Genomic DNA, 51478 nt, shown 5'->3' on the forward strand with positions numbered 1-51478 from the left:
TCCAGGCCTACCGCGAACTCCTGACCGCGCACCCCGAATGGCGCGACAGGGTCGTCCACCTGGCCTCGGCGTACCCCTCGCGCCAGGACCTGGAGTCGTACAGGTCGTACACGACGGCGGTGAGCGACCTGGCCGAGGAGATCAACACCGAATTCGGCACGGCGGACTGGCAGCCGGTCCTGGTCTCGGTGAAGGACGACTTCACCCGCTCCCTGGCGGCGTACCGCCTCGCGGACGTGGCCCTGGTGAACCCGGTGCGCGACGGCATGAACCTGGTCGCGAAGGAGATACCGGTCGTCTCCGAGACGGGCTGCGCGCTGGTCCTCTCCCGGGAGGCGGGGGCGTACGAGGAACTCCACGAGGACGCCCTGACCGTGAACCCCTTCGACGTCTCGGAAACGGCGGAGGCCCTCCACACGGCCCTCACGATGCCCCCGTCGGAACGCGCGGACCGCACGAAACGCCTGGCGGCGACGGCCACGGCGCACCCGCCGCAGCGGTGGTTCCTGGACCAGCTGGAGGCACTGCGGGAGCGGTGAGCCGGCAGCCCCGCTCCGCCCGACGGCGCGGGCGGGGCGGGGCTGCCGTTCAGGCTGCCGTTCAGGAGGAGAGGCGGTTCAGTGCCGCGGTGGCGATGCCTTCGACGTGGGCCGGGGCGTAGCCGGGCCGGCTGGTGAGCTCGACGACGGCGACCTTGGTGCCGCTGCGCAGGACCGCGACCCCGCCGGTGGCGGTGCCGTCGCCGTTGTAGGCCGGGTACCAGCGGGCGGTGCCGCCGGTGGTGGTCAGGGTGTGGGCCGCACCGTAGCGCCAGTGGCCGGCGGGCTCGTCCTGGCAGTCCTGGACGAGCGCGACGAGCTGCTTCTCCCAGGTGGCGGCCGCGGTCCCGGTGGGGGCGTTCGCGGCCGACTCGGTCAGCATGCCGTCGGTGTCGAAGGTCCAGTTCACGGACGCGTACGCGGTGGCGCCGCCCTTGGTCAGGTCGCGCATCGTCTCCTCGCCGGAGCACGCGGACAGCGCCTGGCGTCCGGTCAGCGCGACGGTCGCGCCGACCGGGTTCAGGCCCTTCTGGACGTAGTCCTCGCTCTGGACGAGGTGGGCGGAGCCGAGTCCGGGCGCGGCGACCGCGGCCGAGCGGGCGGCGGCGGCCGCGGTGCGGTGCGCGACCCCGTCGGCGGTGGCCGACTGGGTGCCGACGACGGTGGCCGTGATCAGTGCGGCGGCGAAGCAGGCCGCGGCGGCGAGGCGGTTGCGGCGAACGGACTTCTGCTGGACGGTCTGGTTCTCGGTCATCTGGTCCCCCTGCTGGTCGGGACGCCTGCTGCGTCCTCGTACAACCGGGGGAGATGCCGCCGGGGGAGGGAAAGTTGGAGCTCTGACCGGCTGTTTCACAGCTGTGACAGAGCGGTCCTGACGACGCGGTCCATCGCGGCCGTCCCCAGGCAGGCGTCGACCTCCAGCACCCCGTAGTGGGTGCCGCTGCGCAGCACGGCGATGCCGCCGCAGGGCTCCACGCCCTCGGGCGCCGTGCCGGTGGTGTTGAGGGATCCCTGGTAGACGCCCATCCAGCTCGCGGTGACGTCCGGGGCGAGCCGCAGCGTCGCGGTCCTTCCGTAGACCCAGTGCCCCGGCGCTTCCTCCTGGCAGGGCACCTGTTCCAGCAGCAGGCGGTCGGCGAAGTTCTGCGCCAGGGAAGGGCTCCGGGCCTCGGCGGCGAACTCGCGGGCGACCTGGTCGGCGCCGTCGAAGGCCAGCGTGGGGTCGCTCGGGTCGGTGCGGGGGCTGGTCATCAGTCCGCGGAAGTGGGCGCCGGGCCCGCCCAGGGTCTCCGTGAGGGTCTTCTCCCCGGTGCAGGCCGCGTTGGCGTAGTGCCCGTCGCCGTACCGGTCGGTGACGTGGATCTTCCCGATGCCGGCGTCCGGGCCGAACGCCGCGGGTCCCAGAAGGTTCGCCTTCGTCACCGGCCCGGTCGCACCGGTCGGCGAGCCGGAGCCGGAGGCCGAGGGCGCGGGCGTCGGGGCGGACGCGCCGGGCGTCGCGGGAGCGGACGCGCCCCGGGACGCCCCGCCGACCGCGGCGACCGACCGCTCCGGCGGGTGCGCGTCGGCGCCCGAGGGCGAGGGCAGGACGAATCGGCCGGTCACCAGACCGAGCGCGGCGGCTGCCACCAGGGCGGCGACGGCGGACCGGGTCCGGACGACGGCGTGGCCGCCGCCCCTCGCGGGACCGCCGCTCACGGACCGGTGACCAGGCGCTCGCGCATGAAGCGGCGGGCCTGGTGGATGCGGTCCTTGACCGTGCCCAACGGGGCGTCCAGCTGCTCGGCCACCTGGACGTAGGTCAGGTCGCCCAGGTCGCGCAGCACGAAGGACTCCACCAGGGTGGGGTGCCGCTGCTCCAGCGCGGCCAACGCCTCCATCAGGTCGAGCCGGCTCCCGGCGATGACGCTGGTGGTGCGCGGGTCGACGGACTCGGGCAGGTCGGCGTGGCTGTCCTCGGCGCGTCGGCGCATCGAGCGGTAGGTGGACCGGGCGGCGTTCGAGGCGATCACCGTCACCCAGCCCAGGAAGGAGCCGTGGCCGCCGTACTCGCCCAGGTGCGTGCTGATGGACAGGAGGGCGTCCTGCGCGGCCTCCTCCGCGTCGGCGTGGTGGGGCAGGAAGCGCGAGCAGCGGCGCAGCACCATCGGCCGCAGCTTGGCCAGCAGGTACTCCATCGCCCCCGGGTCGCCCGCCTGGGCAGCCGCCACGAGCTGCTCCAGCTCGCCTTCCTCGAACACCCTGATCCCCGTTCCGTCCCGCCTGGCATCCCGCCCGCCGAACGGGAGTTCGCCACTCCCCCTCGACTCCGGCAGAATGCTGCCACATGCGCAAGCTCGGCCGTTACCTCCTCCTGGACCGGCTCGGAGCCGGCTCCTTCGCGACGGTCTGGAAGGCCTACGACCCGGAGCTCGACACCGAGGTCGCGGTGAAGGTGCTGGCCGACAACTGGGCCGCCAACGCCGATGTGCGCGAGCGGTTCCTGGCGGAGGCGAGGCTGCTGCGCCGGATCGCCAGCCCGCGGGTGGTCCGCGTGCACGACGTCGGGGTGCAGGAGGACCGGCCCTACTTCGTCATGGACTACGTACGCGGCGGCACCCTGGAGGACCGGGTCGGCCGGTGCGACCCGCAGGAGGCACTGCGGCTGGCCGCGGAAGCGGGCTACGCCGTCCAGGTCCTGCACGAGGCGGGTGTCGTGCACCGCGACGTCAAACCGTCCAACATGCTGCTCGCCACCGGCCCCGCGCCCGCCGCGGTGCTGGTGGCGGACCTGGGCAGCGCGAAGCAACTGGCCGACGCCTCCGGGCTGACGGTGACCACGGGCACGCCCGCGTACATGGCACCGGAACAGGCCTTCCAGACCGGCGGGTTCGACGGAAGGGCCGACGTGTACGCGCTGGCCGTCATGGCCTACGAACTGCTGACCGGACAGAAGCCCTTCGGCCCGGGCGGGCGCGCCACAGCCCTCATGACCGACCAACCGACCGCCTCGACCCTGCCGGCCCTCCCGGCCGGAGTGGACCTCCCCCCGAACATCGCCCTGCTTCTCCGGGCCGCGATGTCCGTCGAGCCCGCGGACCGACCACCGACCGCCCAGGCCTTCGCCGACGCGCTACTGGCTCCGGTCCCGCAGCCCCAGCCCCTGAAAGGCCCCGGGTGGCTGACCCCGCGCGCGGTCTGCCTGGCCTCGGGCGCGGTGTTCACGGCGACGACCCTGCTGAGCTGGCTGCGGCGGTGAATCCGATCCAGGCCCACCGGCGGCAGGCGTCAGCCGGGTGCCCGGTGACGCAGGGGCCAGGTCACGCCCGATCCGCCCCCAACTGCGTTGCGGGTTTTGAGCGTTCGTTGTCCGTCGTCGCCCGGAACGCGGCGCGCCATGCGGCGGCGAGGTCGTTCCCGGCGGCGTCGAGAGCAGCAGCGGTGTTGCCCCCGGGAACCGCGACGCGGTCCACGATGTCGTCCAGGCGGGCGCCTTGACCGACCAGGCGGCTCAGGGCGTGCAGGCTCTGCGCGACGAGCTGTTCCGCCAGGTCGCGCGACAGCGGGGCGCCGCGTTCCTGCTGGGCTTCGATCATCGCCTTGGCGGCACCGGCCACCAGGGCCGGGCCGCAGGACGCGAGGTCGGTCGCCGCCCGCCCCTGGTCCTCCTCGATCACGAACGGGGTCGAGAAGGACCGGAGCAGGGCGAGCAGGTCCTCGGTGTCCTGTGCCGTCAGGCGCGGACCGGGCATCAGGAGCGTCGCTCCGGCACCTATGTCGTTGCCGACGCTCGGGATCAGCTTGGCCACCGGCCCGGGAACGGCCTCCGCCAGCGTCCGGAGCGGCAGGCCGTTGTTGATGGTGATCACGACGTGCCGGGCCGTGAGCCGGGGCCGCAGTTCTTCGAGGACCGCCGGCAGATCCGCGTTCCGCACGCACAGGACGATCAGGTCTGCCCGACCGGGCAGCTCCGGCAACGGCAGGACCACCGCGCCGGGCACGGCCTCCCGGAACCGCGCGACGCCGGCCGGTGACCGCCCCGCCGCGAACAGCCGACCGGGCCCGACCGCCTCGCCGAAGCCGGCCGCCAGGGCCAGGCCCATACGTCCGAGACCCACCACGCCGACCGCCCGATGCCCACTCATGGGGATCAGCATCGCAGCCCCGCTCAGTACTCCTTCAGCCGTCCCGGACCCTCGAAGCAGAAACGTCAGGGTCCTTGTTCTTCGTCGATCTGCCAGGCAGCGGCTCCGGTTGCCCCGGTCCTTCCCCTGATGACGAACGTCAGTTCCGCGGGCGCCGACTGGATCCGGTAGGTGGCGGGGGCGGGGTACGCGTCGCAGTTCTGCGTATGAGCGGGCGTGGAGCCGATGGTCACGTCGATGGCGCCGGTGCCCGCGCACGCCACGACGACCTCGTACCTCTTGCCCTTCGTGAGGGGGGAGAGGTCGCGGGTGCCGTCCTGCAGCGGCGCCACGCCGGAGGCGACGAATGCGTCCTCGTCGATCGAGACGCCTGACACGGCGCTCTTCGCGCGTTCCGCGAGGGGATCTGCCGTGGGTGTCGTGGATGCCCTGGACGCCGTGGACGATGACGCGGAGGCGGACGGCGTGGGCACCGGCTTCGGCGGGCCGGCCGTGCAGCCGGTGACGAGGAGCGCCAGCCCGGAGGCGAGGAGCGCTGGTGCGGCGGCGAGGCTCCGCTGCGGCTTGGTGTGCATGAATTCCCCCTGCTTCTACGCCTCTTGACGAGGCGGGTCGCTGGCGACTCTAGGGAATCGATGGGGACATACACGCGCAACAGAGGATGTTCTGAGCAGGATTTAAGGGTGCTGCCGCGACCCTCGGCAATCCGCGCCCCTCGCGTTCCGCCGCCCCCCGCGTTCCGTCTCGGGTCACGCACGCGACCTCAGGATGCCTCCCGCCGCTCCCTCCCCCACGCCGCCAGCGGCTCAAGCGCCTCGTTGAGGCGGATGCCGGACTTCGTGAGGGCGTACTCGACGCGGGGCGGGACCTCGTCGTAGGCGACGCGGTCGACGATGCCGTCGGCCTCCAGCTCGCGGAGGTGGGAGGCGAGGACCTTCTCCGTGATGCCGGGGATCAGGCGGCGGAGTTCGCCGAAGCGGCGGTGGGGGTGTTCGTGGAGGGCCCAGAGGATGAGGACCTTCCATTTGCCGCCGATGACTTCCATCGCGGTGTCGATCCCGCAGACGTGCCCGTCGGGCGCGCCCGGTCGGTTCAGTGTCGCCATGCCTCCACCCCTCCTGACCCTTCTGAGCTCCTCGCTCACCTCAGGGTAACCACCCACTTGGAAGTGGGTACTTGAGCAGGTCAGAGGCCTGGAGCAGCCTTGAGGGCATGACACGGAACAGCACGTCGAAGTCCCCCGTCACCCTTCTCGGCCTCGGCGCCATGGGCACCGCACTCGCCCGTACCTGGCTCGCCGCCGGGTATCCGCTCACCGTCTGGAACCGCACGCCCGACCGCGCCGAAGCCGTGGCGGGGGCCAAGGTCGCCGACAGCGCTCACGAGGCCGTCGCGGCGAGTGGGCTCGTCGTGGTCTGTCTGCTCGACGACGAGTCCGTCGGCGCCGCCCTCGCCGACGTCGACCTGGCCGGCAAGGACCTCGTCAACCTCACCACGACGACTCCCGCTCAGGCCCGGGCCCGGGCGGAGTGGGCCGAGGGGCGGGGGGCGCGTTATCTGGACGGCGGGATCATGGCCGTACCGCCGATGATCGGGGTCCCGGAGGCCGGTGGGTACGTCTTCTACAGCGGGTCGCGGGAGCTGTTCGAGGTTCATCGGGACGCCCTCGCGGTCCCGGCCGGTACCAGGTACGTCGGTGAGGACGCCGGTTTCGCCGCCCTGCACGACGTGGCTCTGTTGAGCGGGATGTACGGGATGTTCGCCGGGGCGGCGCACGCCTTCGCGTTGATCCGGCGGGAGGACATCGATCCGGTGGCGTTCGCGCCGCTGCTGGCCGACTGGCTCGCCGCGATGGCGCAGGGGGTTCATGGGACCGCCGCCCAGTTGAAGAGCGGCGACTACACGGAGGGTGTGGTCTCGAATCTCGCCATGCAGGTGGCCGGGACGCCGACGTTCCTGGCGACGGCCGAGGGGCAGGGGGTTAGCCCGGAACTGATCGAGCCCTACTTCGCGTTGATGCGCCGTCGGCTGGACGTGGGCAGTGGTGAGGAGGATCTGACGGGAGTAGTCGATCTACTCCTTCGCTAGGGTCGCGCGCATGACGCGTCTGAAGGTCGAGACATCCGTTCCCCGCAGCCATCTGGAGGCCGTTCTCGGCGCTCTCCACTCCGCCGGGGCGGGGCAGGTCGGCGAGTACGCCCGGTGTTCCAGTACGTGGCAGGTGACCGGCACCTGGCAGCCGCTGTCCGGCGCGCGGCCCTACGACGGCGAGGTGGGCGTCACGCGGCGGGCCGAGGAGTGCCGGATCGAGTCCGTCTGCGACGAGGGGCAGGCGCGGGCCGTGCTCGAGGCCGTGCGTGAGGCCCATCCGTACGAGGAGCCCGTCATCCACTTCCTCCCTCTGTACGAGCCGTAGAGGCAAGTGCCAGACTCTGCGCGATCGTTCCCCCAGGCGATCCGTTTTTCCCCATGAAGCGCATGAAGCGCATCGGATACATGAGGCAAGCGGAAGGATCGCGACACACGTGAAGAAGATTGTCGTGGGCATGACCCTCGGGTCCGCGCTCACCGCACTCCTCGCCGCGGGGCTCACCCCCGCCGCCGCGCAGGAAGCCCGGGACGCCGCACCGGCGGGCGCGAACGCGCACCGGCCCGACAACCGTCCCGGACCGCTCACGAGGCAGCGCACCCAGCTGCGCGAGCAGGCGATCGACCTGATCGCCAAGGGCAAGGCCACGGCGAACGCCAAGGGCGTCGTCGAGGTCGCGCCCGGGAAGTTCACGGAGACCAGGACCAGCAGCGCCACCCGCCAGGAGAAGATCTTCACGATCCTCTCCGAGTTCGGTGACCAGGGCTCCGGCAAGCTCGGCACCGTCCCCGGCCCGCTGCACAACCGGATACCGCAGCCGGACCGGACCACGGACAACTCCAACGCCTGGACCGCGGACTTCTCCAAGGCCCACTACGAGGACCTCTTCAACGGCTCCGGCGAGTCCATGAAGACCTTCTACGAGAAGCTGTCCAGCGGCAGTTACTCGGTCTCCAACACCGTCGAGGACTGGGTCAAGGTCCCCGGCAACGCCTCCACCTACGGCGACAACGCCGTCGAGGACAACGGCGGCTCCTGGGCCTTCATCCAGGACACCGGCGACGCCTGGTGGAACGCGCAGATCGCCGCCGGCAAGACCCCGGCCGAGATCGACGCGTACCTCGCCCAGTTCGACGTCTGGGACCGCAACGACTACGACCACGACGGCAACTTCGACGAGCCCGACGGCTACATCGACCACTTCCAGGCCGTGCACGCCGGCATGGGCGAGGACGCGGGCGGCGGCGCGCAGGGCGAGGACGCCATCTGGTCCCACCGCTGGTACGTGAACGGGGACGACTTCGGGCTGACCGGCCCGGACGTCTCCGGTGCGCAGAACAAGGCCGGCGGCGCCCGCATCGGCCAGTCCAGGTACTGGCTCGGCGACTACACCACCGAGGGCGAGAACGGCGGACTCGGCGTCTTCTGCCACGAGTTCGGCCACGACCTCGGTCTGCCGGACTACTACGACACCGACGGCGGCGAGAACTCCACCGCCTTCTGGACCCTGATGAGCTCCGGCTCCTGGCTCGGCCACGGCGCCGCCGCCAACGCCGGCATCGGCACCCACCCCGGTCTCATGGGCGCCGAGGAGAAGCTCTTCCTCGGCTGGCTCGACTACGCCGACGCCCCGCTCGGCGCCACCGGCTCGTACACGCTGAGCCCGGCCGCACTGCAGGTCAAGGGCAAGGCACAGGCCGTCCGCGTCGCGCTCCCGGACAAGACGAGCAGCACCACCTACACGACGCCCGCCTCGGGCACCCACGCCTGGTGGACCGGCTCCGCCGACGGCCTCAACCAGTCCCTCACCCGCTCCGTCCCGGCCGCCCCGCGCGTCACCGTCAAGGCGAGCGCCTGGTACGAGCTAGAGGCCGGCTTCGACTACCTCTTCGCCGAGTACTCCCTCGACAACGGCGCCACCTGGTCCCGCGCGGGCGATGCCGTCACCGGCTCCTCCGGCGGCAAGTGGACGACGCTGCGCTTCACGTACGACTCCGCCGGCAAGCCGTCCCTCTTCCGCTTCCGCCACCAGAGCGACGGCGGCGTGCACTTCGCCGGCGCGTTCCTCGACGACATCGCGCTGACCTCCGGCGGCACGACCCTCGCGGCGGACGACGCCGAGCAGGGCGTGGGCGGCTGGACCGCGCAGGGCCGCTGGAAGATCTCCACCGGCACCGAGACGGCCACCTCCCCGCGGTACTACCTCCTGGAGAACCGCGAGTACGTCGGCTCCGACGCGCTCCTCGCCGAGGGCCCGTACCAGTTCAGCAAGGGCATCACCGCGCCCGACTGGGTCGAGTACTTCACGTTCCAGAACGGCATGCTCGTCTGGTACGTCGACCGGTCCTTCGACGACAACAACGTCAGCAACCACCCCGGCGGCGGCTCGGCCATGGCCGTCGACGCCCGTCCCGCCCCCTTCCGGTACGCCGACGGGACCGCGCCCAGCAACCGGCGCCAGCCCTTCGACGCGACCTTCGGCCTGGAGGCCACCGACGCCACCTGCCTCCACAAGGAGGTCCTGACCGGCAAGGGCGGCAACCAGACCGTCCAGACGCTGGCGGCCTGCGCCCCCTCCGTCCCGGGCATCCCTGTCTTCGACGACACCGACCCGAACGCGTACTACGACACGACGGCCCCCCAGGCCAGCGTGAAGGTCGCCGGCCACGGCGTGCGCGTCACGGTCACCGGTGACCGCGGCGACGACCTGACGATCAGCGTCGCCAACCCGGCCGCGCACTGATCCGTACGAGAGAGGACGAGGGCGGTACGGGATCCCCGTACCGCCCCCGTTCCGTCTCCGGGGCCGTCTCAGGCCCCCCGTACCGCCCCCGTCCCGTCTCCGGGGCCGCCTCAGGCCCCCCGTACCGCCCCCGCCAGTTCCGTCAGGAACTCCACCACGCCCGGCGGGCCCGCCACCGACAGGTCGGCGCGGTCGGCCAGCTCCTGGACCTCGGTGGAGCCGCTGCACACCAGGACGCCCGGGGTGCCGTCGGAGCGGAGCTTCTCGACCGCCGCGAAGGCCGGCAGGTCGCCCAGGTCGTCGCCCGCGTAGAGCACGGACCCGGCGCCCACCTCCTGTACGTACTTCGCGAGGGCCACGCCCTTGTCCATGCCCGGGGGCCGCAGCTCCAGGACCATGCGGCCGGGCTCCAGGACGAGGCCGTGGGAGACGGCCAGGTCGCCGAGGGGGTCCTTGAGGGCCTCGAAGGCGCCCTCCGGGTCCCGGGCGCGGCGGGTGTGGACGGCGAGCGCGCGGCCCTTCTCCTCGATCCAGACGCCGGGCCAGGCCCCGGCCCGGTCGAGGAAGCCGGGGAGCTCGGCGCGGACGGAGGCCACGCCGGGGTGGAGGGCGGCGGCCCGGACGGTGCCGGTGACGGCGTCCCAGCGCTCGGCGCCGTAATGGCCGAGGACGACGAGGTGCTCCAGGCCGGGGACCCCGGCGAAGCCGCCGTAGCGGACGGCGACCCCTGCGGGGCGGCCGGTCACGACGGCGACCGAGGCCACCTGGGGGGCCAGGGCGGAGAGGGCGGCCACGGCGCCGGGGTGGGCGCGGGCCTGCTCGGGGTCGGGGACGATCTCGGCGAGGGTGCCGTCGAAGTCGAGGGCGACGACGGCCTTCGAGGGGCGCGCGAGGAGCGCGTCCAGGCCGTCGCGGCCGGCGGGTGTGGTCGGGTGCGGAAGGCTACTGACCATGGTTCCGACCCTACCGAGGTACGCCCGTCCCGTCAGCGTGGCCGGGGTCACCCCTCAAGGGGTCACCCCTCCCGTCGCCGCTGCTTCTCCTCGCGGACCCGGCGCAGCCGGTTGACCGTCACCGGGTCGTGGGCCAGGGCGCGCGGGTCGTCGAGGAGCGCGTTGAGGAGCTGGTAGTAGCGGGTCGGGGAGAGGCCGAGCCGTTCGCGGACGGCCCGTTCCTTGGCACCGGGGCCGGGCCAGGAGCGGCGCTCGACGGCGAGGAGCGCCTGCTCACGCTCCCCGAGTCCACTGCTGTCGGCCTCTTCGGTCATACGACCAACATACGACCAACCGATTACTCGGCACTCTCCGCCGCCGTCGCCGCCCGGCCTATGCGGCCGAGGACCTCGGAGGGGCGGCCGCCGGGGGCGACGGCCTTGCCGATGTTCTGCTTGATGTTCCCGCTGACCTGGGCCCAGGAGGTCTTGCCGACGGGCGGGAGCTGCGCCTCGGGGAGGACCTTGAGGAAGACCTGGAGGTTGGCGTGCTCGGGGTCGCTCTCCATGCGGACCTCGGCGGTGACGGTGACCGGCAGCAGGTCGTTGTCCCCGGCGAACTTCAGGACGTTCTCGTCGCTGAAGAGGAAGTTCAGGAAGTCGCCGATCTCCTTGCGGTGGCCGTTCTGCTTGAAGCCCATGATCCAGTCGGCGACGCCCATGGAGGTCTTGGACGGGCCGTCGACGCCGGGGAGGGTGACCTGCCCGACCTCGACGCCCTTCTTCGCGGCCTCCTTGAGGAGCGAGGGGTGGCCGTTGAGCATGCCGACCTCGCCGTTCGCGAAGGAGGCGAAGGCGGCCTTGCGGTTGAGCCTGCCGGGGGCGACGGGGCCGGTGAGGCCCTTGCCGACCAGCCGGGTGCGGAGCCATTCGAAGGTGCGGATGTTGGCTTCGGAGTCGACGGCGTAGCGGTCGGCCGTGTCGGTCCAGCCGCCACCGCCGCTGAGCAGCCACATGAGGGCCTCGGCCTGGGCCTCCTCGGGGCCGAGGGGCAGGGCGAAGGGGGTGGGGACGCCCTTGGCCTTGAGCTTCTCGGCGGCCTCGGCGAGCTCGTCCCAGGTGGTGGGGGGCTTGGCGCCGGCCTTCTCGAAGAGGGCCTTGTTGTAGAAGAGCGGCCGGGTGGAGGCGACGAACGGCATGCCGTACTGGGTGCGCTTGTACTCGCCGGCCTCGACGAGCGGGCCGAGGAAGTTGGCCTGGACGGGGATGGAGAGGAGTTCGTCGGCGGCGTAGAGCTGGCCGTCGGCCGCGTAGTCGGCGTAGGCGCCGATCTGGGCGATGTCGGGGGCCTGGCCGGCCTTGACCATCTCGGCGACCTTGCGGTCGACGTCGTCCCAGGACACGACCTCGACCTCGACCTTGACCCCGGGGTGTTTCGCCTCGAAGGCGGCGACGAGGTCGGCCCAGTACTTCTTGGTGGTGTCGCCACCGGTCAGGTCGTAGTCGGCGGCGACCAGCTTGAGGGTCACGTCGCCGGCATCGCCGCCCAGGGAGCCGCAACCGGTGACCGTCGTGGCCAGTCCGAGGGCGGCGGCGGCCGCGGTCAGTCCAAGGAATCGTCGCCGCTCCACGGCTTCATCCACCTTTTGCTCATCGTCGAGCTGTCGTTCTGCTGCACTGAGCTGCGTGTTTGCTCTTCTCAGGGCCGTAAGTCTGCCCCGCGCCCGGGCATGAGGTCTACACCACTTGGGTATCACTTCCGCAACTGCGGCGGGACCATGGGCCCATGGCCGGTCTCGAATTTGTATCCGTGCGCAACAATCCTGCTCAGTGGACTAGACCTTTTGGGTGGTCCCGCGCCAGACTGTCCCCCGTGAGACACGTCATCGCCCTCGATGTGGGCGGCACCGGTATGAAGGCCGCCCTCGTCGGGACGGACGGCACCCTCCTCCACGAGGCCCGCCGCGCCACCGGGCGCGAGCGCGGCCCCGAGGCCGTCGTGGAGACCATCCTCGGCTTCGCCGAAGAGCTCCGCGCCCTCGGCCAGGAGCGGTACGGAGAGCCCGCCGCGGCCGCCGGAGTCGCCGTGCCCGGCATCGTCGACGCGGAGAACGGCATCGCCGTCTACGCCGCCAACCTCGGCTGGCGCGACGTTCCCATGCGCGAACTCCTCAGCCGCCGCCTCGACGGCGTCCCCGTCGCCCTCGGCCACGACGTCCGCACCGGCGGCCTCGCCGAAGGCCGTATCGGCGCGGGCAACGGCGCCGACCGCTTCCTCTTCGTGCCCCTCGGCACCGGCATCGCCGGAGCCATCGGCATCGGCGACCGCATCGAGGCCGGCGCCCACGGCTACGCCGGCGAGATCGGCCACATCGTCGTCCGCCCCGGCGGCACCGACTGCGGCTGCGGCCAGCGCGGCTGCCTGGAGCGGTACGCCTCCGCCTCCGCCGTCTCCCTCGCCTGGGCCGAGGCCGGCGGCGACCCCGACGCCGACGCCGCCGACTGCGCGAAGGCCGTCGAGTCCGGCGACCCCACGGCCGTACGGGTCTGGCAGGACGCCGTCGACGCCCTCGCCGACGGCCTCGTCACCGCGCTCACCCTGCTGGACCCCCGCACCCTCATCATCGGTGGCGGTCTCGCCGAGGCCGGGGAAACCTTGTTCACACCACTCCGGGCCGCGGTGGAGGAACGCGTCACGTTCCAGAAGCTGCCCGCCATCGTCCCGGCAGCCCTCGGGGACACCGCCGGATGCCTGGGCGCGGGCCTCCTCGCCTGGGACCTTCTCGCCGCACAGCACCCCACCGACTCGGAGGTTTCCGCCTGATGGCCGATCACCAGGTTCTCGCCGGCGCACACGTCGTGCTGCCCACCGGAACGGTCGAGAACGGACGCGTGATCGTCGACGGCGGCCGCATCGCGGGTTCCGCCCCCGAGAACGCCCCCGTCCTCGACCTGACCGGGCACTGGATCGTCCCCGGCTTCGTCGACATGCACAACCACGGCGGCGGCGGCGCGTCCTTCACCTCCGGCACCGTCGACGACGTCCTCAAGGGCGTCCACACCCACCGGCTGCACGGCACCACCACCGTCGTCGCCTCCTTCGTCACCGGCGACATGGACTTCCTCACCCAGCGGGCCGGACTCCTCTCCGAGCTCGCCGAGCAGGGCGACATCGCCGGCCTCCACTTCGAGGGCCCGTTCATCTCCCCCTGCCGCAAGGGCGCCCACGACGAGACGCTGCTCCGCGACCCCGACCCGGCCGAGGTCCGCAAGCTCGTCGACGCCGCCCGCGGCCGGGCCAAGATGGTCACCCTCGCCACCGAACTGCCCGGCGGCCTCGACTCCGTCCGCCTCCTCGCCGAACACGGCGTGATCGCCGCCATCGGCCACACCGACGCCACGTACGAGCAGACGCAGGCCGCCATCGACGCGGGCGCCACCGTCGCCACGCACCTCTACAACGCGATGCCCGCCCTCGGCCACCGCGCGCCCGGCCCGATCGCCGCCCTCCTGGAGGACGAGCGGATCACCGTCGAGCTCATCAACGACGGCACCCACCTCCACCCCGCCGCCCTGGAGCTCGCCTTCCACCACGCCGGCCCCGAGCGCGTCGCCTTCATCACCGACGCCATGGACGCCGCCGGCTTCGGCGACGGCAGCTACATGCTCGGCCCGCTGGCCGTCGAGGTGAAGGACAGCGTCGCCCGCCTCGTCGAGGGCGGCTCCATCGCCGGCTCCACCCTCACCCTGGACCGCGCCTTCAAGCGCGCGGCGACCGTCGACGGCCTCCCCGTCGAATCGGTCGTCCAGGCCATCTCCGCCAACCCGGCCCGCCTCCTCGGCGTGTACGACCGCGTGGGCTCCCTGGAGCCCGGCAAGGACGCCGACATCGTCGTCCTGGACGCCGAGTTCGAGCTCAAGGGCGTCATGCGCAAGGGCGAGTGGATCGTCCACCCCGCAGGGGCCTGATCAGGAGTCATACGGAAGAGCGGTCGGCCCGGGGTCTGGGCCAACCGCCTTTCCTTTGGCATGATCTGTGCGGATCGGAACGCACGTTCCACAGGACTTCACAGGGAGTACGGGGGGTGGACGGGTCTTGATCCTCACGGTCACCCTCAACACGGCACTGGATCTGACCTACCGGGTCCCCGCCCTCACCCCACACGCCTCCCACCGGGTCACCCAGGTCATCGAGCGGCCCGGCGGCAAGGGACTCAACGTCGCCCGCGTCCTCGCCGCCCTCGGATACGAGACGGTCGCCACCGGCTTCGCGGGCGGCGCGACGGGCGCGATGCTGCGGGACCTGCTCGCGGAGACCCCGGTCCGCGACGAACTCGTCGAGACCGCGGGACCCACCCGCCGCACGGTCGCCGTCGTCGACACCGCCAGCGGGGACACCACCCAGCTCAACGAACCGGGCCCGGCCGTCACCCCCGCCGAATGGACCGCCTTCCGCACCCACTTCACGACGCTCCTCGACGGAGCCCGCGCGGTCGCCCTCTGCGGCAGCCTCCCGCCGGGCATCCACGTCGGCGCGTACGCGGAACTGATCCGCCTGGCGCGCGCGGCCTCCGTCCCCGTCCTCCTCGACACCAGCGGCGAACCCCTCCGCCGCGGCATCGCCGCCCGCCCCGACCTCGTCAAGCCCAACGCCGACGAACTCGCCCAACTCACCGGCGCCCGCGAACCCCACCGCGCCACCAGCGACGCCCGCCGCCGCGGCGCCCGCGCCGTCATCTCCTCCCTCGGCCCCGAAGGCATGCTCGCCTCCACCCCCGAAGGCCTCTGGCGCGCCACCCCACCCGCCGCCGTCAAGGGCAACCCCACCGGCGCCGGCGACTCCGCCGTCGCGGGCCTCCTCTCGGGCCTCGTCGACGGCACCCCCTGGCCCGACCGCCTCACCCGCGCGGTCGCCCTCTCGGCGGCGACGGTCCTCTCCCCGGTGGCCGGGGAGTTCGACGCGTCGGCGTACGAGGGGCTGCTGACACGGGTGACGGTGACGGAGGAACCGGTCTCCCCGTAGCCGTCGGTCCACCGCGTGCCGCTGTCAGCGGCGCGCGGCAGGACGGGACCGTCCCCGGGGGAGAGGCCGCCAGGGAGATCACCTCAGGACGCAGACGCAATCGAGCCGGGGCGAGCGACGCCCGTGTCACGACACGGCAGAGAAGGCGAACGAGCCCCCTACTGACCAGGCGTGACTTCCAGCCAGTCGAGCAGCACGTTGCACTGGTTGCCGGCCTCGCACGAGATCTTGATCTCGTTGTCGCCCTTCTGGAGGTCGACCGGCGCCCAGGTGGTCTGCCAGTTCTTCTCCAGGTTCGGGTCCGAGGAACCGATGAAGTTCTTCAGCCCGATCGGCTGGCTGTTCGCCTTGCCGTTCACCGTCAGGGTGGCGTTGGCGTCGACCGCCGGGATGGCGTAGCGGACGGTCAGGCGGTACTTGCCGCCCGACGGCATGTTCGCCTTCCAGGTCACCGAGGCGCCCGGCGTGTTGAAGCCCGACACGTACACCCCGCCGACGCCCTCGGCACCCGCGACGGTCTTCTCGGTCGTGGCCGAACCGCCCAGCGTCAGCGTCGCCGCGTCCTGCTTCGGGAGCTCTTCCGGGGTCTTCTCCGCGGTCGGCTCGGTGCTGGGCTGCTCGGAGACCGTGGCGGGCGGCGCGCTCGACGGCGTACCGCCGGCCTGGTCGCCCTTGTCCTTCTCGTTGCCCGAGTTGGAGATGACCGCCGCCGCGATGCCGATGACGACGACCGCGACGACCGCGACCGCGCCGACCAGCAGGCCCTTGGTGTTGGGGCCGCGGCCGGAGCCGCCGCGCTGGGGCGGAACCGGGGCCGTGCGGGGGCCGGGCTGGGCGCCGTAGGTCTCGGGGGCCGCGTACTGGGGCTGGGGCTGGCCGTACGGGGGCTGCTGCTGCGGCGGGACGTACGCCTGTGGCTGCTGCTGCTGCTGGTGGTGGCCGTACTGGCGCTCGCCGACCGTCCGGACCTGGTTGTACGAGGTGCGGGGCACGCCTGGCTGCGCGGGGGCGGGGCCGGGGTAGCCGTAGCCGCCGCCCTGCGGGGGCTGGGCGCCCGCTGCCTGGCCGTCCGCGTACAGGTAGCCGAACGGATCGTCGTCCTCGGGCTTGCTCGCGCCGTCGTTACCGGCAGCCATCCGGGTCATCCTCTCCATGCTCGCCAGCCGTCGCCGACCGGCCGAGCCTACCTCGAATGGCCCACTCCGGACTCAGCCCGCCCGCCGATGGACCTTGGCGCGGGAGCGTTTCTCCACGTACATCCGCTGGTCGGCGGAGTTCAGGACCTCTTCCACGGTCATCCCGCACTCGGCCCAGCCGATGCCGAAGCTCGCGCCGACGCGGACCGCCCGGCCGTCCACCCGGATCGGCGGGATGATCGCGTTGCGGAGGCGTACGGCCAGGTCGGCGGCGTCGGCGGCACCGAGGCCGTCGGCGAGGACGACGAACTCGTCACCGCCGAGCCGGGCGACGGTGTCGCCGTCCCGGACGCCGGTGGTGAGGCGGCGCGCGACCTCGATGAGGACGGCGTCGCCCGTGTGGTGCCCGAAGCGGTCGTTGATCGACTTGAAGCCGTCGAGGTCGCAGAAGAGGACCGCGAGCCCCTTGGTGCCGTCGTCGACCTCGCCGCCCGTGGGCGCCACGATGTGGACGTGGTGGTCGTACGCGCCGCCGCCCGCCGGCTCGAAACCGAAGCCGTGCTCGTGCTCGTGCTCGTACGGCTGGGGCTGCGGCTCGTAACCGGAGTCGTAGCCGCCGTACGCGGGCTCGTTCCCCGGCGCGCCCGGACGCTCGCAGAGCCGGGCGGAGAGCCGGGAGCGCAGCTCGGCGCTGTTGGGGAGGCCGGTGAGGGCGTCGTGCGAGGCGCGGTGGGCGAGCTGGAGCTCGTGCCGCTTGCGCTCCTCGATGTCCTCGACGTGGGTGAGGAGGAAGCGGGGGCCGTCGGCGGTGTCGGCGACGACGGAGTTCCGCAGGGAGACCCAGACGTAGGTGCCGTCGCGGCGGCCGAGGCGCAGCTCGGCGCGGCCGCCCTCGGCGGAGGTGCGGAGCAGGGTGCCTATGTCCTCGGGGTGGACGAGGTCGGCGAAGGAGTAGCGCCGCATGACGGAGGCGGGGCGGCCGAGGAGCCGGCACAGGGCGTCGTTGGTGCGGAGGAGGCGGCCGTGCTGGTCGCCGCCCATCTCGGCGATGGCCATGCCGGAGGGGGCGTACTCGAAGGCCTGCCGGAAGGACTCCTCGGAGGCCCGCAGGGCCTGCTGCTCGCGCTCCAGGCGGACGAGGGCGCGCTGCATGTTGGAGCGGAGGCGGGCGTTGCTGATGGCGATGGCCGACTGCGAGGCGTACATCTGGAGCGCCTCCTGACCCCAGGGGCCGGGGTGCCGGCCGTTGCGCGGGCGGTCGACGGATATGACGCCGAGGAGCTCACGACCGGAGCCGGAGGCGTACATCGGGGCGTAGAGCCGGTCGTGCGGGTGCCACTCGTCCTCGAAGCGGGGCGCGGGGCCGTCGGTGTGCCACTGGGGCACGTCGTCCTCCATGAGGACCCAGCCCTCGGTGTGCGGGATGAACCGCAGGTCCCCCCAGGGGACGCCCATGGCGAGGCGGCGCTCCCAGGAGGAGCGGGAGCCGACACGGCCGGTGATGAGGGCCTCGGCGGCGGAGTTCCCGGCGAAGGCGGCGACGACGAGGTCACCGTCGGGGCGGACGAGGTTGACGCAGGCCAGCTCGTAGTTGAGACCGGCGACCACGCCGTCGGCGACGGTCTGCAGGGTGTCCGCCAGGCTGCGGGCAGTGTTGAGGTCCGTCACGACCTGATGCAGCTGCCGCAGGGTCGAGAGACGGACGTACGGCTCCGACTCGGTCTCCATCGCTCGCTCTCCCCGAGACCTCGACAGCAACTCCAGGGTTCTGATCGGCTACGTGTGTGCACTGTCACTGCCACTGAATCACAGCGAGCTGCGCACCCGGTACACAGGGTCAACAAATACTGTCCTCTGTGACTCAAGTCACAGCAGGCGAGGGCGGGTCGCGGGCGACTCCCGCAGGAGGCGGGACCTAGGTCCGGCGGACGTGACCGGCTGGTCCCCGGGCCCGATGCGGGGCGCGGAGGGCGGGGACTAGCGTTCTTCACGTGCTCCAGAAGACTCCCCCCTCACCTCCCGTCTCCGATCTCGCCATCCCTCATGCTGAGGGGGTGAGCAACGACGAGTTCCGGGCCGCGATGTCCCGCCTCGCGGCGGGCGTGGTCCTGGTGACGGCGCACGACCCCGACGACGGCCCGCGCGGCGAGGACGTCGGCATGACCGCCACCGCCTTCATGTCCGTCTCCCTCGACCCGCCCCTGGTCCTCGTCAGCCTCCGCAACGGCTCCCGCATGGACGACCTCCTCGCCGACGTCCCGGTCTGGGCCGTGTCGGTCCTCGCCGAGGACCAGCGGCACGTCGCCGGGCGCTTCGCCATGAAGAACCGCGTCAGCGACCGCCTCCTCTTCGCCGACCTCCCGCACACGCGCGGCGAGGAGAGCGGCGCCCCCCTCGTGGGCGGCGCCCTGTCGGTCCTGGAGTGCCGCACGGAGAGCCGCGTCGTGGCCGGCGACCACACCCTCGTGGTGGGCCGTGTCCTGACGGTCGGTCTGCCCACGTCGGGCGGCGGGCCCCTGACCTACTTCCAGGGGAAGTACCGGCACCTCGGGTGAGACCGCGCACGGTCCGCTCACCCCTGGGACTCGAAGTCCTCCAGACCGGGCGCGACCGGCAGCGGGGTGAACTCCACGACGCCGTGCGTGGCGACGCCGTTGAGGACGTGCGGATCGGTGGCGAGGAGGCGGTCGAGTTCTTCGGCGGGCATCCGGGGGCGAGGTAGACACCGCCGACCAGGGGCGCCTGACGCCCGGCCACCAGGAGCAGCCGCTCGGAGACGAGCTCGTTCAGCCGGTCGCCGTGGGCCGGTCGCCGGCGGTCCACCTCGTTCAGCGGCGCCGTGCAGGTCACCGTGACGACGAACGTGCCCGGACCGTGGCGAACCCCGAGGACCGCCGTACGCGCATTCCGTGATCCCGGGAGTCCCGGGATCCCGGAGACCGTCCCTAGCCCCAGTCGCGGGACTGGCGGGTCCGCTTCGTCTCGGAGCGCTGCTTCTTCTCGCGCAGCCGGCGTTCGTTGATGCCGCGCGGGATCTTCGTCGGGCGGCGGGGCTTCGGGGGCGGGGCCGTGGCCTCGGCGAGCAGGGCGGCGAGGCGGACGGCGGCGGTCTCGCGGTTGCGCCACTGGGAGCGGTGCTCCGAGGCGCGGACCGTGACGACGCCGTTGACGAGGCGGGAGGCGAGGCGCTCCAGGGCGCGGGCCTTCCAGACCTCGGGGAGGGCGTCGGTGGCCGCGAGGTCGAAGCGGAGCTCCACCTGCGAGTCGCTGGTGTTGACGTGCTGACCGCCCGGCCCCGACGACCGCGAGAAACGCCACTGGAGCTCGGCCTCGGGCAGCGAGACGGAGCCGCGGATGGGATACGGACCGGACATGCCTTCCATGTTCCCCGCAGGGGGCCGAAGGAGTCATCCTGTTTTCCCTCGGAGGCGGCCGGGAACCGCCGGCGGCCGACACGCGTTTCTCCAGGCGAGCGACGACATCACGACGAAAGGGACTTTCCATGGCTGTGAGCCTGTCCAAGGGCGGCAACGTCTCCCTGACCAAGGAGGCCCCGGGCCTCACCGCCGTCACCGTGGGCCTCGGCTGGGACGTCCGCACCACCACCGGCACCGACTTCGACCTCGACGCCTCGGCGATCGGCGTGGACGGGGCCGGGCGGGTCGCCTCGGACGCCCACTTCGTCTTCTTCAACAACAAGTCGACGCCGGACCAGACCATCGTGCACACCGGTGACAACCGCACCGGCGAGGGCGGCGGCGACGACGAGCAGATCAACGTCAACCTCGCGGCCCTCCCGCCGAACGTCGACAAGATCGTCTTCCCGGTCTCCATCTACGACGCGGTGTCCCGCTCGCAGAACTTCGGCCAGGTGCGCAACGCGTACATCCGCATCGTGAACCAGGCCGGCGGCGCCGAGATCGCCCGCTACGACCTCTCCGAGGACGCCGCCGTCGAGACGGCCATGATCTTCGGCGAGCTGTACCGCAACGGCGCCGAGTGGAAGTTCCGCGCCGTCGGCCAGGGCTACGCCTCGGGCCTGGAGGGCATCGCCCGCGACTTCGGCGTCAACATCTGATCCGTCGCCGCGACAGGCCCAGAGCCCCGGCCGGGATTCCCGCCCGGGGCTCTACCCTTCCTCCCGTGATCGTCGAAGCCCTCCCGCACACGGAAGCGCACGCCCTCCCCGGCGCGCTGCTCACCGAGCTCACCGCGCTGTACGCGTCGAACCAGGAGTTCCAGCAGCTCAGCGGCGACTTCCCGGACCCCGACGACATCCGGCCCGAGCAGGTCGCCGCCTCTCTCGCCGACGAACTGGCCGAGCCCTCCGCCGAGGTCCTGCTCGCCCGCTCCGAGGGCCGGCTCGTCGCCGTCGCCGTGACCCTGGGCCGCCATCCCGACCCGGCACAGACCGATCCGTGGCTCGGCCTGCTGATGGTCCACGCGGACGCGCGCCGCGCCGGGCACGGCCGCCGCCTCGCCGCGTACGTCGAGGACCGCTTCCGCGCCGACGGCCGTACGGGGCTCAGGCTCGCCGTCCTGGAGAACAACCCGAAGGCGCTGGCCTTCTGGACCTCGCTCGGTTACGAGGAGATCGCCCGCCGCCCGGACCTCGCGCACGGCCGCCCGTGCGTCGTGATGAGGAAGAGCCTGGCGGACTGAAGTCCCGTCGTCAGAACGCCCAGGCCGGGTCGTTCGCGATCTTCAGGAGCTCGGCCGTGGGCACGGCGGGCTCCGGTCGGGACGTGTCGCGCCCCGGCCACTCCTGAAGGGTGACCGTCCGCCCGTCCTGGCGCAGCACCCGCACGTACCAGGACGTCCGGCCCTTGCCGTTCGCGCGCACGGTGACCACTTCCGCCCGTGCGCCGTCGGCCAGGTGCACCACCTCGCAGCGGTCGCCCGTCGGGGCGGCGCCCGGCGCGGGCGCGCCGGGACGGGGCGACACCTTCGGCATGGCGATCTGGGCGCACAGCGGTACGTCGGGCTCCTTGTCGGTGTACCCGGCGCCGCCCACGAACTGCACCGGGCCGGTGCCGCCGTCCCACTGGACGCGGTAGGTGCGGCCGGGGAAGTCGCCTTCGCGGGTGATGGCCCGGCCCGGGGGGAGGAGGCCGACGAGCGTGTCGGCGAGCCGCCGGCTGTCCCACTCCGTCCGGTGCTCGGTTCCCGACCCGAAGCCGTCGGGCCGCAGCGGCTGGGCCGCGGTCTCGGCCGCCGCGGGGACGAGGGGGCCGGCGAGCGGGTCGGCGGCGCGCGCCAGGTCCGGCCGGTCGTCCGGTGCGGTACCGGCACCGGTCAGGGCCAGGGCGAACACGGCCGCACCGGCGGTCACGCCCGTCACGGCGAACGCCCCCCGCCGGCGCAGGCGGCGACGCCGGCCGGCCGTGACCAGCTCGTCGACGCCGACGTGCAGCGGCGGCTCGTCGTCGAGACCGGCCTGCAGCAGGTCCTTCATGTCATGGTCGTTCATCGGATGGTGGCCTTCCTTCGGGTCTGGCGAGTCTGTTCGGCAGGCTGGGCGGACGTTCCGGGCTCCCCGAACACCTCGGAGCCCTTCTCGTCGCCCAGGAGACTGCGCAGTCGGGCGAGCGCACGCGCGGTGTGGCTCTTGACCGTGCCGGTGGTGCAGCCCAGGGCCGCGGCCGTGGCGGGGATGTCCAGGTCGGCCCAGTACCGCAGCACGACCACGGCACGCTGCCGCGGCGGGAGTTCCTCGAGCGCGGCGCGCACCTGGATCCCGAGTGCCTGGTCGGCCGTGTGCTCGGCACGGTCGGGCAGCTCGGAGGCGGGCTGCTCACGGCGCCAGCGCCGCCGCATGTGGTCGATGCAGGCCCGGGTCAGCACCCGGTGGGCGTACGCCTCCAGGTTCCGTATCCTGCGCCGACCGCCCCAGACCGCGTACAGCTTCGTCAGCGCCGTCTGTGTGATGTCCTCGGCGTGGTGCCAGTCACCGCACATCAGGTAGGCGGTGCGCCGCAGGTGCGGCAGGCGCGCCTCGGCGAAGCCGCGGAATTCCTCCAGGTCCCCGGTACGCAAATGGGTGCCCTCCGTTCGTCTCTGACCCATGCGACGGAGCGGGCCGTACGCGGGGATGTCACGGAGGGCGTCTTTTTTCGCCGGGCGGAGGATCCTGGGCCGGGCTAGGGCCGGGACGGCTTCTCGTCGCCGTACAGCCAGACGTCCCACAGGTCGTCGAGGTCACGGCCCGCCACGCTCTCCGCGTAGGCGGTGAAGTCGTCCGTGGTGGCGGTGGCGTGGCGGTACTTCGCGGGCCAGCCGCGCAGGATCTCGTCGAAGACGCGGTCGCCGACGGTCTCGCGCAGCTTGTAGAGGACCATCGCGCCCCGCTGGTACACGGGCGGGTCGAAGAGGTTCTCGGCGGCGGGAGGGGAGGCGGGCGGGAAGGCCCAGTTGGCGTCCTGGGCGAAGGCCGTCTCGTAGCGGGTCCGGGCCGGGACGTGCTCGTACCGCTCCCCGTACAGCCACTCCCCGTACGTGGCGAAGCCCTCGTTCAGCCAGATGTCCTTCCAGCTCGCGGGCGTGACGGAGTCGCCGTACCACTGGTGGGACTGCTCGTGGACGAGGGTCGACCGGTCGAAGGAGGAGGCCGGGAAGACGGGCCGGGTCTGGGTCTCCAGGGCGTAGTCGAGGGGCCCGTCGGCGGTGACGATCGCCCCGGTGGCGGCGAAGGGGTACGGGCCGAAGAGCTTCACCTGGCGGGCGAGGATCCCGGGGACCTCGGCCCGCAGGGCGGCGCTGCTCGCGGCGACGGGCTTCTCGGCGGCGGTCAGGACGGGTACGGAGCCGAGGGCGGTCGCCGTGCCCGTCTCGTACCGGCCGATCGCGACGGTCGCGAGGTAGCTCGCCATCGGGGCGGCCTCGTGCCAGACGGTGGTGACGCGTCCGTCCTTCTCCGTGCGCCGCGCGGTGCGGATGCCGTTGGAGAGGGCGTCGAGGCCGGCGGGGACGGTGACCGCGATGTCGTAGGCGGCCTTGTCGGAGGGGTGGTTGTTGCCGGGGAACCAGGTCATGGAGCCGGCCGGTTCGCCGACCGCGACCGCGCCGCCGGCCGTGCGCAGCCAGCCCTCCTTCGAGCCGTCGGCGTCGGTGAGCGGCTCGGGCACGCCGGTGTAGGTGACGGTGGCCTTGAACGTGGTCCCCTCGGGGATCTCGTCGCGCGGGCGGAGGGTCAGTTCGTTCGCGGCCCGGTTGTACGCGGCGGGGGCGCCGTCGACGGTGGCGCCGCGCACGGTGAGGCCGGCGAGGTCGAGGTTGAAGGCGCTGAGGTACTGGGTGGCGCGGGCGGTGATCTCGGCGGTGCCGTCGAGGCGGCCGGTGGCCGGGTCGTAGGCGAGGGTCAGGCCGTAGTGGCTGACGTCGTAGCCGCCGTTGCCGAGCTTGGGGAAGAGCGGGTCGCGCAGTCCGGCGGCCCCGGGGGTGCCGCGGACACCGCCGCCGGCATCGGTGCAGCCGCCCACCAGGAGTACGAGGGCGGCGAGGGCGACGGCTCCGGTCCGGCTGCGCTGTGACACGTACCGAATCTTAAGGGTCTTAAGCGGTCAAAAACGAAAAGGCGGTGGCGCCCGGCGGGGGATCCGGGCGCCACCACCAGCTGGGGGCGTTGCGCCACCGTCGGCTGAGGGGGTGTCACACCGCCCTCAGCCGAGGGGTGTCACTCCGCGAGGGCGGCGACGCCGGCCTGGGCGAACTTCTCGTCGAGGTCGCCCGAGGGGGCGCCGGCGACGCCGATGCCCGCGATCGGGGCGCCCTTGGCGGTGACCGGGGCGCCGCCGGCGAGGAACAGGGTGCCGGGGATGTCCTTCAGGGTCGGCGCGTTGGCCAGGCGGCCGGCGAGGACCGAGGTCGGGGCGTTCCAGGACACGGCGGTGAACGCCTTGCGCTCGGCCGACTCGTAGGACTGCGGGCCCGCGCCGTCGCCGCGCAGGGTGACGATCGTGTTGCCGTTGCGGTCGACGACCGCGACGGACACCCGCTGGTTCTCCTTCTCCGCGGCGTCCAGGGTCGCCTGCGCGGCCTTGGTGGCCGCCTCGATCGTCAGGTGCGTCGACGTCATGGTGTTGCCGTTGTCCGCGTCGGCCATGACGGCGGCGGGGGCGGCGGCCGGGGCGGCGGCGTTCGCGGAGACCACGCCGAAGGTACCGGCGGCGACGACAGCGGCGGCGGTGGCACCGAAGAGGATCTTCTTCATCAGGGACTCCGTAGAGGTGAGGAGGAAAGGAGGGGGGAAGCTGGCGAGCGGCGGTTCGTTCCTTCGCTCTGCATCGATCCTCCGCCCGGAACCGGGGCCGGACGGTCCACGGTCCGGCTGCCCTCCGCGCGCACACCGGACGACGGGCCTGTCAGCCGATCGGTTGATGTCCCGCTGGTCCGACCGGGCCACCATGGACGAGTACACCCAGGTCAGGAAGGCAGGGAGGCGGCACGGTGACCCGTCCCACGGAACACGACCCGGACGCCCGCTGGCTCGCGCGCGTCATGCACACCGCGTTCTTCCTGCTGCTCGGCGCCTCCCTCGCCCGCTTCCTGCTGCGGCACGACTGGGAGGCCCGCAGCCCCTGGATCATCGCCCTCTCCGGCGCGCTCGCCTCCCTCTACCTGCTCGGGCCGGTGCTCGGCACCCGCGCCACCCCGCGCCGGATCGCCTGGCTGGGCACGGTCGTCGCCGTCTGGGTCGTCCTCGTCGTCCTCGCGCCCAGCTTCGCCTGGTGCGCGGTGCCGCTCTTCTTCACGGGCCTGCGCACCCTCCCGCCGCGCGCCGCCCTCGGCCTGGTCGCCCTGCTCACCGCCTTCGTGGTCTTCGCGCAGGTCCAGCTGTCGCACGGCGGCTGGGACCCGAACCTGATCGTCGCCCCGCCGGCCGTCGCCGCCCTCGCCACCGGCGTCTTCGTGTACGCCGACCGGCAGGCCGCCCGGCAGCGGGCACTGATCGACGACCTCATCCGCACCCGGCGCGAACTCGCCGCGATCGAGCGGCGCGAGGGCACCCTCGCCGAGCGCCAGCGGCTCTCCATGGAGATCCACGACACCCTCGCGCAGGGCCTGTCCAGCCAGCAGATGCTGCTCCAGGCCGCCGACCGCACCTGGGAGAGCGACCCGGGCACGGCCCGCCGCCACGTCCGCACCGCCGAATCCATCGCCGAGCGCAACCTCGCCGAGGCCCGCCGCTTCGTGCAGGACCTCGCGCCCGCCGACCTCGCCGGGGGCGGCGGCCTGGAGGAGGCCCTGCGGGGGCTCGCCGCCCGCGAGTCGGCGGCCTTCCGGGTCGACGGGACGCCGGTGCCGCTGCCCGAGCGCGTGCAGGCGGCGCTGCTGCGGATCGCGCAGGGCGCCCTGGCGAACATCCGCGAGCACGCCGGCGCCGACTCCGCCGCCCTCACCCTCACCTACCTCGACGACCAGGTCGTCCTGGACATCGCCGACGACGGCCGCGGCTTCGACCCGGCGCTCGCCCGCGAGCAGGCCGAGCGCGGCCACGGGCTGCCCGCGATGCGGGTGCGCGCCCAGCAGCTCGGTGGCACCCTGACGGTCGAGTCCACCCCGGGCGAGGGCACGGTGCTCTCCGCCGCGATCCCGCTCCCCCTGGAGTCCTGATGTCCGTACGGATCCTCCTCTGCGACGACCACGTCGTCGTCCGCGCCGGTCTGCTCGCGCTGCTCGGCAGCACCCCCGACATCGAGGTCGTCGGCGAGGCGGGCAGCGGCGAGGAGGCCGTCGCCATGGCCGCGAAGCTCAAGCCGGACGTCGTCCTCATGGACCTCCAGCTCGGCGCGGGCATCGACGGCGTCGAGGCGACCCGGCGGATCGCGCCCACCGGCGTCCACGTCCTCGTCCTCACCACGTACGACACGGACGCGGACATCACCCGGGCCATCGAGGCGGGCGCCACCGGCTACCTCCTGAAGGCCGAGCGGCCCGAGGAGCTGTTCGCCGCGATCCACTCCGCCGCGCAGGGCCGCACGGCCCTCTCCCCTCCGGTCGCCAGCCGCGTCATGGACCGCATGCGCGGCGCGGCGGGCCCCTCCCTCACCGACCGCGAGCGGGACATCCTCGGCCAGCTGGGGCGCGGCCTCGGCAACCGGGAGATCGCACGGGCCCTGTTCATCAGCGAGGCGACCGTGAAGACCCACCTCGGCCGGATCTACGCCAAGCTCGGCGTCGACACCCGCGCGGGCGCGGTGGCGGTGGCGAAGGAGCGGCGACTGCTGCCCTAGGGGTACCCCGTACGGCTGGTCCTGGGTGCCGTTCCCCGGCACCGGACCCCCTCCCCTGCTACTTTGCGTCGTCACTCGACCGCACGGTGTCATGTCTCAGTGGGAGCGCACGTGAAGCTCGCGATCGTCGGCGGCGGCCCCGCCGGCCTCTACCTCTCGATCCTGCTGAAGCGGCAGGACCCGTCCCACGAGATCGCCGTGTACGAGCGGAACCCCGAGGGCTCCACGTACGGCTGGGGCGTGACGTACTGGGCCGGGCTCCTCGACAAGCTGCGCGACGGCGACCCCGAGTCCGCCGCGGCCGTCGCCGAGGCCTCCGTCACCTGGACCGACGGGGTCGCCATCGTCCGCGACGAGCGGACCGTCCACCGCGGCGACGCCGGCTTCGGCATCGGACGGCGGCGGATGCTCGCACTGCTCGCCGACCGGGCCGAGGAGCTCGGCGTGCGGGTCGAGTTCGAGCACGACATCCCGGGTCCCGACGCGCCCGAGCTGGAGGGCGCGGACCTGGTCGTCGCCGCCGACGGCGTCCACAGCGTGCTCCGCGAGGCCCACGCCGGACACTTCGGCAGCGAGATCACCGGCGGCCGCAACCAGTACATCTGGCTCGGCACCACCAAGGTCTTCGACTCGTTCAGCTTCGCCTTCAAGGAGACCGAGCACGGCTGGATCTGGTGCTACGCCTACGGGTTCAGCGGCGAGCGGTCCACCTGTGTCGTCGAGTGCTCCCCGGAGACCTGGACCGGCCTCGGTCTCGACACGCTCGGCGAGGCCGACAGCCTGAACCTCCTGGAGAAGCTCTTCCACGACCTCCTCGACGGGCACGAGCTGATCGGCCGCGAGCGCGCCGACGGCGCCGCCCAGTGGCTGACCTTCCGCACCCTCACCAACCGGGTCTGGCACCGGGGCAACCTCGTCCTCCTCGGCGACGCCGCCCACACCACGCACTACTCGATCGGCGCGGGCACCACCCTCGCCCTGGAGGACGCGCTCGCCCTCGCGGACGCCCTGCGCGCCCCCGGCGACCTGGACGCCGCCCTCACCGCGTACGGCAAGCGGCGCCGCGCCGAACTCGTCCCGGCGCAGAGCGCGGCCCGCTACAGCGCCCAGTGGTACGAGAACCTGCCGCGGTACATGAGCCTGGAACCGGCCAAGATGTTCGCGCTCCTCGGCCAGCGCCACTCGCCGCTGCTCCCGCACGTCCCGCCGCAGCTGTACTACCGGATCGACCGGGCCGCCGGACAGCTGGAGCCGCTGCGGAAGCTCAAGCGCTGGCTCGGCCCCCGGGTCGCGCGGGCCGTGCACGGCCGCTCCTGACCCCGTCCGTGCGCGACCGCCCCTGACCCCCGTCCGGGGGCGGCCGCACACCTCCGTCCGCCACCCGAACCTAGGGGCCTCAACCCGCCACTCCCCCGTCCCGGCCGTCCCGGGACGTCCCCGGTACGGCGGAGCCCACGCGACCGGGCGCAGCCGGCGATCCTCGCGTACGGGACCGGGCCCGGCGCCCCGACACCGTCGGCCGCCGCGCGTACGGGACGGGTCCTGGGGCGTGACACCATCGATCCCGTGCTCGACATCGGCTACTCCCTCTCGCGTCGCTTCCCCGACCCTCCGCAGACCGACTACCGGCGTGCGGACGTCCACGCCCTGCGCCACGACCTGTTCTGCGGGGACGTGTACCTCGCCGACACCGAGGCGGACCGCGAGGTGTCCACGGCCTGGGGATGGGTGCCGGTGCTCGACTTCGCGTGGGCGCTGTGCGACATCGTCGAGCAGCTCGACCAGGACCCGCGGGGCAGCCGTGCGGCGCAGCCGCAGTACGCGGAGCTCGACTTCACCGAGTCCACGGACCGGATGCTCTTCGAGCGCCGCTTCGGCTGGGTGGACGTCGAGGCCGACTGGATGCCGGGCGACGAACCGCCGGTGACCTTCAACCACGCGGAACTGCGGCGCGAGGCGCGGGACTTCCTGCACGACCTGATCGCGGACCTCACGGACATGCACGAGGGCCTGGCCGACAACCCCGCGATCTGGACCCTCCAGTCCCGCTTCCCCCGCGTGCCGTAGCCGCAGCCCTGGCCGCGGAAGGACCTGGGCGCCCCCCTGCGCCCGGGCCACCGCCCCTCGGCCCCCTCAGTCCTCCACCCGCACCCCCAGCCGCGCCGCCAGCACCGGCGCCAGGTCCAGGAGCTGCATCGAGGAGATCACCGCGCCGGACAGCGACTCCACGCCCCCGGTGATCTCCAGGCGCTGGACACCGCGCAGGTCGACGTCCGTGAGCCGGGCGCCGGTGAAGTCCGCTCCCGTGAGCATGCAGTCGACGAACTCGACGCGCTGGAGGACCGCGCCCCCGAAGTCGGGCTCGGTCAGGACGCAGCCCTCGAAGACGACGTCCTTGAGCTTCGCCGCGCGCAGGTTCAGGTAGTCGATCTTGCCGCCCCGGACGACGGTCCTCTCCAGGACCGCCCCGTGCAGCTGGGTCCCGCCGAGCCGCGCCTCCACGACCTCCACGTCCCGCAGCTGCGCCCCGGCGAGGTCCGTGCCCACGCCCCGTACCCCCGTGAGGACCGAGTCGAGGAACCGCGCCCCCGTGAGGCGCGCCCCGTCGAGCCCGCACTCGCGCAGCGCGCAGTCCAGGAAGCGGGCCCCCTCGCCCGACTGGCCCGTCAGGTCGAGCCCGGACAGTTCGAGGCCGTCGTAGTCCCCGTCCGGTTCGAGCCCGCCCCCGTACGCCTCCAGGGGAGGCAGCCGCAGCTCCGGCCGCCGCGCCCCCGCCACCTTCTTCTGCCGATTCCGATTCGTACTCGTCGCCATGCCCCCATGGTGATGTACGCCACTGACAACGCCCCGGATGTCACATCCGCGGCCCCGCCCGCCGTCCCCCGTACGAGACCGACACGAGGGAGACGGACATGCGGAAGCTCACCATCATCGGCGGCGGTTTCGCCGGACTGACCGCCGCCATCACGGCCGCCGAGGCCGGCACCGAGGTGACCGTCCACGAGGCGCACCGGACGCTCGGCGGCCGGGGCCGCACGGCCGAGGGCCCGTACCGCACCAACGAGGGCCCGCACGCCCTGTACGACGGCGGCCCCCACTGGACCTGGCTCAAGCAGCGGGGGCTCCTCGGCCCGCTCGCCGCGCTGCCGCCCGCCGAGGCCCTCCGGTTCCGCGTCCACCGCGACGGCGTCCTGCGCCGCACCCCGCCGCTCGGCCTGTTCCGCCAGGCCCGCCGTGCCCCCGAGGAGGCCCCCGTCGACCTCGACTTCCGCACCTGGGTCACGGGCCTCGCGGGCGAGCGCACCGCGCGCGTGGCCGCCGCGTACAGCGGGGTCGCGCTCTTCCACCACGACCCCGGCGCCCTCTCCGCCCGCTTCGTGCAGGAACGCCTCCACCGGGCCGCCGCCGTGCCGCCCGAGGCGCACTACGTCCGGGGCGGCTGGGGCGAGCTGATCGAGCGGATGGCCACGCGCGCGCGTGAGCTCGGCGTACGGATCGAAACCTCCTCCCGGATCGACGGGATCGACGCCCTGCCGCTCGGCGGAGGACCGGTGATCGTCGCGACCGCCCTGCCCGCCGCCGCCCGGCTCCTCGGCGACCCGTCGCTGACCTGGGAGAGCGGCCGTACGGTCCTGTTCGACCTGGCGCTGCGGACCCGGAAGGGCGACCCGTTCGTGGTCTCCGACCTGGACGCGCCCGGCTGGGTCGAGCGGTTCACGGCGCAGGACCCCTTGCTGGCCCCGGCCGGGCAGCAGCTGATCCAGGCACAGCTGCCCATCGGCCCCGACGCGTCGAAGGCGGACGGCGTGGCCCACGGCGAGCGGCTGCTCGACCTCGGCTTCCCCGGCTGGCGCGAGCGGACGGTGTGGCGGCGGGAGTCCGTCTCCCAGGGCCGTACGGGCGCGGTGGACCGCCCGGGCACCACCTGGCGCGACCGGCCGGCCGTCGACCGGGGCGACGGGGTGTACCTGGTGGGCGACCAGGTGGCGGCGCCGGGCGTGCTGTCGGAGGTGTCGTTCACGAGCGCGGTCGAGGCGGTGTCGCTGGCCCTGCGCGCGGACCTCGTGGACCGCCACCACAAGCACGGCCTTGACCTCAAGCGCGCTTGAGGTCGGAGGGTGACCCCATAGATCCGTAGAGCCACCCGTACGACGACAGGGGAACCGTCATGCACGCCGTCCGCCTCCACGCCTTCGGCCCCGCCGAGAACCTCACCTACGAGGAGACGCCCGACCCCGTCCCGGGCCCCGGCCAGGTCCGCGTCCGGGTCGCGGCGGCCGGCGTGCACCTCCTCGACACCGCCCTCCGCGAGGGCGCCACGGGCCCCTTCCCCGCACCCACCGCGCTCCCCACGATCCCCGGCCGCGAGGTCGCCGGCACCGTCGACGCCCTCGGCGAGGGCACCGACCCCGCCTGGCTCGGCCGACGGGTCGTCGCCCACCTCGGCATGAACCCCGGCGGCTACGCCGAACTCGCCGTCACCGACGCCGCCCGCCTGCACGCCCTGCCCGGCCACCTCGGCGAGGCGGAGGCCGTCGCCATGATCGGCACCGGCCGCACGACCCTCGGCATCCTGGGCTTCACCACGCTCGGCCCCGACTCGGTCGCGATCGTCCCGGCCGCCGCCGGCGGCATCGGCACCCTGCTCGTCCAGTACGCCAAGAACGCCGGCGCCACCGTCATCGGCCTCGCCGGCGGCCCCGCCAAGACCGCCCTCGTCGAGGCGAACGGCGCCGACCTGGCCGTCGACTACAAGGAATCCGACTGGCCGGAGAAGGTCCGCGCGTACCTGGGGAACCGCTCCGCGACCGTCGTCTTCGACTCGGTCGGCGGCGACACCGGCCGCGCCGCCGTCGACCTCCTCGGCAGGGGCGGACAGCACCTGGTCTTCGGCTGGTCCGGCGCCGGACTCCACGACGGCGAACCGCTCACCTTCACCGAGGAGGAGCTCACCGCGCGCGGGATCACCTCGGAGTCCGTCCTCGGCCCCGTCATGATCCGGAAGGCGGGCGGCGACATCCGTACGCTCGAACTCGCCGCCCTCGACGCGGCCTCCACCGGCGCCCTCCGCCCGGCGCTCCACCGCTTCCCCCTCGCGGACGCGGCACGAGCCCACCGCGCCCTGGAGAACCGGGGCACGACGGGCAAGGTGGTGCTCATCCCCTGAGGGCCCGGACGGTCAGACGCCCAGGACGTCCCAGGAGTGCGCCTTGAACTCCTTCGTGAAGTCCGCGTGGTCCTCCCACATCCGGGCGATGGAACGCAGCACGTCCCAGTTGTGCTCCAGCGCCTGGTCCACGACCTGCCGCAGCTCCGGCGCCGTCTCCCGCTTCTCCACGAGCCCGTTCACCTGCGACGCGGCCTGCACCGTGTAGCGCAGGGCCCGCAGCGCCCGCGAGGTGTCGTCCATGCCGAACCCGTGGTCGCTCCCGTTCTCGGGGTCGAAGAGGGGCGTGAGACGTGCCTCGATGAACGCCGTGATCCGCTGGAACCGCTGCTCAATGTCCGTATCCATGCCCCCTTCCTACACCGTCGCCGCCCCCAGCTCCGCCAGGGCCCCGTCCGTCAGCCGGTACACCGACCACTCGTCCTGCGGACGGGCCCCCAGCGACTCGTAGAAGTCGATCGACGGCTGGTTCCAGTTCAGCACGGACCACTCCAGGCGCTCATACCCGCGCTCCACGCAGATCCGGGCCAACTCGCGCAGCAGCGCCTTGCCGTGACCACCGCCCCGGGCCTCCGGGCGGACGTACAGGTCCTCCAGGTAGATGCCGTGGACACCGCGCCAGGTCGAGAAGTTGAGGAACCAGAGCGCGAAGCCCACCGGCTCGCCCGTCTCGTCCTCGGCGATGTGGGCGAAGGCGGCGGGACGCTCGCCGAACAGGGCCTCGTGCAGCATCTCGGGGGTCGCCCGGACCTCGTGGAGGGCCTTCTCGTACGCGGCGAGGTCACGGATCAGGGCGTGGACGACGGGGACGTCGGCAGGCGTGGCAGTACGGATCATGCCCCCAGCCTGCCCCGGCTCAGACCCTCCTGGCCAGCAGGAACCGCGCGAGGGCCACCTGCCCGGCGTCGAGCGCGGGCTCGCCGTCCTCGACGTCCCACAGCCCGTTCTGCAGGACCCGGCCCAGCGTCCAGGCCGCCGCACGGCGCCGGTCCCCGACGACCTCGGCGAGCAGATCGAACCGCCACGCCACCTCCGCCGCATCGAAGCGGTCCATCAGCGCCGGCAGCAGTTCGAAGCCCGGGTCCCCGGCCAGCGGCTTCGGGTCGATCGCCAGCCAGGGTTCCCTCTCGCCCGCCAGGACGTTCCCGAAGTGCAGGTCCCAGTGCAGCAGCCGGTCCCCCGGCTCGCCCGCCACCTCCCGTACGGCCGCCGCGCAGTCCCGCAGCACCGCCGCGTCGTCCGCGCCGAGCCGCGCCGCGGCCTCCGGCACCTCCGCCAGCATCCCGGCCGCGATGTCCCCGAGCGTCCGCAGCCCCTCCGGCGCGGGGACGGCGACCAGGCGGGCAAGGAGGTCCGCGACGATCCCGTACGCCTCGCGGGTGTCCGCGACGGAGGTGAGCGGCCGGGCCTCGTCGAGCCGCTCCAGGAGCATGGTGCCGGTCGCGGCGTCGTGGTCGAGCAGCCGTACGGCGCCGGCCCCGTCCCAGACGCGCAGCCCGACGGGTTCCCCCTCGGTCTCCTCATCGAGCAGCTGCATCTTCAGGGCGGCGCGCGAACCGTCCGCGCCCCGCTCCACCGGCAGCACCAGCGAGGCCACCCCGTACATCGAGGGCCCGGTGACCCGCAGCCCCCACCGGCCGATGAACTCCTCGGCCCGCTCCGGCAGTCCAGCGACGAACGCCCGCCCCGCCTCACCGTTGTATTTCGCCTGCGATCGGGCCAGTTCCTCCGGTACGTGAATCACCCGACGACCCTAGGCACCACGCCCCCGCACCGCTTCCGGGTTTTCCCGCCGCCCAAGCGGAAGGAGCCGTATCCACAAGCCCACGACCACGGGTAACCTCCCGCCCACGCACCCGGAAGAGGGATACACATGAGCACGGTCAACGGCGGAATATCGTTCTGGTACGCGCAGGAGGGCGCCCCCGCGCCCCGCGAACCGCTCCCCGGCGACACCACCGCCGACGTCTGCATCGTCGGCGGCGGATACACGGGACTGTGGACCGCCTACTACCTCAAGAAGGCGGTCCCGTTCCTCAACATCACCGTCCTGGAGGCCAAGTTCTGCGGCTACGGAGCCTCCGGGCGCAACGGTGGCTGGCTCTACAACGGCATCGCGGGCCGCGACCGGTACGCGAAGCTCCACGGGCACGAGGCCGCCGTCCGCCTCCAGCAGGCCATGAACGCCACCGTCGACGAGGTCCTCGACGTCTGCGAGACGGAGAAGATCGAAGCCGACCAGCACCGGGGCGGCGTCCTGGAGGTGGCCCTCTCCCCCGCGCAGCTCGCCCGGCTCAAGGCCTTCCACGCCGCCGAGGCCGCCTTCGGCGAGACCGACCGGGAGCTGTACGGCGCGCGCGAGACGGCGGAACGGATCCGCGTCGCCGGGGCCGTCGGCTCCTCCTGGACCCCGCACGGCGCCCGCCTGCACCCGGTCAAGCTGGTCAAGGGCCTCGCGGCGGCCGTCGAGGCCCTCGGCGTCACGATCCACGAGTCGACGCCCGTCACCGAGATCAAGCCGAAGCACGCGATCACCCCGTACGGCACCGTCCGCGCCCCGTACGTCCTGCGCTGCACCGAGGGCTTCACCGCCTCCCTCGCCGGCCAGCGCCGCACCTGGCTCCCCATGAACTCCTCGATGATCGCCACCGAGCCCCTCACCGACGCCCAGTGGGAGTCCATCGGCTGGGACGGCCGCGAGACCCTCGGCGACATGGCCCACGCCTACATGTACGCCCAGCGCACCGCCGACGGCCGCATCGCGCTCGGCGGCCGGGGCGTCCCGTACCGCTTCGGCTCGAAGACCGACAACGACGGCCGCACCCAGCCCCAGACGATCGACGCCCTCCACGAGATCCTGGTCCGCTTCTTCCCGCAGCTCGCGGGCGTACGGATCGACCACGCCTGGTCCGGCGTCCTCGGCGTCCCCCGCGACTGGTGCGCCACCGTCACCCTCGACCGCTCCACCGGCCTCGGCTGGGCCGGCGGCTACGTCGGCTCCGGCGTCGCCACCACCAACCTCGCCGCCCGCACCCTCCGCGACCTGATCCAGCAGGACTCCGGCCAGTCGGGCCCCACCGACCTCACGGCCCTGCCCTGGGTCAACCACAAGGTCCGCAAGTGGGAACCCGAACCCCTGCGCTGGCTCGGCGTCCAGACCATGTACGCCGCCTTCCGGGGCGCCGACCACCGCGAGGCCACCGCCCACACGGCCGCGACGGACCGCGTGGCGGTCCTGGCGAACCGCCTCAGCGGCCGCTGACGCCCCGGTAGTCCCATCGGGCGGGCCCCGGTGGGACTACTCCACCTCGATCCCGAAGTCCCCCACCAGCTCCTCGAGACCGCCCCGGTAGCCCTTCCCGCCGAGGACGAAGTCCCAGTCCCCGCCGGCCCGCCGCCGGAACGACCCGAGCACGAGCGCCGTCTCCCCCGGCCGCCCGTCCGACACCTCCAGGCGGTCCAGCTCGGCCCCCGCGTCGTCCCGCAGCCGGATCCCGGCCTCCGTGAACCCGCCCAGATCCGCGTCCGGGTTCACCTCCGGGTCCACGGCCGCCACGAGGACCAACCGGTCCGCCCGCGCGGGCAGCGCGTCGAAACCGACCCGCACGGCCGCCCGGTCACCGGGCGCCGCCGCCACCATGGCCACCGAACCGTCGGGCGTCGCGGGGTTGTTGAAGAACACGAACCACTCGTCGCCGAGCACCCGGCTCCCCGCACAGACCAGCGCGCAGACGTCGAGGGCGGCGGAGCCCGACCACACCATTCCGAGCAGGTTGAAGTCCTCGGCGGCCTCGGCGGGCGCGGAGGCCGACGCGGCGACGGGAGCCGCCTCCGGCGCGGGTCCCCCCAGCCGCCCCCGCAGCCCGTGCTGGTGCAGCAGATCCACCAGCTCCGTCCCCGAGATCAGCGTCAGCGGCTTCCCGTTGGCGAAGGTGTACGAACCGGGCCCGAACTTCGAGGTCGTGACGAGGACCCCCTTGTTGGCCCCGACGTCCTGCACCGTCCCGTACAGATCCCGTACCGCACTCGGCGGCACCGTGTTCCGGTACCGCTTCACCTGCACCGCGATCGACCCGCCGCTGATCGGATCGGGATCGAGCGCCTTGACGTCCACCCCGCCGTCACCCGACCGCTGCGTGGTCACCGCCTGGAGCCCCCGCGCCCGGAACAGCTCGGCGACGAGGCCCTCGAAGGCGATCGGGTCCATGGTGAGCAGATCGGGCTCCTCGCCGTCCCCCTGCACCACCACGTCGGAACCCACCTGGTCGGGCTCCCGCAGCGGCACGACCGCCACCCGCTCGTCGGGCTTGGCGGAGAGCCGCCCGCCGAGGGCACCGGTCAGACACTCCACGGCACCGACGAGTTCCAGGTTCAGCCGGTCGAACGCCGGCCGCTCCACCACGACCGAGGCCACGCACACCCGCGAGGCGAGCCCGGTGGCGGGATCGACCCCGCCCACGTACCCGTTCAGCGCCACCCCTTCGAGCGCCCCGAACCGGTCCGCCGCGAACAGCTCCCGCACCGCGAGCAGCGCGCTCTGCGCCAGCACGTCCCGGTACAGCGCCCGCCGCTGCGTGACCGGCCGCGCGACCTCCTTCTCCTGGTCGGTGCTCGGCAGGTACTTGACGCCCTTCGCCCCGGGAACGACCTCGTACCCGGGCAGGTCCCAGTCGAGCACCAGCCCCCGCCCGGCCCGGTCGTACGCCGCCGACACCTCCCGCGGAAACCCCTCGGGCCAGGCCGTCGACGCGAACAGCACCGCCGAGAAGAACTCGACGACCGTGTCGGGCTCCCCCGCCCGCAGCGCCGCGACCGTCCCGTCGACCCCCGCGTTGTGGGCACGGACCTCGGCGATGCGGGCGGCGGCCCACGCGTCGTACTCCCGCCGGTACGCCGCCAGCTGCTCCGCCCGCCGCGCCTCCGCCGCCTGCGCCGCGTACCAGTCGTGCTCGAACCTGGCCCGCGCGTCCCGCTCGGCCTGCGCACGCCCGGACGCCGTCCACGCCCCCTGCGGCTGGTAGAACCGCTGATCCGGCATCGCGACCGGCTCCCCCAGCGGCCCCGGGGAGAACGGCTCGACGTCCTCCTCCCGCCGCAGCGACTCCACGGCGAAGGCCGGAGCCCGGCACCCCGTCGCCAGCAGCGACTCGAGGAGCGCGACCCGCTGATCGAGCTCCTGCGTCCGCCGCAGCGCGTCCGCGTCCCGCTGCTGCCGATAGGCGACCCGCTGCTCCCGCTGCATCCGGGCCACGTCCCGCTCGTACGCCCGCTGCGCCCGCTCGGCCTCACGCTGCTGCCGCAGCGCCGCCTGGTGCTGCCCCTCCCGCTGCCGCTGCGCCACCCGCTGCTGCTCGGCCCACACCCCGATCAGCCCACCGGAACGCCGACTCATCCGCACACCCCTCCCCAATGACCCCGATCACCTGCACTCCCCCGTGACCCACCAGTGTCCCGGACCACGGAGCCCCTTCACAGGGAAAGCCCGGACACGGAGCCCCCGCACGAAGCCCCGGACACGACGGAGGGCCCCGGACGCACGAAGCGTCCGGGGCCCTCCACAAGAGCCGCCTGTCGGAATCGAACCGACGACCTCAAGATTACAAGTCAAGCGCTCTAGCCAACTGAGCTAAGGCGGCAGCGAGTGAAGTGTAACCAACCCGGCCCCGGCGGCGGTCGGAAATCTCACGGCCCCGTGACTGCTGACAGATCGGGCACCGGCAGGTAGCGTCACTTGCGGTTCACCCAGGTGGACTAGACCTCAATCCTTCCTTTACTCGGATCGTCCGGCACGTTCCTGCCGGTGAAGGGACGCATCACCATGGCTTCCGTCACGTTCGACAAGGCCACCCGGATCTACCCGGGTGCCACCAAGCCCTCCGTCGACCAGCTCGACATCGAGATCGCGGACGGCGAGTTCCTCGTTCTCGTCGGCCCCTCCGGCTGCGGCAAGTCGACCTCCCTGCGCATGCTCGCGGGCCTCGAGGACGTCAACGCCGGCGCGATCCGGATCGGCGACCGCGACGTCACGCACCTGCCGCCGAAGGACCGGGACATCGCGATGGTGTTCCAGAACTACGCCCTGTACCCGCACATGACCGTCGCCGACAACATGGGCTTCGCGCTCAAGATCGCCGGTGTCAACAAGTCGGAGATCCGCGCCAAGGTCGAGGAGGCCGCGAAGATCCTCGACCTCACCGAGTACCTCGACCGCAAGCCGAAGGCGCTCTCCGGCGGTCAGCGCCAGCGCGTCGCGATGGGCCGCGCCATCGTGCGCGAGCCGCAGGTCTTCCTCATGGACGAGCCGCTGTCGAACCTCGACGCCAAGCTCCGCGTCTCCACCCGTACGCAGATCGCCGGTCTGCAGCGCCGCCTCGGCATCACCACGGTCTACGTCACGCACGACCAGACCGAGGCGCTCACGATGGGCGACCGCGTCGCCGTCCTCAAGGACGGTCTGCTCCAGCAGGTCGACTCGCCGCGCAACATGTACGACAAGCCCGCCAACCTCTTCGTCGCCGGCTTCATCGGCTCCCCGGCGATGAACCTGGTCGAGGTCCCGATCACGGACGGCGGCGTGAAGTTCGGCAACAGCGTCGTCCCGGTCACCCGTGAGGCCATCGCCGCCGCCTCCGCCGCCGGCGACACCACCGTGACCGTCGGCGTCCGCCCCGAGCACTTCGACGTGCAGAGCGCGACGAGCAAGGACGGCCTGGCCGTGACGGTCAACGTCGTCGAGGAGCTCGGCTCGGACGGCTTCGTGTACGGCACCACCCGCGTCGGCGGCGAGGACAAGGAGCTCGTGGTCCGCGTCGGCGGCCGCGACGTGCCCGCCAAGGGCTCCACGCTGCACGTCGTCCCGCGCGCCGACGAGCTGCACGTCTTCTCCACCTCGACGGGCGCCCGCCTCAGCGACTGAGACCGCCCCCTGGCACTGCCGTACGGCCCCGCGTCTGTTGCAGACGCGGGGCCGTTCGCGTACACCGGCGGTTTGAACGGGCTTACCCCGAAAAACCCCGGCATTCCGGGCCTCACCCGGGGCCCCGCGTCAACACGGGATTCGAAAAGCCGCCTCGAACCATCCCTCGCGAGAGTGACTAAATGTCGCCATATCACTACCGGCCGCTACGCTCGCCTGCGTGACGCACACTGCCCGCCGCATCGGCCGCTCTCTCGCCCTCGTCCTGCCCGTCGTCCTGGTGCTCTCGGGAACGCTCGCGGTGTCCGCCGTTCCGTGGGCCGGCCAGGACTCCGACACCCAGCTGACGGCGTCCTCCACGGACGTCTCCACCCGGGCCAAGTCCCGTGCACCGCAGGATGTTCTCCGCGACCAGCTCCTCGCAGAGCTTCAGGAGAAGGACCCCGGCACGGCCCTCACGCACCTCCAGCGCGAGGTGGAGAACCGGCCCTCCCTCGCCAAGCACTGCTTCTCCATCGCCCGCGCCCTCGGCCGCGCCGCCGTCGAGCACTACGGCCCCTCGCGCGCCCAGTCCTTCTCCCGCCCGGTCTGCGACACCTCGTACGCGACCGGCGTGATGCGCGCGAGCTGACCGATTCACCAGGGAAGGGCCGCGCGCTGAACGGCCTGACGCATACCGGGCGCCTATCGTTCCCCGTATGCACACCACTCCGACGCAGGCCGTGGTCCTGGCGGGCGGCCAGGGCACACGGCTCCGCCCGTACACCGACGACCGCCCCAAGCCGATGGTCGAGATCCCGGGCACCGGGACCCCGATCATCGGCCATCAGCTTTCCTGGCTGGCCGCCGAGGGCGTGACCGACGCCGTCGTCTCCTGCGGCCACCTCGCCGAGGTGCTCCAGGAGTGGCTGGCCTCCGCGGACCTCCCGCTCAAGGTGACGACGGTCGTCGAGACCGAGCCCCTCGGGCGCGGCGGCGGCCTCAAGTACGCCGCCTCCCACCTGCCGGCCCCGGACCAGCCCTGGTACGCCACCAACGGCGACATCTGGACCCGCTTCTCGCTGCGCGAGATGGCCGCCTTCCACACCGAGCGGGACGCCCTCGCGACGCTCGCCCTGGCCCGCCCGCGGATCCCGTGGGGCGCCGTCGAGACCGACACCTTCGGGAACATCACCGACTTCATCGAGGCGCCGCCGTCGCCGTTCCTGATCAACGCGGGCGTGTACGTCTTCGCCGCGGCCTTCACGGAGCTCCTCCCCGACCTCGGCGACCACGAGCGGACCACCTTCCCCCGCCTCGCCCGCGAGCGGCGCCTGGCGGGCTTCCCGCTGCCCCACGGCGCGTACTGGAGGGCCATCGACACCGCCAAGGACCTGACGGAGGCCGCCAAGGAGCTGGCCGCGCACAAGTCCTGACGGAGGGACGGGGCGCACCGGAGGGCCCGCGCACACGAGAGGGGGGGGGGCCCCGGGGGGGGGGGGGGGCCCCCCCCCCGGGGGCCCCCCCCCCCGCGCCCCCCCCCCCCGCCCCCGCGGGGGGGGGGGCGCGCCCCCCCCCCGCCCCCCCCCCCCCCCCCCCCCGCCCCCCCCCCCCCCCCCCCCCCCCCCCCCCCCCCTCTCGTGTCCGTACCGCGGCGTCAGCCCAGCAGGCCGCCGATCGGGTTCTGCGCGCCGCCCGTCGTCGAGCCGCCCTCGGACGGGGTGCTGGTGGTCCCGCCGGTCGAGCCGCCGGTCGACGTGCCGCCGGTGCTGCCCGGGGAGTCGCTCGTGGACGGCGGGGGCGCCGGCTTCGACTGCTGCGTGGGCGTACGGCTGCTGCCGGCACCGGTGCTCGCGCCCTGGGTGGCGGTCGGGCGCTGCTCCTGGGTCCGGGGGGCCTCGCGGGTCGTCTCGGTGGGCCGGGTGGCCTCGTGGGTCTCCTCGCTGCGCGCGGGGGCCTCGGTGGTCGCGGCGGGCTCGGGCGCGGTGGAGGCGGCCTTCGTGGGGGCGCGGTGCGTCGGCTCCGCGGGGAGCGGCTGGCCGGGGAGGTGGTTGATCGGGTCGTCGTTGGGGCCGGGGACGGTGACCATCTCGGTGGAGCGGACGGCGCCGCCGAGGACGGAGCCGATGAGGAGGGTGAGGCCGACGACGACGGCGGCGAGGAGGGTGCTGCGGCGGGTGACGCGGCGGCGGAGGTCCCAGAGTTCGGCGCGGGGGCCGAGGGTGCGCCAGGCTTCGCCGGCGAGGCGGCCGTCGAGGGAGTAGACGGGGGCGCCGGCGATGATCAGCGGGGACCAGGCGGCCAGGTAGATGATGTCCGCCGAGTCGTAGACCGGGACGGTCTTCCAGCTGACGGTCAGGAGGAGGGCGGCGGAGAGCAGGCCGCCGATGACGGCGGCGACGCGCTGCCAGAGTCCGAGGACGGTGAGGACGCCGACGACGACCTGGAGGAAGGCGACGGTGAGTCCGGCGCCGACGGGGTGCTGGAGGGCGAAGTCGCGCAGGGGTTCGGCGAGGGCCCAGGGGTGGAGGGAGTTGAGCCACTTCACCATGGAGCCGCGCTCGCCGCCGTCGAAGTAGACGGGGTCGCAGAGCTTGCCCATGCCCGCGTAGATGGAGATGAAGCCGAGGAAGACGCGGAGCGGGAGGAGGACGACGCCGAGGTTCATCCGGCGGCCGGGGTAGTAGGCGTGCCGGACGTCGTCCCCGTGGCGCTGTGCGGTCCGGGCGGCCGGCGTGTCGTTCCCGTACGCCTCGGCGGGCTCGGGCCCGAGCTCGTACAGCTCGTCGTAGGCGCCCTCGGCGCGGCGCATCGGCGGGAGCAGCGGCGTGGCCTCGGCGGGCACCACGGAGGTGGGCATGGTGGTGTCGACGCGCGGGATGGCCTGGGTGTCGCCGACGCCGTGGCCGCCGTGTCCGACGGGTTCGAGCGTGGAGACGGAGGACTCGCGCACGGCCTGGAGGAGGCCGGTGGCGCCCGGCGCGGACTTCCCGGTCCACACGACGGGACGGCGGCGCGCGCCGCCCGCTCCGGCGGCTCCGACGAGCGCGGCGGTACGGGCGCCGGCGCCGAACTTGGGCTGCGGGGCCGGCGCGAGCCGCACACGGAAGCTGGCGTGGTTCACGATCACCTGGGCGGGATCGGAATCCACCTTGACCATGCTCAGCGCGGGCTGATCGTCGAACCCCGGCCGGGGCGTTCTGGTGTCCACACTCATCTAACCGAGTGATGTGCGGTTAGGACACTGCCTTGACGGTTGCCAAATGTCCGAGGCCCGTCAAGATCACGGCCGGGGCGCGTCCCTCGTTCGGGTCAGCCCATGCGGCGGCGGGCCGCCTCGTAGAGGACGACGCCGGCGGCGACACCGGCGTTGAGCGACTCGGCGCCGCCCGGCATCGGGATACGGACGAGGAAGTCGCAGGTCTCGCCGACGAGGCGGGAGAGGCCCTTGCCCTCGGAGCCGACGACGATGACGACCGGGCCGCCGAGCGCCTCCAGGTCCTGCACCTCGTGCGTGCCCTCGGCGGCGAGGCCGACGACGGCGATGCCGGCCTTCTTGTACTCCTGCAGGGCGCGGGTCAGGTTGGTGACGCGGGCGACCGGGGTGCGCGCGGCGGTGCCGGCGGAGGTCTTCCAGGCACCGGCGGTCATGCCGGCGGCGCGGCGCTCGGGGATGACCACGCCGTGGCCGCCGAAGGCGGAGACGGAGCGGACGATCGCGCCGAGGTTGCGCGGGTCGGTGACGCCGTCGAGGGCGACGATCAGCGGGTCCTCGTGCTCGTCGTAGGCGTCGGCGGTGAGGTCCTCGGGGTGCGCGTACTCGTACGGCGGGACCTGGAGGACCAGACCCTGGTGGTTCAGCCCGTTGGTCATGCGGTCGAGCTCGGGGCGCGGGGCTTCCATCAGGTTGATGTTGCCGCGCGCGCCGGCGAGCTGGAGGGCCTCGCGCACGCGCTCGTCGTTGTCGATGAACTGCTGCACGTACAGCGTGGTGGCGGGCACGCCGTCGCGCAGCGCCTCGAAGACCGGGTTGCGGCCGACGACCATCTCGCTGGTGCCCTTGGGGCCGCCGCGGCGGGGCGCGGGACGGCGCTTGGCCGCGTTCCGCGCCATCGCGTTGGAGACGCGGTACGCCTTGTGGCCCTTGCGGTCCTCGGCCTTGGGGGTCGGGCCCTTGCCTTCGAGGCCCTTGCGCCGCTGGCCACCGCTGCCGACCGTCGCACCCTTCTTGTTGGACGTGCGACGGTTCCTGCGCTGGCTGTTCCCGGCCATGACTACTACCTGTTTCCTCTGCTGACGTACAAAGTCTGTAACTGAAGTGTGCCGCCCGGTCTCCCGAGCGGCACGTCTTCTAACGGTTGCCCAGCGTCCAGCGGGGGCCGTCGGGGCTGTCCTCGATGACGAGGCCGGACTGGGTGAGCTGGTCGCGGATCGCGTCCGCGGTCGCCCAGTCCTTGCGCTCGCGCGCCGATTCGCGCTGCTGGAGCACGAGGCGCACGAGGGTGTCGACGGCGCCGTGGAGCTCTTCGCCGCCACCGGTCTCCTCGGCCCAGTGCGGGTCGAGGGGGTCCAGGCCGAGGACGCCGAGCATGGCGCGGACCTCGGCGAGGCGGGCGATGGCCTCGTCCTTGTCGTCCGCGGCGAGGGCGCTGTTGCCCTGGCGGACGGTGGTGTGGATGATCGCCAGCGCGTGCGGCACGCCCAGGTCGTCGTCCATGGCCTCGGCGAAGGCGGGCGGCACCTCGGCGGCGGGGGCGACGGCCCGCCCGGCCTTCTCGGTGGCGCGCTGGACGAAGCCCTCGATGCGGGCGAAGGCCGACTCGGCCTCGCGCAGGGACTCCTCGCTGTACTCGATCATCGAGCGGTAGTGCGGGGTGCCCAGGTAGTAGCGCAGGACGATGGGGCGCCAGTTCTTCACCATCTCGGACACCAGCACGCTGTTGCCGAGCGACTTCGACATCTTCTCGCCGCTCATGGTGACCCAGGCGTTGTGCACCCAGTACGAGGCGAAGTCGTCGCCGAAGGCCTTGGCCTGGGCGATCTCGTTCTCGTGGTGCGGGAAGATCAGGTCGAGGCCGCCGCCGTGGACGTCGAAGGCGGAGCCCAGGTACTTGTGGGCCATGGCCGAGCACTCCAGGTGCCAGCCGGGGCGGCCGCGGCCCCACGGGGTCTCCCAGTCGGGCTCGCCCGGCTTGGTCGCCTTCCACATCGCGAAGTCGCGCGGGTCGCGCTTGCCGGTGATGCCCTCCTCGGAGGGCTGGCGGAGGTCGTCGATGTCCTGGTTGGACAGCTCCAGGTAGCCCGGGAAGGAGCGCACGTCGAAGTAGACGCTGCCGTCCGCCTCGTAGGCGTGGCCGCGCTCGATCAGGCCCCGCATCATCTCGATCATCTCGGGGACGTGACCGGTGGCGCGGGGCTCGTAGGTCGGCGGGAGGCAGCCGAGGGCCTCGTAACCGGAGTTGAACGCGCGCTCGTTCTCGTAGCCGATGGACCACCAGGGGCGGCCCTGCTCGGCGCCCTTCCTGATGATCTTGTCGTCGATGTCGGTGACGTTGCGGATGAACGTGACGTCGTAGCCGCGGTACGCGAACCAGCGGCGCATGATGTCGAAGTTCAGCCCCGACCGGATGTGTCCGATGTGCGGGGCCGCCTGGACGGTGGCACCACAGAGGTAGATCGAGACGCGGCCCGGTGTGAGCGGGGTGAAGTCACGGATCTGCCGGGCGCTGGTGTCGTACAGGCGAATAGTCACCACACCAGGGTAGTGGGAGTGTGGTAGTGCCCCGCGACCGATTCCCGGCCACGGGGCACGTTTTTCCTACTCCTGATGCGATACGGGGTAGACGAGGGCGGTCGCGAGGGCGGCGAGGCCCTCGGCGCGGCCGGTGAGGCCGAGTCCGTCCGTGGTGGTGCCGGAGACGGAGACGGGTGCGCCGGCCGCCTCGCTCAGTGCCTTCTGGGCCTCGTCGCGGCGCTTGCCGACCTTGGGGCGGACGCCGACGACCTGCACCGCGATGTTCCCGATCTCGTACCCCTCGGCGCGGACGATCCGGGCGGCCTCCGCGAGCAGGGTGACGCCGGAGGCGCCGGACCACTCGGGGCGCGAGGTGCCGAAGTGGGCCCCGAGGTCGCCGATGCCGGCGGCGGAGAAGAGGGCGTCGCAGGCGGCGTGGGCGGCGACGTCACCGTCGGAGTGCCCGGCGAGCCCGTACCCGTCACTGTCGGGGCCTTCCCAGAGCAGACCCGCGCACCAGAGCTCGCGGCCCTTCTCGAAGGCGTGCACGTCGGTGCCGATGCCGGTACGGGGGACGAGGGGGAGCTCAGAAGCCATCGTTGGCCCTCCTGCGGGCGAGTACGGCCTCGGCGAGGACGAGGTCGAGGGGGCGGGTCACCTTGAAGGCCTCTTCGTGGCCGGGCACGACGACGACGGGCGCGCCGAGCCGCTCGACCATGCCGGCGTCGTCGGTGGCGCCCTCGCCGGTGAGGGCGATCGTGGCGTGGGCGTTGACCAGGGTGTCGTGGTCGAAGCCCTGGGGGGTCTGGACGGCGCGGAGGCGGGCGCGGACCGGGGTGGCGACGACCTGCTCGGGGTCGCCGGGCTTCTCGGCCGGCTCGACCTCCTTGACGGTGTCGGCGACGGGCAGCGCGGGGACGACGGCGACGGCCCCGTCCCGTACGGCCTCGATGACGGCGTCCACGGTGTCGACGGGGACCAGGGGGCGGGCCGCGTCGTGGACGAGGACGGTGGTGACGCCCTCGGGGAGTGCCTGGAGGCCGAGGTGGACGGACTCCTGGCGGGTGTCGCCGCCGGGGACGACGAGGTAGTCGGTCCGCTCGGGGAGGGCGTGGTCGTCGAGGAGGCGCTTGACCTCGGCGACGCCGTCGGAGGGGGCGACCACGACGACGAGCGAGACCGCGCGGGAGGCGGCCATCGCGCGGACGGCGTGGATGAGCATGGGGGTGCCGTTCAGCGCGCGGAGCGCCTTGGGGGCGCCCGGGCCGAGGCGTACGCCCCGTCCTGCGGCCGGGATCACCACGGCGGTACGACGGGGACGCGCTTCGTCTGACATCGGTTGCACTCCGGCAGGTTTGTTTCCGCGGCCGACATGGGTATGGCCTCAGCGTGCCGGACGCTCCGCCTTGACCGGGCCCTTTCCGTGACGACGGTCGAGGCGTGGCCGCGTGGGCACAGGGGTTCGGCGTGTGGGGCGGAGAGAAGTTCAGGGGGTGCGGGTCACTTCGGCGGTGTGGTCACGCGGCGAGCCGCATGCGCCCGTACCGCACACGTGAATATGCCGCAGCGCCCGGCGACAGCACTGTGTGGATCACAGCACGCCAGCGGGCACCGCGGCATCGCTTCACTTGAAGACGTGGCTCAGGACGCGAGGACCTCGTCGAGGAGGGCCTCGGCCTTGTCCTCGTTCGTGTTCTCCGCGAGGGCCAGCTCGCTCACCAGGATCTGCCGAGCCTTGGCGAGCATGCGCTTCTCACCTGCGGAGAGTCCGCGCTCGCGCTCACGACGCCACAGGTCGCGCACCACTTCGGCGACCTTGATGACATCGCCGGAGGCGAGCTTCTCGAGATTTGCCTTGTAGCGACGGGACCAGTTCGTCGGCTCTTCGGCGTACGGCGCGCGCAGCACCTCGAAGACCCGGTCCAGCCCGTCCTGACCGACAACGTCGCGAACACCGACGAACTCCGCATTGTCCGCCGGCACACGAACCGTCAGGTCGCCCTGCGCGACCTTGAGCACCAAGTAGGTCTTGTCCACGCCTTTGATCTGGCGAGTTTCGATGGCCTCGATCAGCGCGGCCCCGTGATGGGGATAGACCACGGTGTCGCCAACCTTGAACGTCATGTGACAGGTACCCCTTCCGTGGCTATCCAGGGTAACACGGATTCAGCTTCTTCTGAATGGCGTTTTCGCAGGTCAGGGCATATCTCGGGGCTTGACAACGGTCACACGAACGTGCTGCGGAGGGCTTCCGGAAGGCGGTATTCGCAGGTCGGAGCGGCTACATCGACAGAGAGAAACCCGCACGTTACACATACCAGGAGCCCCTTGAGGGAGGCTTGATGTCCCGGTTTGTCCGGTTCGAAGGGAGCCTCTTCCCCTACTCCGTTCGAGGATCGCCCACCCGTACGGACGCATGCCGGGGTGATTCCCGAAATTGATCAGTGGACATCAAGCGACATCGGTGCGGGATTTTCCACGGGGGCGGCTGGGGGTAATGCGGCGACGCCTCCGAATTGATCAAGGCGGTTATGTGAACAACAGGTCAATGGGTCGTGATCCAGCCAACCGGACGAGCGCGCGGCCGGCACGGGGAGGAGCGGCGGAGGGCGGGCGGAAGACGGGCGGAGAACCCTCGGAGAACCCGCGCCGGGCGTCCCGACCGCACCCCCGGGTACGGCTGTGACCGGTTAGGGGCGGGTCGGGTGCGGGACGCGGAGTGAGGCTCGGTAACCTAAGCGCGCTGACACACCTTTAGCTGTCCCTTAGTTCCCACGCCTGTCCGTACGTCCTAGGAGATGCCGCCGCCGTGAGCCGCAGCCTTCGACGCGGCGCCCTCGCCGCCACCGCCATCGTGTTCTCCGTCGCCGCGCTCTCCGCCTGTGGCGCGGGCAACGACGCACAGACCCTCCAGGTCCGGCCGGACAACGCGGCCGTCACCGTGGACGACGTCAAGATCCAGAACGCGCTGGTCATCACCCAGCCCGGACCCGGCGTCAGGGGCCCGGTCGCCGTCTCGGCCACCGTCTTCAACAACGGCAGCCTGCCGCAGACCATCGACGCGATCAGCCTGCCCGGCGCGCGCTCGGACGTGAAGCTGACGTCCGCCAAGGGCGCCGGCCCGATCGTCGTCCCGGCCCACGGCTCCGTCCTGATCGGCGGCGCGGGCAACGCCTCCGCCGTGATCGAGAGCGGCTCCGAGGCCCTCCGCGACGGCGACGCGCAGAAGGTCGTCTTCAAGCTGAGCAAGACCGGCGACGTCAGCCTGAGCGCCTTCGTCGTCCCGGCGAAGAGCTACTTCAAGGACTTCGGCCCGACCGTCGTCCCGGCTCCCCCGGTGACCGCCCCGAGCACCTCCGCTCCGGCCACCACGCCGGCCGCCACCGAGTCGGCCACCGCTTCGGCCACCGCGTCGGCCCCGGCCTCCCCCTCGGGCGAGCCGACGACCGCCGGCCACTGAGCCATATGCGGAAGGGGCGCCCCCCCCTGGTGGGGGGCGCCCCTTCCGCATATGTCCAAGGCCCTTCACGGGGCCCTTCACGGCTCGAACCCCATCCCGAAGGCGCCCCTCGCACCGCGCGGCCCCAGGGGGGCGCGCAGGCTTCGGGACGCTGCGCCGGACTCCGTCCGGCGCCCTCGGCTCGGGCCGGCCTACGGCTCGAACTTGTACCCGAGGCCGCGGACCGTCACCAGGTACCTGGGAGCGCCCGGGTCCGGCTCGATCTTGGCGCGGAGGCGCTTGACGTGGACGTCGAGGGTCTTGGTGTCGCCGACGTAGTCCGCGCCCCAGACCCGGTCGATGAGCTGCATGCGGGTGAGCACGCGGCCCGCGTTGCGCAGGAGCATCTCCAGGAGGTCGAACTCCTTGAGCGGGAGGTCGACCTTGCCGCCGGAGACCGTGACCACGTGCCGGTCGACGTCCATGCGGACCGGGCCGGCCTCCAGGGCCGCCGGGGTGACCTCCTCCGGCTCGCCGCGGCGGCGCAGCACGGCGCGGATGCGGGCGACGAGCTCCCGCGAGGAGAAGGGCTTGGTCACGTAGTCGTCGGCTCCTATCTCCAGGCCGACGACCTTGTCGATCTCGCTGTCCTTGGCGGTCACCATGATCACCGGGACGTTGGAGCGGCCGCGCAGCTGGCGGCACACCTCGGTGCCGGGCAGGCCCGGAAGCATCAGGTCGAGGAGGACGAGGTCGGCTCCGTTGCGCTCGAACTCGTCGAGGCCGTCGGGCCCGGTCGCCGCGACGGCGACCTCGAAGCCCTCCTTGCGGAGCATGTACGACAGGGCGTCGCTGAAGGATTCCTCATCCTCGACGACGAGCACTCGGGTCACGGAAGGACCTCCGGGGCGGGAAGCGGTTCGGTCAGTAGATCTGGGGTGGAGGGCGAGGCGGGCCGGCGGTCCCGTACGGCGCCCGCCTCGGGCAGCCGCAGGGTGAAGGTGGAGCCCTGACCCTCGGTGCTCCAGACGGTGACCTCCCCGCCGTGCGAGGCGGCCACGTGCTTGACGATGGCCAGGCCGAGCCCCGTACCGCCGGTGGCACGGGAGCGGGCCGGGTCGACGCGGTAGAAGCGCTCGAAGATCCGCTCGCGGTCCTTCTCCGAGATGCCGATGCCCTGGTCGGTCACGGCTATCTCGATCAGGTCCCCGCCGGGCGCGGCGATGTGCCGGGCGGCGATGCCCACCCGCGTACGGGCCGGCGAGTAGTTGACGGCGTTCTCGACGAGGTTGCCGAGGGCCGCCGCGAGCTGGCCCCGGCTGCCCCAGACGTACAGGTCGGGCGCTCCACCGGAGACCATGGTGATCTGTTTGGTGGAGGCGGGCTGGCGGGAGCGGTCGATCGCCTCGGCGACGAGCTCGTCCACGGACACCGGCTCGGAGTCCTCCAGCGGGTCGTCGTTCTGGACGCGGGAGAGGTCGATGAGCTCCTGTACGAGGTTGGTGAGGCGGGTCGCCTCGATCTGCATCCGGCCGGCGAAGCGGGTGACCGCCTCGGGGTCGTCCGAGGCGTCCATGACCGCCTCGGAGAGCAGGGAGAGCGCGCCGACGGGAGTCTTGAGCTCATGGCTCACGTTGGCGACGAAGTCGCGCCGCACCGCCTCGATGCGGCGGGCCTCGGTGAGGTCCTCGACCAGGAGCAGCACGAGCCGCGAGCCCAGCGGGGCGACCCGGGCGGAGACGGCGAGGGCCTCGCCGCGTCCGGTGCCGCGCCGGGCCAGATCGAGCTCCACCTGCCGTATCTCTCCGTCGCGGCGGGTGTCACGGGCCATGTTGAGCATGGGTTCGACGGCCAGTTTGCCGCCGCGGACCAGGCCGAGCGCGTACGCCGCCGAGCTGGCCTTCACCACGGAGTCGCTCTCGTCGAGGACGACCGCGGAGGAGCGCAGCACGGACAGCACGGTGTCGACGCCGGGCGGGAGCACGGCGTCGGTGTGCAGCGAGGTACGGGTGGGTCGCGCCTGGTCGCGTTCGCTCCAGCGGAACGCCAGCATGGCGATCACGCCGGTGCACACGCCGGCGATCGCTGCCAATGCGGCGACCGCCGCGTTCACGTCCATGCCCCCAGGTTATGCGGGGTCGCGGACACTCTCCCAGCCGTCCGAGTGGCTGCTCGAACAGTCGTCGCCCAGAGTTCACCGTGGAGATGCGGGTGGTTCATTTGTCCTGGCGACCGGGGTGGCGCGTGTCGCCCAGAGTTCACCTGGGGGAAAGTACTGATTCACATCAGGGGGTGGAACCGGACGCACAGGGGGCCGAACGTGGGAGCGTGGGGGTCCGAGCCTCACCCGGACCCCGGAGTTTTGCGTAGAGAGGGACATCCATGCGGGACGCGTACCACGAGGAACTGGACTCGATCGGCGAGGGCCTGGTCGAGATGGCCCGGCTCGTCGGGTCGGCGATCGGGCGCGCCACGACGGCGATGCTCGACGCGGACCTCAAGCTCGCGGAGAGCGTGATCGCCGCGGACCAGAAGGTCGACGACCTCCAGCACGACCTGGAGGCGCGGGCCATAGCGCTGCTCGCCCGGCAGCAGCCGGTGGCGACGGACCTGCGGATCGTGGTCACCTCGCTGCGGATGAGCGCCGACCTGGAGCGCTCCGGCGACCTGGCGCAGCACGTGGCGAAGCTGGCGCGGCTGCGGTTCCCGGAGACGGCGGTGCCGCGTGACCTGCACGCGACCATCCTGGAGATGGGGCAGCTGGCGCAGCGCCTGATGGCGAAGGCGGCCGAGGTCATCATCACGAAGGACGTCGACCTGGCGCTCCAGCTGGAGCAGGACGACGACGAGATGGACCTGCTGCACCGGACCCTGTTCCAGCACCTGATGGACGACCGCTGGAAGCACGGCATCGAGACGGCCGTGGACGTGACGCTCCTCGGCCGGTACTACGAGCGGTTCGCGGACCACGCGGTGTCGGTGGCGAAGCGCGTGGTCTACCTGGTGACGGGCGAGCACGCGGACGAGCTGCAGGCGGCGGACGCGCCGGTGGAGGGCGCGTAGGCGCACGGGCTCCGGTGCGCCGTTGATGCGCCGGTCCGAGTGGGCATGCAATGGGGGGAGGCGATGCGCGCCTCGAAAGGGAGGGACCCCCATGGCCGAATCCCCCATGACGACCGACCCCGGGGCGGAGGCGCCGCGCGAAGCGGTGTTCCTGCCGGTGCTGGGTGCCTGCGGCTGCGGCTCGGGCTGCGGCTGCGGCTGCCAGTCCGGCTCCCCGTGCCAGTGCGGGGGCTGCTCCGGCTGACCGGCGAGGCGGGGGGGGGGGGGGGGCCCCCCCCCCCCCCCCCCACCCCCCCCCCCCCCCCACCCCCCGGAACCCCCCCCCCCAAAAATCCGGGCCCCCCCCCGGGGGGGCCCCGCCGC

The 51478-nt window shown here is 72.7% G+C and carries 54 protein-coding genes and 1 tRNA gene (1 of these 55 cut by a window edge); 24 read left to right on the forward strand and 31 right to left on the reverse strand.

Annotated elements, in window-relative coordinates:
• Window positions 1-539 carry the 3' portion of a trehalose-6-phosphate synthase gene (locus ACFYUS_RS26185; protein ID WP_388856765.1) on the forward strand. The gene continues 817 nt to the left of window position 1, outside the view, so the window shows 539 of its 1356 coding nt (coding positions 818-1356); its start codon lies beyond the left edge, outside the window; the stop codon is at window positions 537-539.
• A gap of 61 nt (window positions 540-600) precedes the next feature.
• Here ACFYUS_RS26185 and ACFYUS_RS26190 read toward each other — a convergent pair whose 3' ends face one another.
• From ACFYUS_RS26190 to ACFYUS_RS26200, 3 genes are all read right to left on the reverse strand, one after another.
• The gene (locus tag ACFYUS_RS26190; protein ID WP_388856768.1) at window positions 601-1293 is read right to left on the reverse strand and encodes a hypothetical protein; all 693 of its coding nucleotides are present in this window, start codon (window positions 1291-1293) and stop codon (window positions 601-603) included.
• Between the two features lie 95 nt (window positions 1294-1388).
• A complete protein-coding gene (locus tag ACFYUS_RS26195; protein WP_388856771.1) occupies window positions 1389-2237 on the reverse strand; it encodes a hypothetical protein in 849 nt (282 codons plus the stop codon).
• On the reverse strand, window positions 2234-2779 hold the full coding sequence (locus ACFYUS_RS26200; protein WP_388856774.1) for an RNA polymerase sigma factor: 546 nt from the start codon (window positions 2777-2779) through the stop codon (window positions 2234-2236). The genes ACFYUS_RS26195 and ACFYUS_RS26200 overlap by 4 nt, the downstream gene beginning before the upstream one ends.
• Window positions 2780-2865: 86 nt before the next feature.
• Here ACFYUS_RS26200 and ACFYUS_RS26205 point away from each other — a divergent pair, with 86 nt between their 5' ends.
• On the forward strand, window positions 2866-3777 hold the full coding sequence (locus ACFYUS_RS26205; RefSeq protein ID WP_388856777.1) for a serine/threonine-protein kinase: 912 nt from the start codon (window positions 2866-2868) through the stop codon (window positions 3775-3777).
• A 61-nt stretch (window positions 3778-3838) separates the two neighbouring features.
• Here the strand turns inward: ACFYUS_RS26205 and ACFYUS_RS26210 are convergent, their stop codons facing one another.
• From ACFYUS_RS26210 to ACFYUS_RS26220, 3 genes are all read right to left on the reverse strand, one after another.
• Window positions 3839-4663 carry a pyrroline-5-carboxylate reductase family protein gene (locus ACFYUS_RS26210; RefSeq protein ID WP_388856780.1) on the reverse strand — a complete coding sequence of 275 codons (825 nt, stop codon included), beginning with the start codon at window positions 4661-4663 and terminating at the stop codon, window positions 3839-3841.
• Window positions 4664-4728: 65 nt separating this feature from the next.
• On the reverse strand, window positions 4729-5238 hold the full coding sequence (locus ACFYUS_RS26215) for a hypothetical protein (protein WP_388856783.1): 510 nt from the start codon (window positions 5236-5238) through the stop codon (window positions 4729-4731).
• A 188-nt stretch (window positions 5239-5426) separates the two neighbouring features.
• Window positions 5427-5768: a winged helix-turn-helix transcriptional regulator gene (locus tag ACFYUS_RS26220; protein WP_388856786.1), complete on the reverse strand. Its 342-nt coding sequence runs from the start codon at window positions 5766-5768 to the stop codon at window positions 5427-5429.
• Window positions 5769-5839: 71 nt separating this feature from the next.
• Between ACFYUS_RS26220 and ACFYUS_RS26225 the strand changes: the two genes are divergently transcribed.
• The 3 genes from ACFYUS_RS26225 to ACFYUS_RS26235 all read left to right on the forward strand — a co-directional run bounded on the left by ACFYUS_RS26225 (window position 5840) and on the right by ACFYUS_RS26235 (window position 9495).
• Complete coding sequence (locus ACFYUS_RS26225) at window positions 5840-6751, forward strand: NAD(P)-dependent oxidoreductase (protein WP_388856789.1); 912 nt, start codon at window positions 5840-5842, stop codon at window positions 6749-6751.
• 10 nt (window positions 6752-6761) lie between these two features.
• A complete protein-coding gene (locus ACFYUS_RS26230; RefSeq protein WP_388856792.1) occupies window positions 6762-7079 on the forward strand; it encodes a hypothetical protein in 318 nt (105 codons plus the stop codon).
• A gap of 109 nt (window positions 7080-7188) precedes the next feature.
• A complete protein-coding gene (locus ACFYUS_RS26235) occupies window positions 7189-9495 on the forward strand; it encodes an immune inhibitor A domain-containing protein (protein ID WP_388856795.1) in 2307 nt (768 codons plus the stop codon).
• Window positions 9496-9605: 110 nt separating this feature from the next.
• On the opposite strand, the gene otsB is transcribed toward ACFYUS_RS26235, so the two are convergent.
• From otsB to ACFYUS_RS26250, 3 genes are all read right to left on the reverse strand, one after another.
• Window positions 9606-10448 carry a trehalose-phosphatase gene (otsB, locus tag ACFYUS_RS26240; protein ID WP_388856798.1) on the reverse strand — a complete coding sequence of 281 codons (843 nt, stop codon included), beginning with the start codon at window positions 10446-10448 and terminating at the stop codon, window positions 9606-9608.
• Between the two features lie 62 nt (window positions 10449-10510).
• Window positions 10511-10762, reverse strand: a complete 252-nt coding sequence (locus ACFYUS_RS26245) for a DUF3263 domain-containing protein (RefSeq protein WP_116159686.1) — start codon at window positions 10760-10762, stop codon at window positions 10511-10513.
• 23 nt (window positions 10763-10785) lie between these two features.
• Window positions 10786-12069, reverse strand: a complete 1284-nt coding sequence (locus tag ACFYUS_RS26250; protein ID WP_388856801.1) for an extracellular solute-binding protein — start codon at window positions 12067-12069, stop codon at window positions 10786-10788.
• A gap of 230 nt (window positions 12070-12299) precedes the next feature.
• Here ACFYUS_RS26250 and ACFYUS_RS26255 point away from each other — a divergent pair, with 230 nt between their 5' ends.
• From ACFYUS_RS26255 to ACFYUS_RS26265, 3 genes are all read left to right on the forward strand, one after another.
• Window positions 12300-13250: an ROK family protein gene (locus ACFYUS_RS26255; RefSeq protein WP_388856804.1), complete on the forward strand. Its 951-nt coding sequence runs from the start codon at window positions 12300-12302 to the stop codon at window positions 13248-13250.
• Window positions 13250-14395, forward strand: coding sequence for an N-acetylglucosamine-6-phosphate deacetylase (gene nagA, locus ACFYUS_RS26260; protein ID WP_388856807.1), 1146 nt, complete (start codon window positions 13250-13252; stop codon window positions 14393-14395). The genes ACFYUS_RS26255 and nagA overlap by 1 nt, the downstream gene beginning before the upstream one ends.
• Before the next feature lie 127 nt (window positions 14396-14522).
• Complete coding sequence (locus tag ACFYUS_RS26265; protein WP_388856810.1) at window positions 14523-15449, forward strand: 1-phosphofructokinase family hexose kinase; 927 nt, start codon at window positions 14523-14525, stop codon at window positions 15447-15449.
• A 158-nt stretch (window positions 15450-15607) separates the two neighbouring features.
• On the opposite strand, the gene ACFYUS_RS26270 is transcribed toward ACFYUS_RS26265, so the two are convergent.
• Both ACFYUS_RS26270 and cdgB read right to left on the reverse strand, forming a co-directional pair.
• Window positions 15608-16585: a CBM35 domain-containing protein gene (locus ACFYUS_RS26270; RefSeq protein ID WP_388856813.1), complete on the reverse strand. Its 978-nt coding sequence runs from the start codon at window positions 16583-16585 to the stop codon at window positions 15608-15610.
• A 72-nt stretch (window positions 16586-16657) separates the two neighbouring features.
• Window positions 16658-18313, reverse strand: a complete 1656-nt coding sequence (cdgB, locus tag ACFYUS_RS26275; RefSeq protein WP_388856816.1) for a diguanylate cyclase CdgB — start codon at window positions 18311-18313, stop codon at window positions 16658-16660.
• Between the two features lie 263 nt (window positions 18314-18576).
• Here cdgB and ACFYUS_RS26280 point away from each other — a divergent pair, with 263 nt between their 5' ends.
• Entirely contained in the window at window positions 18577-19140 is a 564-nt protein-coding gene (locus ACFYUS_RS26280; RefSeq protein WP_388856819.1) for a flavin reductase family protein, read from the forward strand.
• A gap of 17 nt (window positions 19141-19157) precedes the next feature.
• On the opposite strand, the gene ACFYUS_RS26285 is transcribed toward ACFYUS_RS26280, so the two are convergent.
• Entirely contained in the window at window positions 19158-19292 is a 135-nt protein-coding gene (locus ACFYUS_RS26285) for a hypothetical protein (protein WP_388856822.1), read from the reverse strand.
• A gap of 238 nt (window positions 19293-19530) precedes the next feature.
• On the reverse strand, window positions 19531-19968 hold the full coding sequence (arfB, locus tag ACFYUS_RS26290) for an alternative ribosome rescue aminoacyl-tRNA hydrolase ArfB (protein WP_382869558.1): 438 nt from the start codon (window positions 19966-19968) through the stop codon (window positions 19531-19533).
• Between the two features lie 119 nt (window positions 19969-20087).
• Between arfB and ACFYUS_RS26295 the strand changes: the two genes are divergently transcribed.
• Both ACFYUS_RS26295 and ACFYUS_RS26300 read left to right on the forward strand, forming a co-directional pair.
• On the forward strand, window positions 20088-20663 hold the full coding sequence (locus tag ACFYUS_RS26295) for a TerD family protein (RefSeq protein ID WP_388856825.1): 576 nt from the start codon (window positions 20088-20090) through the stop codon (window positions 20661-20663).
• A 65-nt stretch (window positions 20664-20728) separates the two neighbouring features.
• Complete coding sequence (locus tag ACFYUS_RS26300; RefSeq protein WP_388856828.1) at window positions 20729-21247, forward strand: GNAT family N-acetyltransferase; 519 nt, start codon at window positions 20729-20731, stop codon at window positions 21245-21247.
• Between the two features lie 10 nt (window positions 21248-21257).
• Here the strand turns inward: ACFYUS_RS26300 and ACFYUS_RS26305 are convergent, their stop codons facing one another.
• From ACFYUS_RS26305 to ACFYUS_RS26320, 4 genes are all read right to left on the reverse strand, one after another.
• Window positions 21258-22055 carry a hypothetical protein gene (locus ACFYUS_RS26305; protein WP_388856831.1) on the reverse strand — a complete coding sequence of 266 codons (798 nt, stop codon included), beginning with the start codon at window positions 22053-22055 and terminating at the stop codon, window positions 21258-21260.
• A complete protein-coding gene (locus ACFYUS_RS26310) occupies window positions 22052-22621 on the reverse strand; it encodes a SigE family RNA polymerase sigma factor (protein ID WP_388856834.1) in 570 nt (189 codons plus the stop codon). Before ACFYUS_RS26310 ends, ACFYUS_RS26305 begins: the two co-directional genes overlap by 4 nt.
• Before the next feature lie 104 nt (window positions 22622-22725).
• Entirely contained in the window at window positions 22726-24117 is a 1392-nt protein-coding gene (locus tag ACFYUS_RS26315; protein ID WP_388856841.1) for a M1 family metallopeptidase, read from the reverse strand.
• Window positions 24118-24257: 140 nt separating this feature from the next.
• A complete protein-coding gene (locus tag ACFYUS_RS26320; RefSeq protein WP_388856844.1) occupies window positions 24258-24794 on the reverse strand; it encodes a heme-binding protein in 537 nt (178 codons plus the stop codon).
• A gap of 236 nt (window positions 24795-25030) precedes the next feature.
• On the opposite strand from ACFYUS_RS26320, the gene ACFYUS_RS26325 reads away from it, so the two are divergent.
• From ACFYUS_RS26325 to ACFYUS_RS26340, 4 genes are all read left to right on the forward strand, one after another.
• Entirely contained in the window at window positions 25031-26197 is a 1167-nt protein-coding gene (locus ACFYUS_RS26325; RefSeq protein ID WP_388856847.1) for a sensor histidine kinase, read from the forward strand.
• Window positions 26197-26817 (forward strand): response regulator transcription factor, encoded by a 621-nt coding sequence (locus ACFYUS_RS26330; RefSeq protein WP_015035223.1) that lies wholly within the window; start codon window positions 26197-26199, stop codon window positions 26815-26817. The genes ACFYUS_RS26325 and ACFYUS_RS26330 overlap by 1 nt, the downstream gene beginning before the upstream one ends.
• Window positions 26818-26928: 111 nt before the next feature.
• Window positions 26929-28134: an FAD-dependent monooxygenase gene (locus tag ACFYUS_RS26335; protein ID WP_388856851.1), complete on the forward strand. Its 1206-nt coding sequence runs from the start codon at window positions 26929-26931 to the stop codon at window positions 28132-28134.
• Between the two features lie 249 nt (window positions 28135-28383).
• Window positions 28384-28884: a hypothetical protein gene (locus ACFYUS_RS26340; RefSeq protein WP_388856854.1), complete on the forward strand. Its 501-nt coding sequence runs from the start codon at window positions 28384-28386 to the stop codon at window positions 28882-28884.
• Window positions 28885-28950: 66 nt separating this feature from the next.
• Here ACFYUS_RS26340 and ACFYUS_RS26345 read toward each other — a convergent pair whose 3' ends face one another.
• A complete protein-coding gene (locus ACFYUS_RS26345; RefSeq protein ID WP_388856857.1) occupies window positions 28951-29631 on the reverse strand; it encodes a pentapeptide repeat-containing protein in 681 nt (226 codons plus the stop codon).
• Window positions 29632-29729: 98 nt separating this feature from the next.
• Between ACFYUS_RS26345 and ACFYUS_RS26350 the strand changes: the two genes are divergently transcribed.
• Window positions 29730-30926, forward strand: coding sequence for a phytoene desaturase family protein (locus tag ACFYUS_RS26350; protein WP_388856860.1), 1197 nt, complete (start codon window positions 29730-29732; stop codon window positions 30924-30926).
• 59 nt (window positions 30927-30985) lie between these two features.
• A complete protein-coding gene (locus tag ACFYUS_RS26355) occupies window positions 30986-31984 on the forward strand; it encodes a zinc-binding dehydrogenase (RefSeq protein WP_388856863.1) in 999 nt (332 codons plus the stop codon).
• A 12-nt stretch (window positions 31985-31996) separates the two neighbouring features.
• Here the strand turns inward: ACFYUS_RS26355 and ACFYUS_RS26360 are convergent, their stop codons facing one another.
• Genes ACFYUS_RS26360 through ACFYUS_RS26370 form a run of 3 tightly spaced genes read right to left on the reverse strand, consistent with a single transcriptional unit; the run spans window position 31997 to window position 33728 of the window.
• Window positions 31997-32332, reverse strand: a complete 336-nt coding sequence (locus ACFYUS_RS26360; protein WP_388856866.1) for a hypothetical protein — start codon at window positions 32330-32332, stop codon at window positions 31997-31999.
• A gap of 9 nt (window positions 32333-32341) precedes the next feature.
• On the reverse strand, window positions 32342-32821 hold the full coding sequence (locus tag ACFYUS_RS26365) for a GNAT family N-acetyltransferase (protein WP_388856869.1): 480 nt from the start codon (window positions 32819-32821) through the stop codon (window positions 32342-32344).
• 19 nt (window positions 32822-32840) lie between these two features.
• A complete protein-coding gene (locus ACFYUS_RS26370) occupies window positions 32841-33728 on the reverse strand; it encodes an aminoglycoside phosphotransferase family protein (RefSeq protein ID WP_388856872.1) in 888 nt (295 codons plus the stop codon).
• 129 nt (window positions 33729-33857) lie between these two features.
• Here ACFYUS_RS26370 and ACFYUS_RS26375 point away from each other — a divergent pair, with 129 nt between their 5' ends.
• Window positions 33858-35246: an NAD(P)/FAD-dependent oxidoreductase gene (locus ACFYUS_RS26375; RefSeq protein ID WP_388856875.1), complete on the forward strand. Its 1389-nt coding sequence runs from the start codon at window positions 33858-33860 to the stop codon at window positions 35244-35246.
• A gap of 36 nt (window positions 35247-35282) precedes the next feature.
• Here the strand turns inward: ACFYUS_RS26375 and ACFYUS_RS26380 are convergent, their stop codons facing one another.
• Both ACFYUS_RS26380 and ACFYUS_RS26385 read right to left on the reverse strand, forming a co-directional pair.
• Window positions 35283-37376, reverse strand: coding sequence for a restriction endonuclease (locus tag ACFYUS_RS26380; protein ID WP_388856878.1), 2094 nt, complete (start codon window positions 37374-37376; stop codon window positions 35283-35285).
• Between the two features lie 170 nt (window positions 37377-37546).
• Window positions 37547-37620, reverse strand: a tRNA-Thr gene (locus tag ACFYUS_RS26385).
• 182 nt (window positions 37621-37802) lie between these two features.
• On the opposite strand from ACFYUS_RS26385, the gene ACFYUS_RS26390 reads away from it, so the two are divergent.
• From ACFYUS_RS26390 to ACFYUS_RS26400, 3 genes are all read left to right on the forward strand, one after another.
• Window positions 37803-38900, forward strand: a complete 1098-nt coding sequence (locus ACFYUS_RS26390; protein ID WP_388856881.1) for an ABC transporter ATP-binding protein — start codon at window positions 37803-37805, stop codon at window positions 38898-38900.
• 220 nt (window positions 38901-39120) lie between these two features.
• Window positions 39121-39531: a hypothetical protein gene (locus tag ACFYUS_RS26395; RefSeq protein WP_388856884.1), complete on the forward strand. Its 411-nt coding sequence runs from the start codon at window positions 39121-39123 to the stop codon at window positions 39529-39531.
• A gap of 67 nt (window positions 39532-39598) precedes the next feature.
• The gene (locus ACFYUS_RS26400; protein ID WP_388856887.1) at window positions 39599-40315 is read left to right on the forward strand and encodes an NDP-sugar synthase; all 717 of its coding nucleotides are present in this window, start codon (window positions 39599-39601) and stop codon (window positions 40313-40315) included.
• A gap of 221 nt (window positions 40316-40536) precedes the next feature.
• On the opposite strand, the gene ACFYUS_RS26405 is transcribed toward ACFYUS_RS26400, so the two are convergent.
• From ACFYUS_RS26405 to ACFYUS_RS26430, 6 genes are all read right to left on the reverse strand, one after another.
• Window positions 40537-42096, reverse strand: coding sequence for a DoxX family membrane protein (locus ACFYUS_RS26405; protein WP_388856890.1), 1560 nt, complete (start codon window positions 42094-42096; stop codon window positions 40537-40539).
• A gap of 95 nt (window positions 42097-42191) precedes the next feature.
• The gene (gene rlmB / locus ACFYUS_RS26410) at window positions 42192-43151 is read right to left on the reverse strand and encodes a 23S rRNA (guanosine(2251)-2'-O)-methyltransferase RlmB (RefSeq protein ID WP_388856893.1); all 960 of its coding nucleotides are present in this window, start codon (window positions 43149-43151) and stop codon (window positions 42192-42194) included.
• A gap of 79 nt (window positions 43152-43230) precedes the next feature.
• Complete coding sequence (cysS, locus tag ACFYUS_RS26415) at window positions 43231-44631, reverse strand: cysteine--tRNA ligase (RefSeq protein ID WP_388856896.1); 1401 nt, start codon at window positions 44629-44631, stop codon at window positions 43231-43233.
• Window positions 44632-44697: 66 nt separating this feature from the next.
• The gene (gene ispF / locus ACFYUS_RS26420; protein ID WP_388856899.1) at window positions 44698-45210 is read right to left on the reverse strand and encodes a 2-C-methyl-D-erythritol 2,4-cyclodiphosphate synthase; all 513 of its coding nucleotides are present in this window, start codon (window positions 45208-45210) and stop codon (window positions 44698-44700) included.
• Window positions 45200-45949 carry a 2-C-methyl-D-erythritol 4-phosphate cytidylyltransferase gene (ispD, locus tag ACFYUS_RS26425; protein ID WP_388856902.1) on the reverse strand — a complete coding sequence of 250 codons (750 nt, stop codon included), beginning with the start codon at window positions 45947-45949 and terminating at the stop codon, window positions 45200-45202. The genes ispF and ispD overlap by 11 nt, the downstream gene beginning before the upstream one ends.
• A gap of 305 nt (window positions 45950-46254) precedes the next feature.
• Window positions 46255-46737, reverse strand: a complete 483-nt coding sequence (locus ACFYUS_RS26430) for a CarD family transcriptional regulator (RefSeq protein WP_003953493.1) — start codon at window positions 46735-46737, stop codon at window positions 46255-46257.
• Window positions 46738-47422: 685 nt separating this feature from the next.
• Between ACFYUS_RS26430 and ACFYUS_RS26435 the strand changes: the two genes are divergently transcribed.
• Entirely contained in the window at window positions 47423-48073 is a 651-nt protein-coding gene (locus ACFYUS_RS26435; protein WP_388856905.1) for a DUF461 domain-containing protein, read from the forward strand.
• 191 nt (window positions 48074-48264) lie between these two features.
• Here the strand turns inward: ACFYUS_RS26435 and ACFYUS_RS26440 are convergent, their stop codons facing one another.
• A complete protein-coding gene (locus ACFYUS_RS26440; protein WP_017242433.1) occupies window positions 48265-48945 on the reverse strand; it encodes a response regulator transcription factor in 681 nt (226 codons plus the stop codon).
• Window positions 48942-50171, reverse strand: a complete 1230-nt coding sequence (locus tag ACFYUS_RS26445) for a sensor histidine kinase (protein ID WP_388856908.1) — start codon at window positions 50169-50171, stop codon at window positions 48942-48944. The genes ACFYUS_RS26440 and ACFYUS_RS26445 overlap by 4 nt, the downstream gene beginning before the upstream one ends.
• 263 nt (window positions 50172-50434) lie before the next feature.
• Between ACFYUS_RS26445 and phoU the strand changes: the two genes are divergently transcribed.
• Complete coding sequence (gene phoU / locus ACFYUS_RS26450; protein WP_388856911.1) at window positions 50435-51115, forward strand: phosphate signaling complex protein PhoU; 681 nt, start codon at window positions 50435-50437, stop codon at window positions 51113-51115.
• Between the two features lie 91 nt (window positions 51116-51206).
• Window positions 51207-51359, forward strand: a complete 153-nt coding sequence (locus ACFYUS_RS26455; RefSeq protein ID WP_388856914.1) for a hypothetical protein — start codon at window positions 51207-51209, stop codon at window positions 51357-51359.
• The last annotated feature ends 119 nt before the right edge of the window (window positions 51360-51478 follow it).

This window comes from Streptomyces sp. NPDC004284, assembly GCF_042874035.1.
Classification (GTDB): Bacteria; Actinomycetota; Actinomycetes; order Streptomycetales; family Streptomycetaceae; genus Streptomyces.

Excerpts from the sequence above, each read along its gene's own strand:
- ACFYUS_RS26190 (WP_388856768.1), bottom strand. The coding sequence starts at position 1,293 with ATGACCGAGAACCAGACCGTCCAGCAGAAGTCCGTTCGCCGCAACCGC.
- ACFYUS_RS26380 (WP_388856878.1), bottom strand. The coding sequence starts at position 37,376 with ATGAGTCGGCGTTCCGGTGGGCTGATCGGGGTGTGGGCCGAGCAGCAG.
- ACFYUS_RS26205 (WP_388856777.1), top strand. The coding sequence starts at position 2,866 with ATGCGCAAGCTCGGCCGTTACCTCCTCCTGGACCGGCTCGGAGCCGGC.
- ACFYUS_RS26220 (WP_388856786.1), bottom strand. The coding sequence starts at position 5,768 with ATGGCGACACTGAACCGACCGGGCGCGCCCGACGGGCACGTCTGCGGG.
- ACFYUS_RS26230 (WP_388856792.1), top strand. The coding sequence starts at position 6,762 with ATGACGCGTCTGAAGGTCGAGACATCCGTTCCCCGCAGCCATCTGGAG.
- ACFYUS_RS26305 (WP_388856831.1), bottom strand. The coding sequence starts at position 22,055 with ATGAACGACCATGACATGAAGGACCTGCTGCAGGCCGGTCTCGACGAC.
- arfB (WP_382869558.1), bottom strand. The coding sequence starts at position 19,968 with ATGGAAGGCATGTCCGGTCCGTATCCCATCCGCGGCTCCGTCTCGCTG.
- ACFYUS_RS26360 (WP_388856866.1), bottom strand. The coding sequence starts at position 32,332 with ATGGATACGGACATTGAGCAGCGGTTCCAGCGGATCACGGCGTTCATC.
- ACFYUS_RS26270 (WP_388856813.1), bottom strand. The coding sequence starts at position 16,585 with ATGGCTGCCGGTAACGACGGCGCGAGCAAGCCCGAGGACGACGATCCG.
- ACFYUS_RS26400 (WP_388856887.1), top strand. The coding sequence starts at position 39,599 with ATGCACACCACTCCGACGCAGGCCGTGGTCCTGGCGGGCGGCCAGGGC.
- ACFYUS_RS26320 (WP_388856844.1), bottom strand. The coding sequence starts at position 24,794 with ATGAAGAAGATCCTCTTCGGTGCCACCGCCGCCGCTGTCGTCGCCGCC.
- phoU (WP_388856911.1), top strand. The coding sequence starts at position 50,435 with ATGCGGGACGCGTACCACGAGGAACTGGACTCGATCGGCGAGGGCCTG.
- ACFYUS_RS26345 (WP_388856857.1), bottom strand. The coding sequence starts at position 29,631 with ATGGCGACGAGTACGAATCGGAATCGGCAGAAGAAGGTGGCGGGGGCG.
- ACFYUS_RS26295 (WP_388856825.1), top strand. The coding sequence starts at position 20,088 with ATGGCTGTGAGCCTGTCCAAGGGCGGCAACGTCTCCCTGACCAAGGAG.
- ACFYUS_RS26210 (WP_388856780.1), bottom strand. The coding sequence starts at position 4,663 with ATGAGTGGGCATCGGGCGGTCGGCGTGGTGGGTCTCGGACGTATGGGC.
- ACFYUS_RS26285 (WP_388856822.1), bottom strand. The coding sequence starts at position 19,292 with ATGCCCGCCGAAGAACTCGACCGCCTCCTCGCCACCGATCCGCACGTC.
- ACFYUS_RS26445 (WP_388856908.1), bottom strand. The coding sequence starts at position 50,171 with ATGGACGTGAACGCGGCGGTCGCCGCATTGGCAGCGATCGCCGGCGTG.
- ACFYUS_RS26365 (WP_388856869.1), bottom strand. The coding sequence starts at position 32,821 with ATGATCCGTACTGCCACGCCTGCCGACGTCCCCGTCGTCCACGCCCTG.
- nagA (WP_388856807.1), top strand. The coding sequence starts at position 13,250 with ATGGCCGATCACCAGGTTCTCGCCGGCGCACACGTCGTGCTGCCCACC.
- ispF (WP_388856899.1), bottom strand. The coding sequence starts at position 45,210 with ATGGCTTCTGAGCTCCCCCTCGTCCCCCGTACCGGCATCGGCACCGAC.
- ispD (WP_388856902.1), bottom strand. The coding sequence starts at position 45,949 with ATGTCAGACGAAGCGCGTCCCCGTCGTACCGCCGTGGTGATCCCGGCC.
- ACFYUS_RS26430 (WP_003953493.1), bottom strand. The coding sequence starts at position 46,737 with ATGACGTTCAAGGTTGGCGACACCGTGGTCTATCCCCATCACGGGGCC.
- ACFYUS_RS26390 (WP_388856881.1), top strand. The coding sequence starts at position 37,803 with ATGGCTTCCGTCACGTTCGACAAGGCCACCCGGATCTACCCGGGTGCC.
- cdgB (WP_388856816.1), bottom strand. The coding sequence starts at position 18,313 with ATGGAGACCGAGTCGGAGCCGTACGTCCGTCTCTCGACCCTGCGGCAG.
- otsB (WP_388856798.1), bottom strand. The coding sequence starts at position 10,448 with ATGGTCAGTAGCCTTCCGCACCCGACCACACCCGCCGGCCGCGACGGC.
- ACFYUS_RS26455 (WP_388856914.1), top strand. The coding sequence starts at position 51,207 with ATGGCCGAATCCCCCATGACGACCGACCCCGGGGCGGAGGCGCCGCGC.
- ACFYUS_RS26215 (WP_388856783.1), bottom strand. The coding sequence starts at position 5,238 with ATGCACACCAAGCCGCAGCGGAGCCTCGCCGCCGCACCAGCGCTCCTC.
- rlmB (WP_388856893.1), bottom strand. The coding sequence starts at position 43,151 with ATGGCCGGGAACAGCCAGCGCAGGAACCGTCGCACGTCCAACAAGAAG.
- ACFYUS_RS26330 (WP_015035223.1), top strand. The coding sequence starts at position 26,197 with ATGTCCGTACGGATCCTCCTCTGCGACGACCACGTCGTCGTCCGCGCC.
- ACFYUS_RS26405 (WP_388856890.1), bottom strand. The coding sequence starts at position 42,096 with ATGAGTGTGGACACCAGAACGCCCCGGCCGGGGTTCGACGATCAGCCC.
- ACFYUS_RS26355 (WP_388856863.1), top strand. The coding sequence starts at position 30,986 with ATGCACGCCGTCCGCCTCCACGCCTTCGGCCCCGCCGAGAACCTCACC.
- ACFYUS_RS26375 (WP_388856875.1), top strand. The coding sequence starts at position 33,858 with ATGAGCACGGTCAACGGCGGAATATCGTTCTGGTACGCGCAGGAGGGC.
- ACFYUS_RS26350 (WP_388856860.1), top strand. The coding sequence starts at position 29,730 with ATGCGGAAGCTCACCATCATCGGCGGCGGTTTCGCCGGACTGACCGCC.
- ACFYUS_RS26245 (WP_116159686.1), bottom strand. The coding sequence starts at position 10,762 with ATGACCGAAGAGGCCGACAGCAGTGGACTCGGGGAGCGTGAGCAGGCG.